50 protein-coding genes (2 of these 50 cut by a window edge) are annotated in these 57,182 nt (G+C 73.3%); 17 read left to right on the top strand and 33 right to left on the bottom strand.

What is annotated here, in order from left to right:
- The 3 genes in view from ACLQ27_RS01610 to ACLQ27_RS01600 are tightly spaced (at most 16 nt apart) and all read right to left on the bottom strand, a layout consistent with a single transcriptional unit that may run on beyond the window.
- Positions 1-2,299, bottom strand: partial view of an amino acid adenylation domain-containing protein gene (locus tag ACLQ27_RS01610; RefSeq protein WP_425865374.1) — the 5' end (the start) only. It extends 2,729 nt beyond the left edge of the window; the window shows 2,299 of its 5,028 coding nt (coding positions 1-2,299); the start codon lies at positions 2,297-2,299; its stop codon lies beyond the left edge, outside the window.
- On the bottom strand, positions 2,296-8,727 hold the full coding sequence (locus ACLQ27_RS01605) for an amino acid adenylation domain-containing protein (protein WP_425865373.1): 6,432 nt from the start codon (positions 8,725-8,727) through the stop codon (positions 2,296-2,298). The genes ACLQ27_RS01610 and ACLQ27_RS01605 overlap by 4 nt, the downstream gene beginning before the upstream one ends.
- A gap of 16 nt (positions 8,728-8,743) precedes the next feature.
- Positions 8,744-9,712 carry a ferritin-like domain-containing protein gene (locus ACLQ27_RS01600; protein ID WP_234589604.1) on the bottom strand — a complete coding sequence of 323 codons (969 nt, stop codon included), beginning with the start codon at positions 9,710-9,712 and terminating at the stop codon, positions 8,744-8,746.
- 78 nt (positions 9,713-9,790) lie between these two features.
- Between ACLQ27_RS01600 and ACLQ27_RS01595 the strand changes: the two genes are divergently transcribed.
- Positions 9,791-11,068 carry a condensation domain-containing protein gene (locus ACLQ27_RS01595; RefSeq protein ID WP_425865372.1) on the top strand — a complete coding sequence of 426 codons (1,278 nt, stop codon included), beginning with the start codon at positions 9,791-9,793 and terminating at the stop codon, positions 11,066-11,068.
- A gap of 17 nt (positions 11,069-11,085) precedes the next feature.
- On the opposite strand, the gene ACLQ27_RS01590 is transcribed toward ACLQ27_RS01595, so the two are convergent.
- Complete coding sequence (locus ACLQ27_RS01590) at positions 11,086-12,615, bottom strand: GMC family oxidoreductase (protein WP_425865371.1); 1,530 nt, start codon at positions 12,613-12,615, stop codon at positions 11,086-11,088.
- Between the two features lie 79 nt (positions 12,616-12,694).
- On the opposite strand from ACLQ27_RS01590, the gene ACLQ27_RS01585 reads away from it, so the two are divergent.
- Positions 12,695-13,090, top strand: a complete 396-nt coding sequence (locus ACLQ27_RS01585) for a VOC family protein (RefSeq protein ID WP_344360591.1) — start codon at positions 12,695-12,697, stop codon at positions 13,088-13,090.
- An 81-nt stretch (positions 13,091-13,171) separates the two neighbouring features.
- Here ACLQ27_RS01585 and ACLQ27_RS01580 read toward each other — a convergent pair whose 3' ends face one another.
- On the bottom strand, positions 13,172-14,266 hold the full coding sequence (locus ACLQ27_RS01580; protein WP_425865370.1) for an acyl-CoA dehydrogenase family protein: 1,095 nt from the start codon (positions 14,264-14,266) through the stop codon (positions 13,172-13,174).
- A gap of 33 nt (positions 14,267-14,299) precedes the next feature.
- Complete coding sequence (locus tag ACLQ27_RS01575) at positions 14,300-15,460, bottom strand: acyl-CoA dehydrogenase family protein (RefSeq protein WP_425865369.1); 1,161 nt, start codon at positions 15,458-15,460, stop codon at positions 14,300-14,302.
- A gap of 77 nt (positions 15,461-15,537) precedes the next feature.
- Between ACLQ27_RS01575 and ACLQ27_RS01570 the strand changes: the two genes are divergently transcribed.
- Positions 15,538-16,377, top strand: a complete 840-nt coding sequence (locus ACLQ27_RS01570; protein WP_357490387.1) for a thioesterase family protein — start codon at positions 15,538-15,540, stop codon at positions 16,375-16,377.
- A gap of 6 nt (positions 16,378-16,383) precedes the next feature.
- Here the strand turns inward: ACLQ27_RS01570 and ACLQ27_RS01565 are convergent, their stop codons facing one another.
- From ACLQ27_RS01565 to ACLQ27_RS01545, 5 genes are all read right to left on the bottom strand, one after another.
- Positions 16,384-17,148: an ABC transporter permease gene (locus ACLQ27_RS01565; RefSeq protein ID WP_425865367.1), complete on the bottom strand. Its 765-nt coding sequence runs from the start codon at positions 17,146-17,148 to the stop codon at positions 16,384-16,386.
- Positions 17,145-17,918, bottom strand: a complete 774-nt coding sequence (locus ACLQ27_RS01560; protein WP_425865366.1) for an ABC transporter permease — start codon at positions 17,916-17,918, stop codon at positions 17,145-17,147. The genes ACLQ27_RS01565 and ACLQ27_RS01560 overlap by 4 nt, the downstream gene beginning before the upstream one ends.
- Positions 17,915-18,874, bottom strand: a complete 960-nt coding sequence (locus tag ACLQ27_RS01555; protein WP_357575491.1) for an ATP-binding cassette domain-containing protein — start codon at positions 18,872-18,874, stop codon at positions 17,915-17,917. Before ACLQ27_RS01555 ends, ACLQ27_RS01560 begins: the two co-directional genes overlap by 4 nt.
- Positions 18,875-18,950: 76 nt before the next feature.
- Positions 18,951-20,003, bottom strand: a complete 1,053-nt coding sequence (locus ACLQ27_RS01550) for a phosphate acyltransferase PlsX (protein WP_357575490.1) — start codon at positions 20,001-20,003, stop codon at positions 18,951-18,953.
- Entirely contained in the window at positions 20,003-21,817 is a 1,815-nt protein-coding gene (locus ACLQ27_RS01545; RefSeq protein WP_425865365.1) for an acyl-CoA dehydrogenase family protein, read from the bottom strand. Before ACLQ27_RS01545 ends, ACLQ27_RS01550 begins: the two co-directional genes overlap by 1 nt.
- A 119-nt stretch (positions 21,818-21,936) precedes the next feature.
- On the opposite strand from ACLQ27_RS01545, the gene ACLQ27_RS01540 reads away from it, so the two are divergent.
- The 5 genes from ACLQ27_RS01540 (at position 21,937) to ACLQ27_RS01520 (ending at position 25,840) form a co-directional block, all read left to right on the top strand.
- The gene (locus ACLQ27_RS01540; protein WP_357575488.1) at positions 21,937-22,515 is read left to right on the top strand and encodes a nucleotidyltransferase family protein; all 579 of its coding nucleotides are present in this window, start codon (positions 21,937-21,939) and stop codon (positions 22,513-22,515) included.
- 9 nt (positions 22,516-22,524) lie between these two features.
- A complete protein-coding gene (locus tag ACLQ27_RS01535) occupies positions 22,525-22,986 on the top strand; it encodes an HNH endonuclease (protein ID WP_425865364.1) in 462 nt (153 codons plus the stop codon).
- 679 nt (positions 22,987-23,665) lie between these two features.
- Positions 23,666-23,995, top strand: coding sequence for an endonuclease VII domain-containing protein (locus ACLQ27_RS01530; RefSeq protein ID WP_425865363.1), 330 nt, complete (start codon positions 23,666-23,668; stop codon positions 23,993-23,995).
- Positions 23,996-24,417: 422 nt separating this feature from the next.
- A complete protein-coding gene (locus ACLQ27_RS01525) occupies positions 24,418-25,125 on the top strand; it encodes an AraC family transcriptional regulator (protein WP_425865362.1) in 708 nt (235 codons plus the stop codon).
- Between the two features lie 55 nt (positions 25,126-25,180).
- A complete protein-coding gene (locus tag ACLQ27_RS01520) occupies positions 25,181-25,840 on the top strand; it encodes a dihydrofolate reductase family protein (RefSeq protein WP_357575484.1) in 660 nt (219 codons plus the stop codon).
- Between the two features lie 63 nt (positions 25,841-25,903).
- Here the strand turns inward: ACLQ27_RS01520 and rox are convergent, their stop codons facing one another.
- Positions 25,904-27,328 (bottom strand): rifampin monooxygenase, encoded by a 1,425-nt coding sequence (gene rox, locus ACLQ27_RS01515; RefSeq protein ID WP_357490624.1) that lies wholly within the window; start codon positions 27,326-27,328, stop codon positions 25,904-25,906.
- Between the two features lie 303 nt (positions 27,329-27,631).
- Between rox and ACLQ27_RS01510 the strand changes: the two genes are divergently transcribed.
- Positions 27,632-28,081 carry a hypothetical protein gene (locus ACLQ27_RS01510; RefSeq protein ID WP_425865928.1) on the top strand — a complete coding sequence of 150 codons (450 nt, stop codon included), beginning with the start codon at positions 27,632-27,634 and terminating at the stop codon, positions 28,079-28,081.
- 38 nt (positions 28,082-28,119) lie between these two features.
- Here the strand turns inward: ACLQ27_RS01510 and ACLQ27_RS01505 are convergent, their stop codons facing one another.
- Positions 28,120-29,106: a helix-turn-helix domain-containing protein gene (locus ACLQ27_RS01505; protein ID WP_357575483.1), complete on the bottom strand. Its 987-nt coding sequence runs from the start codon at positions 29,104-29,106 to the stop codon at positions 28,120-28,122.
- 88 nt (positions 29,107-29,194) lie between these two features.
- Between ACLQ27_RS01505 and ACLQ27_RS01500 the strand changes: the two genes are divergently transcribed.
- Positions 29,195-29,761, top strand: coding sequence for a maleylpyruvate isomerase N-terminal domain-containing protein (locus tag ACLQ27_RS01500; RefSeq protein ID WP_357575482.1), 567 nt, complete (start codon positions 29,195-29,197; stop codon positions 29,759-29,761).
- Positions 29,762-29,768: 7 nt separating this feature from the next.
- Here the strand turns inward: ACLQ27_RS01500 and ACLQ27_RS01495 are convergent, their stop codons facing one another.
- Positions 29,769-30,266, bottom strand: coding sequence for a DUF1992 domain-containing protein (locus ACLQ27_RS01495; protein WP_357575481.1), 498 nt, complete (start codon positions 30,264-30,266; stop codon positions 29,769-29,771).
- Between the two features lie 211 nt (positions 30,267-30,477).
- On the opposite strand from ACLQ27_RS01495, the gene ACLQ27_RS01490 reads away from it, so the two are divergent.
- Entirely contained in the window at positions 30,478-31,128 is a 651-nt protein-coding gene (locus ACLQ27_RS01490) for a LysE family translocator (protein ID WP_357575480.1), read from the top strand.
- Positions 31,129-31,136: 8 nt separating this feature from the next.
- On the opposite strand, the gene ACLQ27_RS01485 is transcribed toward ACLQ27_RS01490, so the two are convergent.
- From ACLQ27_RS01485 to ACLQ27_RS01475, 3 genes are read right to left on the bottom strand one after another with little or no spacing between them, the layout of a single operon-like run.
- Positions 31,137-31,955, bottom strand: a complete 819-nt coding sequence (locus tag ACLQ27_RS01485) for an SDR family NAD(P)-dependent oxidoreductase (protein ID WP_234590396.1) — start codon at positions 31,953-31,955, stop codon at positions 31,137-31,139.
- On the bottom strand, positions 31,952-33,277 hold the full coding sequence (locus ACLQ27_RS01480) for a flavin-containing monooxygenase (RefSeq protein WP_425865361.1): 1,326 nt from the start codon (positions 33,275-33,277) through the stop codon (positions 31,952-31,954). The genes ACLQ27_RS01485 and ACLQ27_RS01480 overlap by 4 nt, the downstream gene beginning before the upstream one ends.
- 56 nt (positions 33,278-33,333) lie before the next feature.
- Positions 33,334-33,981, bottom strand: coding sequence for a TetR/AcrR family transcriptional regulator (locus tag ACLQ27_RS01475; protein WP_425865360.1), 648 nt, complete (start codon positions 33,979-33,981; stop codon positions 33,334-33,336).
- A gap of 57 nt (positions 33,982-34,038) precedes the next feature.
- Between ACLQ27_RS01475 and ACLQ27_RS01470 the strand changes: the two genes are divergently transcribed.
- The 3 genes from ACLQ27_RS01470 (at position 34,039) to ACLQ27_RS01460 (ending at position 37,153) form a co-directional block, all read left to right on the top strand.
- Positions 34,039-35,409 (top strand): MFS transporter, encoded by a 1,371-nt coding sequence (locus ACLQ27_RS01470; protein ID WP_425865359.1) that lies wholly within the window; start codon positions 34,039-34,041, stop codon positions 35,407-35,409.
- A gap of 26 nt (positions 35,410-35,435) precedes the next feature.
- The gene (locus tag ACLQ27_RS01465; RefSeq protein WP_425865358.1) at positions 35,436-36,623 is read left to right on the top strand and encodes a hypothetical protein; all 1,188 of its coding nucleotides are present in this window, start codon (positions 35,436-35,438) and stop codon (positions 36,621-36,623) included.
- Between the two features lie 188 nt (positions 36,624-36,811).
- Complete coding sequence (locus ACLQ27_RS01460) at positions 36,812-37,153, top strand: RNA polymerase-binding protein RbpA (RefSeq protein WP_046564157.1); 342 nt, start codon at positions 36,812-36,814, stop codon at positions 37,151-37,153.
- A gap of 63 nt (positions 37,154-37,216) precedes the next feature.
- Here ACLQ27_RS01460 and ACLQ27_RS01455 read toward each other — a convergent pair whose 3' ends face one another.
- The 9 genes from ACLQ27_RS01455 to ACLQ27_RS01415 all read right to left on the bottom strand — a co-directional run bounded on the left by ACLQ27_RS01455 (position 37,217) and on the right by ACLQ27_RS01415 (position 47,643).
- Entirely contained in the window at positions 37,217-37,741 is a 525-nt protein-coding gene (locus tag ACLQ27_RS01455) for an FxsA family protein (RefSeq protein ID WP_234591582.1), read from the bottom strand.
- A gap of 65 nt (positions 37,742-37,806) precedes the next feature.
- On the bottom strand, positions 37,807-38,616 hold the full coding sequence (locus tag ACLQ27_RS01450; protein WP_357490353.1) for a polyprenol monophosphomannose synthase: 810 nt from the start codon (positions 38,614-38,616) through the stop codon (positions 37,807-37,809).
- Positions 38,617-38,650: 34 nt separating this feature from the next.
- Positions 38,651-40,420: an apolipoprotein N-acyltransferase gene (lnt, locus tag ACLQ27_RS01445; protein WP_425865357.1), complete on the bottom strand. Its 1,770-nt coding sequence runs from the start codon at positions 40,418-40,420 to the stop codon at positions 38,651-38,653.
- Between the two features lie 581 nt (positions 40,421-41,001).
- Positions 41,002-42,339, bottom strand: a complete 1,338-nt coding sequence (locus ACLQ27_RS01440) for a glutamate mutase L (RefSeq protein WP_425865356.1) — start codon at positions 42,337-42,339, stop codon at positions 41,002-41,004.
- On the bottom strand, positions 42,336-42,728 hold the full coding sequence (locus ACLQ27_RS01435) for a hotdog domain-containing protein (RefSeq protein ID WP_425865355.1): 393 nt from the start codon (positions 42,726-42,728) through the stop codon (positions 42,336-42,338). The genes ACLQ27_RS01440 and ACLQ27_RS01435 overlap by 4 nt, the downstream gene beginning before the upstream one ends.
- Positions 42,725-43,474: an OAM dimerization domain-containing protein gene (locus tag ACLQ27_RS01430; protein ID WP_308195334.1), complete on the bottom strand. Its 750-nt coding sequence runs from the start codon at positions 43,472-43,474 to the stop codon at positions 42,725-42,727. The genes ACLQ27_RS01435 and ACLQ27_RS01430 overlap by 4 nt, the downstream gene beginning before the upstream one ends.
- Positions 43,471-45,027: a lysine 5,6-aminomutase subunit alpha gene (locus ACLQ27_RS01425; RefSeq protein ID WP_425865354.1), complete on the bottom strand. Its 1,557-nt coding sequence runs from the start codon at positions 45,025-45,027 to the stop codon at positions 43,471-43,473. Before ACLQ27_RS01425 ends, ACLQ27_RS01430 begins: the two co-directional genes overlap by 4 nt.
- On the bottom strand, positions 45,024-46,589 hold the full coding sequence (locus ACLQ27_RS01420; RefSeq protein WP_425865353.1) for an amidohydrolase: 1,566 nt from the start codon (positions 46,587-46,589) through the stop codon (positions 45,024-45,026). Before ACLQ27_RS01420 ends, ACLQ27_RS01425 begins: the two co-directional genes overlap by 4 nt.
- 4 nt (positions 46,590-46,593) lie before the next feature.
- Positions 46,594-47,643 (bottom strand): zinc-binding alcohol dehydrogenase, encoded by a 1,050-nt coding sequence (locus tag ACLQ27_RS01415; protein ID WP_357490620.1) that lies wholly within the window; start codon positions 47,641-47,643, stop codon positions 46,594-46,596.
- A gap of 153 nt (positions 47,644-47,796) precedes the next feature.
- Between ACLQ27_RS01415 and ACLQ27_RS01410 the strand changes: the two genes are divergently transcribed.
- The gene (locus tag ACLQ27_RS01410; RefSeq protein WP_425865352.1) at positions 47,797-49,188 is read left to right on the top strand and encodes a KamA family radical SAM protein; all 1,392 of its coding nucleotides are present in this window, start codon (positions 47,797-47,799) and stop codon (positions 49,186-49,188) included.
- 25 nt (positions 49,189-49,213) lie between these two features.
- Here ACLQ27_RS01410 and ACLQ27_RS01405 read toward each other — a convergent pair whose 3' ends face one another.
- The 3 genes from ACLQ27_RS01405 to ACLQ27_RS01395 all read right to left on the bottom strand — a co-directional run bounded on the left by ACLQ27_RS01405 (position 49,214) and on the right by ACLQ27_RS01395 (position 50,960).
- Positions 49,214-49,912, bottom strand: a complete 699-nt coding sequence (locus tag ACLQ27_RS01405) for a polysaccharide deacetylase family protein (protein WP_357490341.1) — start codon at positions 49,910-49,912, stop codon at positions 49,214-49,216.
- Between the two features lie 433 nt (positions 49,913-50,345).
- Positions 50,346-50,693, bottom strand: coding sequence for a YnfA family protein (locus ACLQ27_RS01400; protein WP_357490339.1), 348 nt, complete (start codon positions 50,691-50,693; stop codon positions 50,346-50,348).
- Between the two features lie 72 nt (positions 50,694-50,765).
- Entirely contained in the window at positions 50,766-50,960 is a 195-nt protein-coding gene (locus tag ACLQ27_RS01395) for a CsbD family protein (RefSeq protein WP_088989634.1), read from the bottom strand.
- 156 nt (positions 50,961-51,116) lie between these two features.
- On the opposite strand from ACLQ27_RS01395, the gene ACLQ27_RS01390 reads away from it, so the two are divergent.
- Positions 51,117-51,728, top strand: coding sequence for a histidine phosphatase family protein (locus ACLQ27_RS01390; RefSeq protein WP_234581878.1), 612 nt, complete (start codon positions 51,117-51,119; stop codon positions 51,726-51,728).
- Here the strand turns inward: ACLQ27_RS01390 and ACLQ27_RS01385 are convergent.
- From ACLQ27_RS01385 to ACLQ27_RS01375, 3 genes are all read right to left on the bottom strand, one after another.
- Positions 51,658-52,164 carry an Lrp/AsnC family transcriptional regulator gene (locus tag ACLQ27_RS01385; RefSeq protein WP_007460055.1) on the bottom strand — a complete coding sequence of 169 codons (507 nt, stop codon included), beginning with the start codon at positions 52,162-52,164 and terminating at the stop codon, positions 51,658-51,660. The two genes, ACLQ27_RS01390 and ACLQ27_RS01385, sit on opposite strands and share 71 nt — an antisense overlap.
- A gap of 63 nt (positions 52,165-52,227) precedes the next feature.
- Positions 52,228-53,370 carry an acyl-CoA dehydrogenase family protein gene (locus tag ACLQ27_RS01380; protein WP_234581879.1) on the bottom strand — a complete coding sequence of 381 codons (1,143 nt, stop codon included), beginning with the start codon at positions 53,368-53,370 and terminating at the stop codon, positions 52,228-52,230.
- Positions 53,367-54,476 (bottom strand): M24 family metallopeptidase, encoded by a 1,110-nt coding sequence (locus ACLQ27_RS01375; protein ID WP_425865351.1) that lies wholly within the window; start codon positions 54,474-54,476, stop codon positions 53,367-53,369. The genes ACLQ27_RS01380 and ACLQ27_RS01375 overlap by 4 nt, the downstream gene beginning before the upstream one ends.
- Positions 54,477-54,681: 205 nt before the next feature.
- Here ACLQ27_RS01375 and ACLQ27_RS01370 point away from each other — a divergent pair, with 205 nt between their 5' ends.
- Positions 54,682-56,052 (top strand): glycosyl hydrolase family 18 protein, encoded by a 1,371-nt coding sequence (locus ACLQ27_RS01370; protein ID WP_425865350.1) that lies wholly within the window; start codon positions 54,682-54,684, stop codon positions 56,050-56,052.
- Positions 56,053-56,138: 86 nt separating this feature from the next.
- Here ACLQ27_RS01370 and ACLQ27_RS01365 read toward each other — a convergent pair whose 3' ends face one another.
- Positions 56,139-57,182, bottom strand: the 3' portion of a protein-coding gene (locus tag ACLQ27_RS01365; protein WP_425865349.1) for a DUF4037 domain-containing protein. 30 nt of this gene lie beyond the right edge of the window; only the last 1,044 of its 1,074 coding nucleotides appear in the window; the start codon falls outside the window, past its right edge; its stop codon occupies positions 56,139-56,141.

Here is a 57,182-nt window from a genome sequence, read left to right as displayed (position 1 = left end):
CGAGATAGTCGGCGAGCATCTGCATCTGCGCCGGCACCGAGTTCCAGATGGTGACCTCGTTCTCGGCCACCAGCTCGGCCCAGTGGGTCGGGTCGCCCCGGCGCTGCGGTGCGGGCAGCACCAGCGCCGCGCCGACCGCCGGCGGGCCGAACAGGTCGTAGACCGACAGGTCGAAGCCCAGGCTGGCCAGGCCGAGGACCCGGTCGTCCGGCGTCACGTCGAAGCGGGTGTTGATGTCCGCCACGGTGTTCAGGGCCGCCCGGTGGGTGATCACCACGCCCTTCGGGGTGCCGGTCGAGCCGGAGGTGTGGATGACGTACGCGTGGTCGTCCGGGCCGACAGCGCGGGCCGGCAGGGCCGTCGGCGCGGGCCCGTCCAGGTCGTCCACCGCGATCGGTGTCACCTCCGCCGGCCAGTCGCCGTCCACCCGGTACGCCTCGGTGAGGACGTGCCGGATCCCCGCGCCATCGAGGATCAGGTCACGGCGCACGGGCGGCTGATTGGTGTCGACAGGCACGTACGCCCCACCGGCCAGCAGGGCGCCGAACACCGCTACCACCTGCCGCCAGCCCTTGTCTGCGACCACCGCGACCAGGTCCCCGGGCCGGCAGCCGGTCTCGGTCAGCCGCGCGGCCACCGCTGTGGCACGGCCGGTGAGCTGCCGGTAGGTGAGGGTGCCGTCGGCGGCCACCACGGCCACCCGGTCCGGGGTTCGCAGCGCCTGGGCGAGCACCCCCTCGTGCAGCAGCCCGTCGGGCAGCTGCGCGGCGGTGTCGTTGACCTCGGCGCGGCGGCGGGCGCTCGCCTCGGGCAGCGCCACCGGGGCCAGCTCCTCCCACGCCTCGTCGGTGGCCGCCAGCCGGCGCAGCAACGCGGTGTACGCGGCGAACATCTCGTCGACCACCCCGTCGGGCAGGACGCCCTCGCGGACGTCCCAGTTGGTGGCCAGCCCACCGGAGCGTTCGATGTTCTGGCAGTCGATCCAGACCTGCGGGGTCTGGCTGATGCCGTAGCCCAGCTCGCCGAAGCCCTCCACGCCGGTATCGCCGCCGAGCCCGATGGCGCTGGTGAAGACGATGGGCATCAGCGCGGCGTCGGCGCCCCGACGGCGGGCCAGTTCGCGGACGACGTCGACGCCGGAGAACCGGCGGTGGTCCAGGTCGGACCAGAGCTGCGCCTGGATGCGCTTGGCCCGCTCCTGCACCGGCGCGTCCGGGCTCTGCTCCACGGCGAGCAGGCTGACGGAGGTGAAGTCGCCGACGATCCGGTCCACCTGCGGGTGCGTCGGCGTCCGGTTGAGCAGGGTGACGTCGACGGTGAAGCGCGGGTGCACGCTCCACGCGGCGATCACCTCGACGTACGCGGCGAGCACCGCGCCCGACGGGCTGATGCCGTGCTGCCCGGCGCGCTGACGCAACCCGGCCCACTCGGTCGGGTCGAGCCGCAGGTCGAGGCGACGGAAGCGGGGTGGCGCGGCCGTGGCGTCGCCGCGCAGCGGCAGCTCCGGCGCCGGGGGCAGGTCGTCGAGCCGGGCCAGCCACCAGTCCCGGTCGGCGTCGTGGCGGGGGCCGCCGCGCAGCGGTTCGGTGGCCAGCAGGTGGTCGCGGAACGTCAGGGTCAGCTCGTCGGTGGGCGGGTCGCCGGCGTAGCGGCGGCCCAGCTCGTCGAGCAGGATGTTGATGCTGACGAAGTCGCAGATCAGAAAGTCGATCGAGAAGTGCAGGACGCTGCGGTGCGGGCCGCGGGTCACCCGCAACGCGAACAGCGGCCACTGCTGCGGGTCGTACCGGCGGTGGTCCAGCTCCGCCCGGGTGGCGGCCACCGCGTCGTCGAGGCCGGCCGCGTCGGCGTCGCGCACCTCGACGCGGTACGCCGGCACGTCGGGTCGTACCTGCTGGGAGCCGTCGCGGTTGACGACGGCCCGCAGCATGTCGTGGCGGGCGACGACCTCGTGCCAGGCGCGTTCCAGCCGGTCCACGTCCAGGTCGGTGAACGTCAGCTCGCCGTAGCCGTGGCAGCCGACGCCGCCGTAGGCGAACGAGTCGCCCCGCCCGAGCAGGTACGCGCTCTGCACGTCGGTGAGCGGGAACGGCTCGTACCGCTGCTCGGGGTGCGGCACCGCGGTGGGCGCGGCGGCGTCGCGCAGCACGGCCAGCACCTGCTCCTTGTGCTGGCGGAGCGCGGCGCGGCGCTGGTCGGTGAGAACGCCGGTGGGGGCCCGGAAGCGGAGCTGGCCGTCTTCCTCCCAGAGCTGCACACCGACCTGCGCCAGCTCGGCGATGAGGTCCTGCCCGTTCATATGGCCCCTTCCTCGTACGTGCCGGCGGCGTGCTGCACGGCGGTGGCCAGGTCCGCGATGGTTGGTCGGTCGAGCAGGCCCCGCATCGGCAGGTCGACGCCGTAGCGTTCGCGCAGCGCGGCCAGCAGGCGGGTGGCGAGCAGGCTGTCCCCGCCGAGGCTGAAGAAGTTGCGGGTGCGGCCGGGAACGGGACAGTTCAGCAGCTCGGCCCAGAGCGCGCCGAGGTCGCTCTCCAGGCCGGCGTGGGGTGGCTCGTCGGCCGGTCCGCTGTCGCCGCCGGCGAGCAGGGTTGCCACCGCCGTCCGGTCGATCTTGCCGTTGCCGCTCAACGGCAGCGCGTCGAGCACGGCGACGTGCTCGGGCACCATGTACGCGGGCAGCCGGTCGACGACGAACGCGCCGGTGGCGGCCGGGTCGAGGGTGACGCCCGGCTCGGGGACGACGGCTGCGGCGAGGCGGCGGGTGGTGGTGCCCACGGCCACCACCACGGCCTCGCGTACGCCGGGACAGTCGGTCAGAGCCGCCTCGACCTCACCCAACTCGATGCGATGGCCCCGGATCTTGACCTGGAAATCCGCCCGCCCCAGAAACTCCAGGGTCCCGTCCGGCCAGTACCGACCCAGGTCACCCGTGCGATACCAGCGCACCCCGTCGTGCGTCACGAACCGCTGCGCCGTGCGCTCCGGATCGCCCCGGTAGCCGGCCGCCACCCCGGCCCCGCCGATCCACAACTCCCCCACCACCCAGTCCGGGCAGTCGCGCCCGCGCCCGTCCACGACCCGGTAGCGCTGGTTGGGCAGCGGGAAGCCGTACGGGATGGACCGCCAGTGCGCCGGCACCTCGTCCACCTCGAGCGCGTTGGACCAGATGCCCGCCTCGGTGGCGCCGCCGAGGGCGGTCAGCCGGGCGTCCGGTCGGCTGGCGACCAGCCGGTCCCGCAGGTCCAGCCCGACCCAGTCGCCGGAGACCAGAGCGTGCCGCAACGCGCCGAGTGGTTCGTCGCCGGCGGCGGTGAGCAGCATGTCGAGCAGGGCGGGCACGGTGTTCCAGATGGTGACGTCGTGCTCGCGTACGAGCCGCAGCCAGGCGCGGGCGTCGCGTCGCTGCTCCTCGCCGATCAGCACCACCGCCCCGCCGACGCCGAGCAGCGCGAAGATGTCGTACACCGACAGGTCGAAGTCCAGCGCCGACACGGCCAGGACCCGGTCGTGCGGGCCGAGGCCCAGCCGGTCGTTGACGGCCGCGATGGTGTTTACGGCCGCCGCGTGGGACACCTCGACGCCCTTGGGCTCGCCGGTGGAGCCGGAGGTGAAGATGACGTACGCCAGCGACGCCGGCTCCACCGGGACGCAGCCGTCCAGGGCCGGGCCGCCGTCGCCGGCCGGGTCGAGCCCGTCCGCGCCGACGACGGTCTTCACGTCGGCGCGGGTGAGGATCCGCTCCCGGCGCACCGACGGCTGGTCCACGCCGACCGGCACGTACACGCCACCGGCGGCGAGCACGCCGAGCACCGCGACGACCTGGTCGACGCCCTTGGGCAGGCACACCCCCACCGCGTCACCCGGCGCGACCCCGGCGCGCGTCAGCGCCCCGGCCAGCGTCAACGCCCGAGCGGCCAGGTCCCCGTAGGACACCGCCACCCCGTCACCGCACAACGCCACCCGACCCGGCTGGCGGGCCGCGCAGGCAAAGAACCCGTCGTGCAGCAGACCCGGCGTGATCGGCGCGGCGGTCGCGTTCACCCGCTCACGCACGGTCCGCTGCGCGGCGGGGAGCCCGACCGGCACCTGCCGCGCCCAGTTTCCGGCCGCCAGGGTGGTCAGCAGCTCGACGTACGCGGCGAACATCGTCTCCACCACGTCGGGCGGGAACAGCTCGGCCACCACGTCCCAGTTGATGCTGAGGCCACCGTCGCGTTCCATGACCTGGTTGTCCAGCCACACCTGCGGGGTCTGCGAGGCGCCCCAGATCTGCTCGCCGAACGGCAGCGCCATGCTGACGAGCTCGTCGCTGATGCCCAGCGCGCTGGTGAAGACGACGGGCATGGCGGCGGGGGCGCCGGTGCGCCGCGCGATCTCCCGCAGCACCCAGATGGCGGAGACGGCGTTGTGTTCCATGCCGTCCCACATGCGCTCTTGGAGGCGACGTACCACGGTCAGGAAGTCGTCGGCCGCGCCGGGACGGTGCGGGACGAGCAGCAGCGAGGTGAAGTCGCCGAGCACGTGGTCGATGTCGGGGTGCACCTCGCGGCGGTCGAAGAGGGTCAGGTTGAGGGTGAGGTCCGGCCGCGCGCTGAAGGCCGAGAGCACCTCGGCGTACGCGGTGGCGAGCACGGCGGCCGGGCTGACCCCGTGGGCGCGGGCGGCGTCGACCAGGGCGGTCCACTCGGCGGGGCCGAGCCGTGCCGCGTGGCGGACGAAGCGGGGGGCGCGCACCCGGTCCGGGTCGACGGCGAGCGGCAACCGCGGCGCGGGGGGCAGCTGCGCGGCCTGCGCCGACCAGTAGCGCCTGTCGGCCTCGACTGTCGCCTCGTCGGGCCGGGCGGTGAGGACGTAGTCGCGGAACGACACGCCGATCGGGCGCAGCGGCGCATCGAGGTCGACGTAGAGGGCGGACAGCTCGGCGAAGACGGTCACGATGCTGAGCGCGTCGAGCACGATGTAGTCGAAGCTGAACGCCAGCCGGACGCGGCGCTCGCCGTACCGGACTGCCTCGATGGCCACCAGCGGCCAGCGGGTCGGGTCGGCGATCCGGTGCGACAGCCGTTCGCGCAGGTCGGTGAGGGCGGCCTCGCCCTCGCCGACCTCGATGGTCACGTCGGGCACCTCGGGTTGGACGCGTTGACGTCCGTCGGCGTCGAAGACGGCCCGCAGCATCTCGTGCCGGCGAACGAGGCGGTTCCAGGCCGCGGTGAGTCGATCGAGGTCGACGTTCTCGCCGTCGAACTCCCAGTACCAGTGGGAGCCGACCTCGCCGAGGGCGAAGTCGCCGCTGCGGCCCATCCAGTACGCCCGCTGCACGTCGGTCGGCGGGAACGGCTCGTGGCGGTGCGCCGGGTCGGCCACGAAGGTTCCGGTCAGGGCGGCGCCCGTGTCGAGGCGTACGCCGGCGGCGAACCCGGCGAGCGTCGGCTCGGCGAAGAGGCGGCGCAGTTGTCCGCCGGCCAGGCCGGCCGAGCGCATCCGCCCGAGCAGGCGGGTGGCGAGCAGGCTGTCCCCGCCGAGGGTGAAGAAGCTGTCGGCGCGGCCGACGGTAGGCACGCCGAGCAGGTCGGCCCAGAGGGTGGCCAGCGCCGTCTCGACCGGTCCGACGGGCGGCTCGAACGCGGTGGACCGGCCGGTGCCCTCGGCGAGCCGTCGTGCCACCGCCGGCCGGTCGATCTTGCCGTTGCCGCTCAACGGCAGCGCGTCGAGCACGGCGACGTGCTCGGGCACCATGTACGTGGGCAGTCGGTCGACGACGAACGCCCGTACCGTCTCCGGGTCCACGCCGGACGCCTCGGGGACGACGGCGGCGGCGAGCCGGCGGATGCTGGTGCCCACGGCCACCACCACGGCCTCGCGTACCCCGGGACAGTCGGTCAGCGTTGCCTCGACCTCACCCAACTCGATGCGATGGCCCCGGATCTTGACCTGGAAGTCCGCCCGCCCCAGAAACTCCAGGGTCCCGTCCGGCCAGTACCGACCCAGGTCACCCGTGCGATACCAGCGCACCCCGTCATGGGTCACGAACCGCTGCGCCGTGCGCTCCGGATCGCCCCGGTAGCCCGCCGCGACCCCGGCCCCACCGATCCACAACTCCCCCACCACCCAGTCCGGACAGTCCCGCCCCCGCCCGTCCACCACGCGGCAGCGCTGGTTGGGCAGCGGAACCCCGTACGGGATGGACCGCCAGTGCGCCGGCACCTCGCCGACCTCGAAGACTGTCGAGTGGATGGCGGTCTCGGTGGTGCCGCCCAGGGCGACGAGCCGGGCGTCCGGGCGCAGCGCCACCAGGCGGTCGCGCAGGTCCAGACCGACCCAGTCGCCGCCGAGCAGGGCGAGCCGGAGGTGGTCCAGCCCGCCGCCGGCCTCGGCGGCGGTCAGCAGCATGTCCAGCAGCGCGGGGACCGACTGCCAGACGGTGACCCGGTGCGTGTCGACGAGCCGACGCCAGGCATTCGCGTCGCGTCGCTGCTCCTCGCCGATCAGCACGACCGCCCCGCCGACGCCGAGCAGCGCGAAGATGTCGAACACCGACAGGTCGAAGTCCAGCGCCGACACCGCCAGGACCCGGTCGTCCGCGCCGATGTCGAACCGCTGGCGGATGGCCTCGATGGTGGTGCCGGCGGCGGAGTGTGGCACCTCGACGCCCTTGGGCTCGCCGGTGGAGCCGGAGGTGAAGATGACGTACGCCAGCGACGCCGCGTCCCCGGGCACGCACCCGTCCAGGGGCGGGCCGCCGTCACCGGCCGGGTCGAGCCCGTCGACGCCAACGACAGTCCGGACGCCGGCGCGCTGCCAGATCCGGCCCCGCCGGGCGGCGGGCTGGTCGACGCCGACCGGCACGTACACGCCACCGGCGGCGAGCACGCCGAGCACCGCGACGACCTGGTCGACGCCCTTGGGCAGGCACACCCCGACCGCGTCACCCGGCGCGACTCCGGCCCGCGACAGGGCCCCGGCCAGCGTCAACGCCCGAGCGGCCAGGTCCCCGTAGGACACCGCCACCCCGTCACCGCACAACGCCACCCGACCCGGCTCCCGCGCCGCGGTGTCGAAGAACCCGTCGTGCAGAGGACCCGGCGTGATCGGCGCGGCCGTCGCGTTCACCCGCTCACGCACGGCCCGCTGCTCCTGCGGCAGCAGGTCGCCCGGCGACGCGACCCAGTCGCCGTCGATCAGGCAGGTCAACAGCCGGACGTACGCGGCGAACATCGCCTCCGACACACCTGTCGGGAACAGCTCCGCCACCACGTCCCAGTTGAGGTACAGGCCCCCCTCACGCTCGGTGACCTGGTTGTCCAGCCACACCTGCGGGGTCTGCGACGACGTCCACACCGGGTCGCCGAAGCACTCCCGCACGTCGGTGCCGAACAGATCGCCGAGGCTGAGCGCGCTGGTGAACACCACCGGGGCGAGCACGGCCTGCTCGGAGCGGGCGCGGGCCAGGTCGCGCAGCACGTCCACTCCGGAGTACGCGCTGTGCGCCACGTCCCGGGCGAACTGCTCGCCGAGGCGTCGGGCGCGGTCGACGAACGGCACCTCGTCGGTGGCGTCGACCTCCAGCAGCAGCAGGTTGGTGAAGTCCCCGCTGAGCGACGGCACGTCCGGGTGGTACGGCGTCCGGTCGTACAGCGGCAGGTTGAGCAGGAAGCGTTGCCGGCTGCTCCAGGCGGCCAGGACCTCGGCGAAGGCCGTCAGGAACACCATCGACAGGGTGACGCCGTACTCGCGCGCGCGGGCGGCGAGGCGGTCCCGGTCGGCGCCGGAGAGCCAGTGGTGGTGGCGGGTCACCCGGTGTCCGCTGACCCGCTCGGGGGCCACGGCCACCGGCAGGTCGGGCCCGCCGGGCAGGTCGGGCACCCGCTGGCGCCAGTAGCCGGCGGCGGCCTCGCGGGCGTCGGCCCGACGCCGCTCGTGGGTGGCCAAATACTCGGGATAGCTGTAGCCGATGGGTGGCAGTGGTTCGTCGGGCCGGCGGTAGAGATGGGCGAGGTCGCCGAGGAGCACCCGGAAACTGTGCGCGTCGGCGACCAGCATCTCGATCTCCACGTGCACCCGGCTCGCCCCGTCGGGCAGCAGGCAGAGCTGGATGTCGAACACCTCGCCCCGGTCCACCCGCAGGGTGCGGTGCGAGAGGGTGGCGCGCAGGTCGGCGAGCCGCTGGTCCCGCTCGTACGCCGGCAGGTCACGCAGGTCGTGCACGGTCAGGCCGGGCCAGGCGCCGTCCGGGGTGATCTGCTGCCGGCCGTCGTCGAGGAAACGGGCGCGCAGCATGTCGTGGCGTCGCACCAGGGCTCTCACGGCCCGGTCCAGCCGCTCCGGGTCCACGTGCCGGCCGTCGAACTCGTTGTAGAAGTGCGCCCCCACACCGCCGAGGGCCTGCTCCCCGGCCCGCCCGACCCAGTACGCGTGCTGCATGGTCGCCAGGGCGAACGGCTCGTCCGAGTCGATCGTCACCTCGTCGTCGATGGCGGTGGCGGTGGCGGCCGGCTCGTCGGCGGGCGAGGCCGGGTGGGCCAGCGCGTGCCACTGCCGGACGGTGCGCTGCTCGATGAGCTGGGCGAAGGTGAGACCCGCGCCGGCCCAGCGGGCGGCGAGCCGCATCAGCCCGATCGAGTCGAGCCCGCGTTCCAGCAGATCCTCGTCGGGCGACACCGGCTCGTCGAGCAGCGACGCGACGTCGTCGCACATGCCGTCGAGGGTCAGCGTGGTCGGCACTGGCATGTCTTCTCCCGACTCCTCAGGCGCGGGGAACGCGGATCGAGCGGTCGGCGAACCCGATGAGGTCCAGCCGCTCCAGGCCCTCGCGGACGCGGGGAGTCAGCAGGCCGATGTTGGCCAGCGCGGTGACCACGCGGGCGAAGATGGCCTGCCGATACTTGATCATCAGCTCGTTGTGGGCGGCGAAGTCGACGCCCTCGCCCCGGTCGACCTCGATGCGGTCCCAGACGTCCTCGAGCAGGAACCGGCGGCGCATGAGACTCGCCGAGTCGAGCACCATCTCCTCGCGGTCGGCGAGTTCGGCGCTGGTCATCTCGCGGTAGATGCCCTCCAGCGACAGCACCCCGAACGACACGTGCCGGGCCTCGTCGCGGGCTACGAGGCGGGTGATGTCGCAGATGAGGCGGTCGTGGAAGGTGCTGTTGGCCAGCCGGAACGCGGCCATCGCCAGGGCCTCGACCACGATCTGCATGCCCAGCGCGGTGATGTCCCACCGGGAGTCGGAGAGCAGGTCCTCGATCAGCTCGGACAGCGCCGGGTTGATCGGGTACGGGTGCGGCACCTTCTCGCGCAGGTAGCGGGAGAACGCCTCGACGTGCCGGGCCTCGTCGGCGGCCTGGCTCGCGGCGTAGTACTTGCTGTCGAGGTCGGGCACCACCTCGACCAGGCGCGCGGCGACCACCAGCGCACCCTGCTCACCGTGCAGGAACTGGCTCACCATCCACGACTGGAGTTCCCAGCGGAACGTGTCCCACATGGGCCGGCCGCGCCGCGCCAGCGGGGACGCCTCGAACGACGCCATGGCGAACGCGGAGTCGTCGGGCAGCGGCTCACCGAACGGCACCTCGATCGACCAGTCGACATCCGTGCTGGCGTTCCACTGGGCGCTCTTGGCCCGTTCGTACAGGGAGAGGACCCGGGGCATCTCGGACTCGTAGTGCCACGTCAGCTGCGCACGCACGGGGGTGGTCACCGACAGACCAGACATGCGCCCAAGGTACCGAGAGAGAACACAAGATGCCAGACCCTTGATGACAGATACAACGACGGGCGGTACCGTCGTGGCGTGGCCCCCCGACCCGTACCGGCCTCCGTGGGACAGCGACTGCTCGGCATCATCGAGCACTACCGGGCGGACCACGGGGCGTTGAACTGCCCGCTGCTGTGCCGCCTCACCGGCGCGGTCGACCTGAGCGCGCTGGAGCGGGCGCTCACCGCGCTGACCGCACGGCACGAGGCGCTGCGGACCACCGTCGTGGGTCGCGGACCACGGCTGTCCCAGCTCGTGCACGACCCCCGACCCGTCGAGCTGCGGGTCGTCGACCTGCGCGGCGAGCCGGATCCGCACGCCGCCGCCGACGCCGCCGTCACCACCGAGCTGGCCACCCGGGTGGACGTCACCCAGTGGCCGACCCGGGCCACCGCCTGGCGGGTCAGCGACCACGAGGTGATCGTGTGCTTCACCATGCACCACCTGGTCACCGACGCGTGGTCGTGCGGGCTGCTCTTCGAGGAGCTGCGCACCCTCTACGCCGACGCGCACGCCGAGCTGCCCCCGGTGCGCTGGCAGTACCCGCAGTTCGTCACCTGGCAGGAGGATCGGCTGGCCGGCACCGAGCTGGACCGGCAACGCGAGTTCTGGCGCGCTCAGCTGACCGGGCTGCGGCTGCCGCGCCTGCCGTACCGCGAGCCGCCCCCGGACGGCACCCCTGGCGTGCTGGCCCGGGACCTCGACGCCGACGTCGCCGACGGGCTGCGCGCCCTGGCCCGGCGACACCGCACGACGCTGTTCACCGTGGCCCTGGCCGTCTACTACGCCGTCCTGCACCGGGTCACCGGGCAGGGTGACCTCGCCGTCGCCTCGCTGTTCGCCAACCGTGCCCGGCCGGAGAGCCAACGCACCGTCGGGTTCTGCGCCAACATGGTGGTGCTGCGCACCCGGCTGCCGCCGTTCGCCACCTTCGCGGCCCTGCTCCAGGCGACCCACGCGACGACCGCCGCCGCGTTCGCCAACCAGGAGCAGCCCTACCAGGCCGTCGCCACCGGCAGCGCCAACCTGGGCGGCCGGGTCGACGACGTGGTGTTCCAGATGATGGCCGAGCTGTCCCACCGCGTACGCGTCGGCGACACCGAGTTCGAGTTGCTCGTCCCCGAGGCGATCGGGAGCCGCTTCGGCACCGAGCTGGCGCTCGCCCCGCGCGGCGACGGCCTGCGCGTGGTGCTGTTCCACACGCCACGGCTCGCCCCGGCCGACGCCGAACGCCTGCTCGACGGCTACGTCACCGTGGCGCGGGCGGTGGTGGGCAACCCCGCCGTCGCGCTGTCGGCGCTGCTACGCCGCTAGGGCGGGTGTCGAAACCCCTAGCCCGCGATCAGCTCGGCCCCGCGTTCGCCGATCATGATGCTGGTCAACGCGGCCGGCGCGCGTAGCGGCACCGGAACGATGCTGGCGTCGACGACCCGCAGGTTGGCCACGCCGCGCACCCGGCACCGCCCGTCCACTACCGCGCCCGGGTCGTCGGCCGCGCCCATCCGCGCGCCGCCGACCAGGTTCAACCGGCTGTACGTGGTGGCGCGCAGCAGGTGGTCGAGCTGGTCGTCGTCGCCCACCACCGCGTCGTCGACGAGTGCGAACCGGGCGACCGTCTTGGTGAAGGCGGCCTGGTTGGCGATCTCCCACGCGTGCCGGTACGCGTCGCGCATCCGGGCCAGGTCACCCTCGGCGGTGTAGAACCCGAGGTCGACAACGGGTGGGCTCGTCCCGTCGGCGTCGCGCACCGAGATGCGCCCGCGCGAGGCCATCGCCATGTCGCCGATCATCACGGTGTTGACCTGGTCGACGCCGATGATCCGGTCCAGACCCGCGCCGGGGCCCCGCGACGTGCTCATGCCGGTGAACAGGCTCAGGTAGAACGCCTGGTCGGCCTCGTGACCCGGGATGCCGGCGAGCCGGGCGATGAGCTGCGTACGCGGCCAGTCGCCGCCGATCGTGTCCGGCTCGGGGACCACCAGGATGATCGCGCCGGGCTGGTCGATCACGTCGGCGCCCACGCCGGGCAGGTCGACGAGCGGCGTGACGCCGGCCGCGCGCAGTTCGTCGGCGGGGCCGATCCCCGAGCGCAGCAGCAGAGCCGGGCTGTACGGCGAGCCGGCGCAGAGGATGACCTCCCCGGCGTCGATCCGCTCCCCCGCGACCTGCACACCCACTGCCCGACCGTCGTCGAGCAGCACGCGCTCGACCTCGGCGTCGCCGCGAACGACCAGATTGGACCGCGACCGGGCCGGGTCGAGGTGGGTGAGGGCGGTGGACATCCGCAGCCGGTCGCGCCGGTTCTGCGGGTACGTCCCGATGCCGACGGCGTCGGGGGCGTTCATGTCCTCCTGGTAGTCGTGGCCCAAGCCGAGCGTGGCCTGCAGGAAGCCGTCCATCGCCGGCGTCAGCTCACCGCGCGGCCACCTGGTGATCGGGACGGGCCCGTCGGCGCCGTGGTGGTCACTGTCGCCGAACTGCTGGTCGGCCTCCAACCGGCGAAACGCCGGGAGCACCGCCGGCCAGTCCCACTCCGGCAGGCCGCGGCCGCCCCAGGAGACGAAGTCGGCGGCCGGGGCCCGCATCGCGCCCCGGTCGTTGATCTGCGTCGAGCCGCCGACGACCCGACCCCGCCGCAGCGGCGCTTCCCGCCCGGCGACGACTGTCGCCCGCAGATCCCAGTCGAAGCCGTCCTCGGCCTCCACCGAACCGGTCCGCAACGCCTCGGGCACCGCGGCCCCGACCAGGTCGGGGCCAGCCTCCAGCAGCAGCACGGAACGGGCCGGATCCTCGCTCAGGCGGGCCGCGAGCACCGCGCCGGCCGCGCCCGCACCGACGACCACGAAATCGTAGCGAAGCATGGGCTCAGCGTAGCCGAACACACGACATGCCAGGACGCATCACATGTGCTATCCGCGATTCTTCATTAGACTCTCGGGTATGAGCAGAGGCCCGGAAGTCATCCCCACCCTGCGCTACCGCGACGCGCCGGCCGCCATCCAGTGGCTGGTCGACGTCGTCGGTTTCCGCGCCGAGCTGGTCGTCCCCGGCCCGGACGACTCCATCAGTCACGCGCAACTGACCTGGGGCAACGGCATGGTCATGCTCGCCTCCCAGACGGACGGCAGCGACGGCCGGCTCGTTCTGGACACCGGGCCCGCCGCGACCTATGTGGTGCTCGACGACGTGGCGGCGCACTACGAACGGGTCGTCGCCGCCGGCGCCGAGGTCGTGCAGAAGCTCCGCGACGAGGACTACGGCGGCCAGGGCTATTCGGTCCGCGACGCCGAGGGCAACCTGTGGAGCTTCGGCTCCTACCGACCCGGCTCGTCCTGACCACCGAGCGCTGACCCACGGCGCGCGGGCAGCTTCCGCCGCCGTGTGGCCGGCTCGGCCCACGAGCCTTCGCGGCGGGGGTCAGTCGTCCAGCAACAGCCCGGCCAGCTCGGCCCGGGTGTCGGCGACGGTGCCGTCGAAGGTCGCCAGCCACCACGCCCGGCGATACCAGTGGTGCAGCGGCTGCTCCCACGTGAAGCCGCTGCCGCCGTACGTCTGGATGGCCACCTCGCAGGCGGTCATCGCGGCCTCCCGGGCGGCCACGCCTGCCGTGAGCACCGCCCGGTCGGCGACTTGGCCCGGTTCGGCGTCGACCGCCCACGCGGCCCGGTAGGCCAGCGACCGGGCCGTCTCGACCTGGCCGTAGCACTCCGCGAGGGGGTGCGCGACCGCCTGGTTGGCACCGATCGGCGCTCCGAACTGGGTGCGGGTGGCGGCGTACCCGCTGGCCCAGGCCAGCGCCCTCGCCGCCACGCCGACGGCCTCCGCGGCGAGCAGCGCCAGGGTCCGCCGCCGGGTCAGCGCGAGCACGTCGGCAGCAGCGTCCGCCGCCACGAGGAGCGTCGACGGTACGCCGGTCAGCTCCACCGTCGAGACGGTGCGGCTCGGGTCCAGGGCCTGCCCGCCGGCCCCGGCCGACGTCGGTCGCACCGCCGACGCGTCGACAAGGCGTAGCTCCACCCCGGACGGCCCGGTCGCGACCACCACCAGGTCCACCGCGTCGAGCGCGTGTGGCACGCGGATCGCGCGGCCGACAAGCGTCCCGTCGGCGGCGACGGTGCAGCCGACCCCCGGGGTGTTCGTCGACGAGCGCGCGTCGGTGCCGGCGGGGTCGACGCCTGGTCGTCGGCGGGCGGTGGCCACCGCCTCGGCGAGGGTGCCGGGGCCGTTCGTCCACGCCCAGGCCAACGTCGCGGGAGCGGCGACCGGCCGGCCCGCCGCCCGCAGCGCCGGGCCGGCCAGGCCCACCGTGGCCCACCAGGGTGACGGGCTGCGCGCCCAGCCCATCCGTTCGGCGAGCAACGCCACCTCCACGGTGCCCAGCTCGACGTCGAGCCAGCCCAGGTCGGTGACCTCGGGCCACGCCTGGCCGTCGTCGGTGGCCCGGTCGTCGGCGAGGTACTTCGCCGCGGTGTCCCGCAGCGCCTCCTGCTCCCCGGTCAGTGCGAAGTCCATGAGGTCTCCCCTCGTCGTGGGCGAGTCGGTGCGTCAGTACGACCGGGGCAGGCCCAGTACGCGCTCGGCGACCAGGTTGCGCAGCACCTCGGAGGTGCCGCCCTCGATGGTGTTGGCGCGGCTGCGCAGCATCTGGTGCCGCCAGTAGCGGTCCCAACCGTCCGGTTCGGCGTCGTCGCCGAGCAGCTGCACGGCGAGGGTGGTGAGCCGTTGGTGCGCCTGCGACCAGCGCAGTTTGATCACCGACGTCTCGGGGCCGGGCACCCCGGTACGCGCCAACGCGGCCAGCGCACGCCGGTTGGTCCAGCGCAGACCCTCCAACTCGACGTAGCGGGCGGCGATCTGGTCGCGCACGACCGGGTCGGTGTCACGGCCACGGGCCTTGGCGGTCGCGACCAGCCGGCGGAACGCCACGTCCAGCCGGGCGGTCAGGGTGAACCCGAAGGTGCCCCGCTCGTGGGCGAGGGTGGTCATCGCGACCCGCCACCCGTCGTCGAGCGCACCGACCACCGCGTCGAGCGGCACCCGCACCTCGTCGAACTCGATCTCGGCGAACTCGGCCTCGCCGGTCATCTGCCGGATCGGGCGCACCGTGACGCCGGCCGAGCGCAGGTCCACCAGCAGGCAGGTCAGCCCGCGGTGGCGGCGCTGGTCGGGGTCGGTGCGCGCCAGCAGCAGGCAGTGGTCGGCGAGGTGGGCGTACGACGACCACACCTTGCGCCCGGTCACCACCAGCTCGTCGCCGTCGCGGCGCGCGGCGGTCCGCACGGCGGACAGGTCGCTGCCGGCCTCCGGCTCGGAGAAGCCCTGGCAGAAGATGACGTCCCCGGTGAGGATGCGCGGCAGGTACCAGGCGCGCTGCTCGGGCGATCCGCAGGCGATGATTGTCGGCCCGACCATGCCCAGGCCGATGACCCCGATGTGCTCGGCGGCCTCGGCGCGGGCCGTCTCCTCCAGGTAGATCGCCTGGTGGGCCGGGGACAACCCGCGCCCGCCGTGCTCGGCCGGCCAGGTCAGGCCCGCGTACCCGGCGGCGTGCAGCGCGCGGGTGAACGACCGCACCGCCTCGATGTCGCCCCACCGACCCTGCGGCGGCGCCCCGTCCGGGCCGGCGGTCACCGGCACCGCGCCCGCCAACCAGGCCCGCAGGCCCGCCCGGAACTCCGCCTCGTCGGCGCTGTCACGCAGATCCATGCGCCGCATCGTACTCGTATCTGGTTTGATCTGCAGTATCTTGTTTTCACGCGTCCCGACGCCGGAAGGGGTCCTCGATGGCCAGTCTCGCGGACGACGCCGCGGTACGACAGACCGCAGCCGGGCACTACCAGGCACACCTGTGCGAGGACTGGTCGGTGTGGGGGCCCAACGGCGGTTACCTGGCCGCGATCGCGCTGCGCGCGGCGGGCGAGGAGGCCGGCGCCATGCTGCCGGTGAGCCTGAGCTGCCAGTTCCTCGCGCCCCCGCGCTACGGCGAGGTCGACGTCGAGGTCACCCGCGTGCACGGCACCCGCCGCGCCGCAGCCCTGCACGTCACCCTGCGCCAGCGCGGCCGGATCCTGCTCGCCGCGTACGTCTGGACCATCGCCGCCGGCCTCATCGGCCCCGAACGGCGCTGGATGCCGCCACCGGACCTGCCCAAGCCCGACGAGCTGCCCACCCTGGTCGAGCTGATGCGCCGCGACGGCCTGCCGGTGCTGCCGATCTGGGAGCGGTGCTACGAGGTACGGCTGTCCGGCTGGCCCGCCGGCGGCTGGCAGCCGCAACGCGACGGTGTGCCCACCATCCGGGGCTGGCTGCGGCTGCACGAGGAGCTGCCGGCCGACGCGGACCCCTGGCTGGCGGCGGCCCGGCTCGTCTTCGCCGTCGACGTGGTGCAGTTCCCGGCGGTGGTGCAGGCGTTCGAGCGGACCACGTTCATGGCCCCGAGCATGGACCTGTACGTGGGCTTCCAGGGCGGCGACGACGGCACGGGCTGGCTGCTGGTGGAGGGCGAGGCCGCCGCCGCCACCGGTGGGGTGCTCGGCGCCCGCGCCCGCGTCTGGTCCGACAGCGGGCTGTTGCTGGCCACCGGCGGGCAGCAGATGCTCTACCGGATGGCCAGCCCCGTCTGACGCGGCTCAGTCGTCGGCGCGGCGACCGAACCGGCGCACCGCCACCAGCAGGCACACCCCACCCAGTCCGAGCACCCACGCGAGGGTCTGCAGCACCGGCCACCGCACCGGCCCACCGCTGGACAGGCCGACCAGCGCCTCGGTGGCCACCGAGAACGGGTTGGCCCGCACCACGGGCTGCACCACCGAGGGGAACGCCGACACCGGCACGAACCCCGAGGAGAAGATGAACAGCAGGGTCGCCGGGCCGGTCAGCGACGGCGGCAGCGACTCCTCGTCACCGGGACCGGAGCCCCGCCACAACGCGATCGCCGCCCACAGCACACCGAACAGCGCGATCACCGCGAAGAAGCCGACGACGGCCAGCGGCCCCTCCCGGAACCGGAAACCCAGCAGCATCGCCACGCCAGTGGTGAGCGCTCCGATGCCGACGATGCGCAGCACGTCACCGACGAGCCGACCGGCCAGCAGCGCCCCCGGCGCCACCGGCATGGTGCGCAGCCGGTCGACCAGCCCGCCGCGCAGGTCCCGCAGGAACCCGACGGCGCTCGACGGCGACCCGAACGCGGCGGTGGACAGCACCACCAGCGGGGCCAGCCGCTCCAGGTAGTGCTGCCGGTCGCCGTCACCGACGATCCGGCCGAAGACCGCGTACTGGGTGAGCAGGAGCAGCACCGGGAACGCGAACGAGTAGACCAGCGCGGGCGGCGCCCGGAAGAAACGGCGAAGGTTACGCCCGGCGAACAGCGAGGCCTGCGTGACGGTACTCATCGGCTCCTCCGAAACGAACGTGCCGCGGCCGAGCCGAACAGCAGCCCCAGGACCAGCAACCAGACCAGCGCCGGCCACACCCTCGCGTCAGCGCCCCCGGTGGACAGCGCCCGCAACGCGTCGACCTGCGCGGAGAACGGTGACACCTCGACCACCGGTTGCAGCCAGCCCGGAAACGCGTCGACCGGGACGAAGGCGGTGGAGACCGTGGTGAGCACCAGGTACGGCAGGGTCAGCGCCGAGTACACCTGCTCGGGGTCGCGGGCGCCCAGCCCCAGTGCCGCGCAGCCGGCCGCGAGCACCACCGCGAAGCCGACCGCCAGCAGGACGAAGCCCGCGGCGCGGGCCGCCCCGGCGGTGAACCGGAAACCGACGAGCACCGCGGCGACGAGGATCACCGCCACCGCGACGGCGGCGCGGGCGGCGTCCACCACGAGCCGGGCCGCCGGCACCACTACCGCGCTCATCGGCAGCGTCCGGTACCGGGAGATCAGACCGCTACGGGCGTCCCCGGCGATCAGGTAGCAGGCCGACATGGCGACCAGGGCTGTGGTCTGCACGACGATCGCGGGCGGAAGGAACTGCTCGTAGGCGATCCCGTAGTCGGACATCAGCCGCTGGAAGACCACCATGAAACCGGCGAAGAACGTCAGCGGGAACACGACTGTCAGACCGACCGACCGGCCCGCGCGGGCCTGGCGCAGGTTGCGGGCGGCCAGGACGGCGAACTGCCGCAGCCCGCCGGCCGGCACCGCCGTCGCGGTGCTCACCGGCCGGCCCCCGCCGCGTCCGCCTTCTCGGTGTCGTCGGACCCGGTCAGGGACAGGAACACCTCGTCCAGGGTGGGCCGCCGCACGGTGACGTCGTCGGCCTCCACACCCGCCGACTCCAGCCGCCGCACCACCTCGGTCAGGGTGCCGGAGCCGGCGGCCAGCCGCAGCACGTCCTCGTCCTCGGTCAGCCCCTCGAACGCCGCCCGCAGCTGCGAGGCCGCGACCGCCCGGGCCCGCGGGTCCTCGATGCGCACCTCGCAGACCGCGCCGCCGAGCTGACGCTTGAGCTCGTCGGGGGTGCCCTCGGCGGCGACCCGGCCGTGGTCGATGAGCAGGACCCGCCCGGCCAACTGGTCGGCCTCCTCCAGGTACTGCGTGGTGAGCAGCACGGCCGTGCCGCCGTCACGCAGCTCCCGGACGACCTCCCACAGCGCCCGCCGGCTGCGCGGGTCCAGGCCGGTGGTCGGCTCGTCGAGGATCAGCACGGGCCGGTCGACCACCAGGCTCGCGGCCAGGTCGAGGCGGCGGCGCAGGCCACCGGAGTAGGTGCGTACCGCCTTGCCCGCCACCTCGCCCAGGTCGAAGCGGTCGACCAGCTCGTCCGCGCGGGCGGCGGCCGCCTGCCGGCCCAGCCCGAGCAACCGGCCGAACAGCACCAGGTTCTCCCGGCCGGTCAGCAGCTCGTCGAGGGCCGCGAACTGGCCGGTGACCGCGATGCTGCGGCGCACCTCGGCGCCCTGGGCGACGACGTCGAAGTCGGCGACGCGGGCGGTGCCGGAGTCCGGCTTCAGCAGCGTGGTGAGACAGTGGATCGTGGTGGTCTTGCCGGCGCCGTTGGGCCCGAGCAGGCCGACCACCTCACCCGCGGCCACCTCGAAGCTCACCCCGTCGACAGCCGCCGTCGCGCCGAACGACCGGCGCAGATCGCTGACCTGGATCAACTGTTGTGACATCGCACCACCCTCATGCCAGGAATGCCGGAACCATATCAACGCTTGTCTGTGTAAAGCCAGATACGAGAACGAATACTCATCCGTCGACCGGGCTGCGCCGGGTGCGTAGTCGCTGGCGCGACGAGGCCGCGAACGCGGCGGCGATCCGCTCGACCACCCCCGAGCGGACGCACTCACCCGCGATGCGCACGCTCGACTCGACGTCGACGGCGGTGGCCGTTCCGTGGCAGATCACGCACACACCGCGTACCCCGAGCAGCGCTCCCCCCGGCTCGGCCGCGAGCCCGTCGCGCACCGCGCGGGTCACCCGCCGCCGCCGCTCACGCGCCAGCGCCCCGATGGGCGAGAACGCCCGCACCGCGTCCAGCGCCAGGCCGACGGTGGCGTCCAACGTCCGCTCGTACATCTTCAACGCCACGTCGCCGGTGAACCCGTCGGTCACCGCGACGTCGATGCGGCCTCCGAGCACGTCGTACGCCTCGATCTGACCGCTGTACCCGGGCATCGTGGCCAGCAGGAGGTGCGCGTCGCGCCGGACCGGCCCGCCCTTGACCGCCTCGTGCCCGTTGGACAGCAGACCGATCCGCGGCTCGGCCAGCCCCAACCGTCCCCGCGCGTACTCCGCGCCCAGCACCGCGAACTCGACAAGCCACTCCGGCACGGCCGCCGCCGTAGCGCCGATGTCCAGCAGCACCGTCGGACCGGCGCCCGGCACCGGCAGCACGGTGGCCAGGGCCGGGTTGCTCACCCCCGGCACCCGACCCAGCCGGACGGCGGCCGCGAGCACCGCCGCGCCGGTGTTGCCCGGGGTCACCATGGCGTCCGCCCGGCCCGCCGCCACCTCCCCGGCGGCGACCAGGAGCGAGGAGCGCCGCTTGGCGTACGTCGCGGCCACCGGATCCTCACCCATGCCGACCACGTCCGGGGCGTGCACCAGTCGTACGCCCGCCGGCGCGACACCGCCGGGCAGCAGGTCGCGGATGAGCGCCTGCGGGCCGACCAGCGCGATGTCCACACTGGCCGCCGCGGCCAGCGCGCCGGCGATGACGGGCTCCGGCCCGAGATCCGCGCCGGCGACGTCGACCGCCACCCGCAGCCGCCGCTGCGGTGACGCGCCCCGGCCCGCCATCACCGCACCCCGGCGCCGAGCCGGTCCGCCGTGGCGGATCTGCCGGTCATGCCGTCGGGCTCGTCCGGTGTCGACGGTCCTGCGGGCGCGTCCGTCGCCGGCCCGGCCGGTTCGGTCAGTGGCGAGGTCAGCCAGTGGCGCAGGGCGGTACGGGCCGGCGCCAGCTCGCCCGCGAACGCGACGACCAGATCCCGGTGACCGTGCGGCGGGTCGGCCGGGCGGTCGGGACGCAGGTCGGCGGCGAGCACCTCGACCCGGGCGGCGAGGTCCGCGCCGCGCCAACCCAGCGCGTAGCCCAGCGCCGCCTCGTCCCGGGCGGCGGCCCGCCCGGGCAGGCCGGCGACGGCACGACACTCGGGGTCGATCAGCTCGACGGCGGCGAGCAGCGCCTCGGCCTCGGCGAGGACGCCGGCAGCGGCGAACCGCCAGGCCTGGTCGGCGGCCCACCGCCCGTCGCGGCGGGCCTGCCCGACCAGGTCGACCAGGCGGGTGCACAGCGCGCCGAGCGCGGCCACCGCCGGACGACAGGTGCGCGCGGCGAGCGTCGCGGTGCGGGCCGCCGGCCCCGGCGCGTACGGCCGCAGTCGCAGCCGCGCGGCCCGCACCAGCGGTTGCGGCGTCCCGGAGTACGCCTCGGCCAGCACCGGATAGCCGTCGCCGGAGCGGTCGGAGCCGGCGGCGAAGCGTTCCAACCGCCACTGCAACTGGTCCAGCAGGATGTGGCGGGTGCCGTCGAACACGCCGTAGAGGAGCACGTCACGGACCCGGGCGGCGTACCCGAACTCCTCGACGAGGGCCCGCGCCCCCAGCACCGCGCGGCCCTCGGTGACGGCCTGCTCGGCCAGCTCGCAGCAGGCGTACTTGGCCACCGCGGCGGCGTATGCGGCGGCCGGCCCGAGCGCGTTGATGAGGAAGGTGGCCTTCACGGCGGTCGCCGCGACCAGCACGTCGAGGGCCGCCGCCCGCACGAGGTGTTCGGCTATCGCGCCGAGGTGCACGATCGGTTCGCCGTAGACGTCGCGCTCGCGGGCGTACCCCACGGCCGCAGCGAGCGCCCCGCTGGCGGCGCCGGAGGCGAGTGAGCCGATACCACCGCGCGACAGCGCCAGGGTCAGTTGCAGGATGGTCAGCCCGTCGCCCGGCGTACCGATCGGTTGGGCCGGGGTGCCGGCGAACCGTACGCCGGAGATGTCGGCGGCAACGGCGGGCAGTGTCCGCCACCGGGGCAGGGCCGTCACCGTGTCGTCGCGTGCGGCCAGGAACAGGCCGAAGCGGTCGGTGTCGGCGAGCCGGGCCAGGGTGATCAGCAGGTCGTGCCGGGTGCCGCCGTTGATGAGGTGCTTCTCCCCGGTCAGCCGGTATCCGCCGTCGACCGCGTCGGCGCGGGTGCCGGTGCGGGCCAGGTTGCTGCCGTGCTCCAGCTCGGTGAGCAGCATGGCGGCCGCGCCTCCGCTGCGCAGCACCGCGCCGGCCCGGTCGCGCTGCTGCGGCGTGCCGGCGATGCAGAGCGGCAGCAGGGCCAGCGCGTTGACCCCGAGCGTGATGGCGAGGCTTCCGCTGTGCCGGGCGGCCTGCGCGTTGAGGGCGTTGACGTGCACGGCGGTGGCGCCGGCGGGGTCGTACACGGCGGCGACGCCGATCTCCCGCAGGTCGGCGAGGACGTCGTCCGGTGGGGTGCGACCGGCGTCGGCCGCCGCGAGCCGGCGCGCGGTGTCGGGGTGATCCAGGTGCCGGGCGATGGCCGGCAGCGGGTCGAGCTGGGCCATCGGCAGGGGGCAGAGTCGTTGCCACGCCGACGTCTCGTCCGGTGTCATCCGGCACCTCACCGTAAATACGTGACAGTAGATACGAGATGCATGCTAGCGGTCCCGGCCGGTGGGTTTCACCCCCTGAAGCTCATCCCGCTCGCCACCGGGCTGACTACGCTCGGCCCATGGTGACGGCGGGACTGCTCCTCGCGGCCGGCGCCGGGCGTCGACTCGGCATGCCGAAGGCCCTGCTGCCGTACCGGGGGCGACTGCTGGTGGACCACGCGGCGGCGATCCTCACGGCCGCCGGCTGCCAACCGGTCGTGGTGGTGCTCGGCGCGCAGGCCGACGAGGTGCGCTCCCGGACGCGACTGCCCGGCGTGGTCCTCAACGACGACTGGGCGACGGGCATGGGCTCATCCCTGCGGGCCGGGCTGTCCGCCGTGGCGGCCAGCCCGGCCGTGGCAGTCGTGGTCACCCTGGTCGACATGCCCGGCCTCACCCCCGAGGCGGTACGCCGTGTCGCCCTCGACGCCACCGTCGACTCCCTCGCCGTGGCCACCTATGCGGACGGTAGGCGCGGGCATCCGGTGCTGCTCGGCCGACAGCACTGGGCCGGCGTGGCCGAGGCGGCCACCGGAGACCGGGGCGCGCGGGACTACCTGCGGGCACAGGGCGAGAGGGTACGGCTGGTCCCCTGCGCCGACATCGCCGACGACACCGACGTGGACCTGCCCGAACAGGCGGCCCGCCTCCCCAGCTAGGGTGACGGTGTGCTCAGCGGGGTCAAGGGTCTGTCCCGACACTTCACCGAGGACAGCCTGCGGGAGTATCTGCTGGCGCGGTCGGTCCGCCAGGCCGACGGCTGCCTGATCATCCGCGGCTACGGCTCCCAGCGCGGCGCGTACCAGAAGGTTGCCGGCCGCGCCTGGGCGCACATCGCGGCGTACGCCGTCTTCGTCGGCGGGTACGACCCGCACCTGGAGGTCGACCACCTCTGCCCCGCGCGGGACTGCGTCGAGCCCACCCATCTGCGGCAGGTCAGCCACGCCGACAACTGCCGCACGCGAGCGCAGACGCCGACCTGCCGCAACGGGCACGAACGCGAACTCGACGAGTCGACGGGCCGGTACCGCCGCACGTGCCGCGCCTGCAACCGGGACAGCCAGCGCCGCTGGCGCGAGCGCCAGGCCGCCGAGGTGGCGCAGGCCCGCTCGGCGTACGTCCCGACCTGACCCTGTCCCCCACCGCCTTGCCCGTGTCCGGGGTCTGTTCGCACCGATCTGCCCGAAGGGTCCCAGCTCCACAATGGCTCGGCGCCAGAGCATGAAGGTGACGTGGCCGCAGCGATTGCCGCTCAACCGGATCGTCGAATCAAGCCCTGCCTCGGTGATGACCACTGCGCGAATACGGTCGACCCTTTTGACAGGGAGCCGTTTCCAGCAATCGGACGGTCACTACGCAGCCCTTGAGCAACCGAGGGAGGACGATCGGTACACCGCTCGAGGGTCCCATGCGAACGCTGGTTCTTGAGCCGGTGGCCTTGGTCACCAGCAGCTTTGACCAGCGGTTTCCGTATCAGCGACAGCGGTTGACCCCTCGTAGCCATCACGGTGGCGACCCTCGCGGTCGACCGCGAGCACCGCGTTTTCGGCGTGCTCGATGAGCAACATCGCCGTCTCGGCTGCTCGTAACCAGCGCTCCGCGGTTCGAACCCGAGGGCAGCACCAAGAAGCGGTACTCTTGGCGGTCGTGGATGCGTCCACGAAGTGCGGGCGGTGTAGGCAACTTCGGCCGACAGAGTCCTTCCTCAGTGCGACCGGTTGCTCGCTGCTTTCCTGTCAGTCTTGCCGTGAGTACACCCGTCGGGTAAACCAGGCCAGCAGAGACGCGCGTCCAGGATCCAATCGAGCAATGAATCTCTGGTCCAAATACCGGATCACCGAGATCTTCTACGACGAACTCAGGTCACAGCAGGGGTATCGGTGCGCCATCTGCGGCATCCATGAGGATGAGATCCCGGCGACGCTAGCCGGCCGACCCCGCAAGGACGGCAGGCCTTCGGCGCAGGCGTTCCGCTTGGTGGTGGATCACTGTCACGGCACCAGCACCGTTCGTGGTCTGCTTTGTGGCGGGTGCAACTCGGCGCTCGGGCACTTCCGGGACAACAGAGAGGCACTGCGTCGCGCCATCGACTACCTGGCGTCGGAGCCGCTAACCGAACCTCCCCGAGAGGGCGTCTAGCCTCGCCTCCGTCAGCCACAATCCGCACCGCCAACTGCCCAGGTCCGGGGCCTCGGTGACCTGCACGACGAGCTGATAGTCGAGGGCTTCGTCGACCGGGTCTGCCTGCTCGTGGGGCCGAGTGCTGGGGACATGCCGTCGAGCTGGGCGATCGCGCTGATAAATCGGTCCGGGTCCATGGGCAAATGGCTGGCGGGCGCCCAACAGGACACCCGTCCGTGCTGCACTGGCTGACTACACCATCCTAAACCTTTACGCACAGGAACTGTCATTATGGTGCGAGCACGGTATGCCCTTTTTGTGGGGGTGAATTAACGGATTATCGTTACCGGTAAACCATAAATAAGCGCCGACCGGTCCGCTGCTCGCTCCTCTACGCTCAGGAGCCGACGACGCCAAGACGCGATGGAGGGGCCTTGGGCTTGCGATTCGAGCATCGCGACACCGATGCGGACGCGGGCATCGTCGACCGTGTGTGGCGTACGCGCAGCGGTGCCGTCGACACGATGACGTCGACGGCGCGCACGTGCAGCCACCTGATCATTACGCGGACGCAGGGGCGTGTCCTCGCCAGTCTGCGCGGACCGGAGACACGGGCGACGACCGCGCCGGTTCCGCCGGACGCCGAGTTCCTCGGGATCCGACTCACGCTCGGCGCCGTCCTTCGGCCGCATCCCGCGGCCTCGATCGTCGACGGTTACGTGCCCTTCCCGGCGACGGACTCGGGTCGGGTGGTCATCGGCGGCGAGGACTGGGAAGCGCCGACGTACGACAACATCGAGCAGTTCGTCCGGTGCCTGCGCGACGCAGGGCTGCTGGTGCCGTCGCCTTTGCAGAGTGAACAGCCCGATGGTCACCGGTCAACGCGGACCCTCCAGCGGCAGCACCGCGCGATCACCGGCCTGTCGCGGACCGCCGTGACCCAGATCGACCGTGCGAGTGCCGCGGCTACCATGCTGCGCGACGGTCTCGACTGGTGCGCGGTCGTCGAGGCGCTGGGGTACTTCGACCAGGCTCACCTGGCACATGCGCTGCGGCGCTACGTCGGGCGCACCGCGCGAGGCCTGCGGGCGAGCGGCGACGCGACGATGTCGTTCCTGTACAAGACCGGCTCGCGGCCGGGCAGCTAGCCTCCGTCTGCCGTCACCCCGGCGGCTGTCCCCGACCGGAATGCGGAGGAGAACCGTGCTTCTCAGTGTCAACGTCTTCGTCAGCCTCGACGGAGTCATGCAGGGGCCGGGAGCTCCCGACGAGGACCGCTCGGGCGGCTTCGACCGTGGCGGCTGGCTCGTCCCCCATGCATCCACGCACACCAACGAGGTCGTCGAGGGCTGGTTCCGTGCGGCCGACGCGTTCCTCTTCGGCCGCACGAGCTACGGCCTGCTCGGCGGGTACTGGCCGAAGGTCACCGAACCCGGCAACCTGATCGCCACCAAACTGAACAGTCTGCCGAAGTACGTCGTCAGCGAGACGCTGACCGACGAGGAGGCCCATTGGAGTCCGACGACGATCCTGCGCACCGGCATCGTCGACGCCGTGCGCCGGCTCAAGGAGCTTCCGGGAGGCGAGCTCCAGGTCCACGGCAGTTGGAGGCTCGTGCAGTCGCTGCACCAGGCCGGACTTGTCGACCTCTACCGGTTGCTGCAGTACCCGGTCGTCGTCGGAACCGGGAAACGCCTGTTCCCGGACGGATCGGCGCCCGCGACGTTCGCGGCCTCTGACCAGAGCGCGCGCGTGCTGCCCGGCGGCGTTGTCTCACTGACCCTGACGCCCACGGCCCTCGGCGTGATCTCCGCGGGCACGTACACCGTGGACGACGGGCGCTCGACGCCAGTCCTGGACTGACGCCGAGCGCCCGACCCCGCCGCCGCGTGGCGCGACGCCGGTCTTCCGCCAGAGTCGGCGACCCTAGTCGGCGGGCCCGCCGAACCAGCGCGACAGGTGGTCGTCCAGGTCCTGCTGGTCGTCGCCGATCCAGGCGACGTGACCGTCGGGGCGCATCAGCAGTGCCGGAACGTCCAGGTCCGCGGTCGGGTCCGCGAGGTGGTCGACCCGGTCCGACCAGGCGCCCACGCTGAGGCGTTCGGTGCGGTCCAGCAGCAGGCCACGGCCCCGGTGCAGGTGGGCGTAGAGGTTGCCGTGCCGCAGCTGGACGTCGCGCAGGCGGCGGCCGAGCAGGTCGGGGCCGTCGCCGATGTCGTAGCGGATCGCGACCCCGGTGATCTTGTCGAGGAGATGGCGGTTCACCTCGTCGAAGTCCATGAGTTCGGTGAGCAGCCGGCGTACGGCCCGCGCGCCCGGTTCGCTGGACAGCAGCTCGGTCTGGGCGCGGGTGTTGTCCAGCACGTCCGCGGCGACCGGATGACGTTCGGCGTGATAGCTGTCCAGCAGTGTGTCCGGCGCCCAGCCACGGACCTGCGCGGCCAGCTTCCAGCCGAGGTTGACCGCGTCCTGGACGCCCAGGTTGAGGCCCTGCCCGCCGATGGGAGGGTGGATGTGGGCGGCGTCGCCGGCCAGCAGCACCCGCCCGACCCGATACCGCTCGACCAGCCGGGTGGCGTCGCCGAAGCGGGACATCCAGCGCGGGGAGTGCACGCCGAAATCGGTTCCGGCCACGGCCCGCAGTTGGTGTCTGAAGTCCTCAAGCGTGGGCGGTTGCGCACGGTCGCTGACGCCCGCAGCGGGGACCACGACACTGTAGACGCCGACACCCACGGGACGGACCCAGAATCGGTGCTGGGTCTCGCGGATCGTGGCCACCGCGGCGGCGATCTCCTCGGACGGCACACCCACTTCCATCTCGCCCATCAGCGTGTCGTTTCGCGCGGGCTCGCCGGGGAAACCGACGCCCAGGAGTTTGCGCACCGCGCTGCGCGCGCCGTCACAACCGACGAGGTAGCGCGTCCGCAGCTGTTGCCCGTCGGACAGCTCGACTGTCACACAGTCGTCGTCCTGCGCGAGACCGGTGACCGCCCGGCCGCGCCGGACCTGCACGCCCAGGGCGATCGCGTGTTCTTCGAGCAGACGTTCGATGACCGGCTGCCGGATGCCCAGCAGATAGGCGTACGCGGAGTCCAGCCCGGTGGGTGCGGGTTTGTTGATGGCGGCGAAGAAGCCGGCGGCCGGACGCTTGCGCCCATGGTCGAGCAGCCGGGAAAGCAGGCCGCGCATCGCCATCAGCTCGAGGCTGCGGATGTGCAGGCCGACGATACGGACGGCCGACGGCGGTTCGGTCTCCTTCTCCAGGACGAGGACCCGCACGTCGTGCAGGCGCAGTTCGGCGGCGAGCATGGCACCTGTCGGCCCGCAGCCGACGATGATCACATCGAAGATGCCAGTGGTGGGTTCGGCGGTGACGCAGGAGGGCACAGAAATGGCCTTTCGGGAGTGCCTTGTGGTGAGAGGCGCTCCCGGCGACGTCTACGTCAGTCGCCCAACCGTGACGGCAGGGGGAGCACCCACATCGAACGAGCGTTCATGGGTCTCACCTCCTCGGGCGGTGTCGCGGTCACCTGCAAGCTACAAGCCGTACCTGACCGCGTCCAGTTCTTTGAACCGCGTCGCCCGCTTGACCCTCGACCCGGTCGAGGCCCGAGCATCGGCGACGTGAACGACCAGCCGACACCCGATCCGACCATGACCCGCATCATCGAGGCGGTGCAGCTCGGCCATACCGGCGCACCCGTCCAGGCCCGTGAGCTGCTCACCGCGCTGTGGGACGAGATCGGCCGCGCCGGTGACGCCCTGCACCGTTGCACCCTGGCCCACCACCTCGCCGACCTGCAGGACACCCTCGATGCGGAGCTGAGGTGGGACGAACGGGCCCTGGCCGCGGTGTCCGCGCTGACCGACGAACGCGTCAAGCGGCACCTGCCCTCGCTCCAGGTGCAGGCGTTCCTGCCGTCGCTGTACCTCAACCTCGCCGACTGCCACCGGCGGCTGGGCAATCCCGGCCCGGCCCGGGAGTACCTGGCCCGAGCCCGCGAACACCTGGCACCGTTACCGGACGACCCGTACGGCGAGAGCATCCGCGCCGCTGTCCGTGACTTCGTGGCGGACGACCCGACCGATCGCCGGCGACGCTAGCCGCCCACCGGCGGTGCGCAGGAAGGCCGCCGAGTGGGTCACTGTTCCCGGCGCAGCATGGCCATCCGGTACGCCTGGGGTGAACGTCCGTAGCGGGCACGAAAGAGCCGGCTGAAGTGGGCCTTGTCGGTGAATCCCCAGCGTGCGGCGATGACGTGGACCGGGTGCCGCAGGTGCAGCGGGTTGCCGAGATCCCGCCGGCACCGCTCCAGACGCTTGGCGCGGATGAGCTCGGCGGCAGTCGTCGCCTCCGCTTCGAACAGGCGGTGCAGCGATCGCAGCGAGATGTGGTGGGCGGCGGCGACGCTCCGCGGGTTGAGCTCGGCGCTGCCCAGATGGCGGTCGATGAAGTCCACGACGCGGGCACGCAACGCGGTGTGCCGGGTCTCCGGCGAGAGGGTGTCCTCGGTGTCGAGGTGCTGAGCGAGGGTGGCGGCGAGCAGGTCCAGCGCCACGCCGCCCAGCATCTCGGCCTGCGCTGCCTCGTACTGCTCCGGATGCGCCGCGATGCTCCGCAGATGGTGGACCAACAGCCCGGCGACGCCGAGGTGCGACGGCACCGGCGTGGCCTGCAGACGGCGCAGCCGATCCTGCGGCAACGGCAGCGCCGAGTAGGGGATCTGCACGGTGATCGTCGTGGCGAGACCGGGGCCGTCCGTATGGTGCCGGGCGATGTACGGGCGCGCGGTGTCCAGCAGGGTGAACTGGCTGGCGGCGACGAGCGTGGTCTCGGTGCGGTCCTGGACCAGGGTGCTGCGACCCGTCAGTGGCAGCGTGAGCTGGTAGATGTCCGCCTCCGCTTGGCGGACCAGCCCCGCGGGCCGGCTGGCGTTCAGCGAGGGGTACCGCAGCGAGGTCAACCTGATGCGGCCGAGGTCGATGGCCTGGGCGTACGCGACGAAGTCGTCCAGCCGTGCGCTGGTGATGTGTACGGGCACCGTCTCCTGGGCGACCAGGGCGTACCAGAACTCGAACCGGTCCGCCGGCGGCAGTATGGTCGTGTCTACCACCAGGTTGGGCAACATGGTGACCGCCTCCCCCCGATCGCGAGGATGGATTCTTGCACGCATCGACCCTTCACGGGGTTGGCCGCCGGGGCCACGATTGTCCGCGGTGACCGGCGCCGACCTGCGCGAGGCGGCCGACGAGATGACGCGGGCGCTGGCGCCGCACCGCGACCGGGACTGGTCGGTGCCCGCGGGCACGCTGACGTGGAGCTGCTGGACCACCGCGGCGCACATTGCGCATGACCTGCTCGCGTACGCCGGTCAGGTCACCGGCCTCGCCCAGGACAGCTACCTGCCGTACGACCTGCGGGTCTCCCCCACCGCGGACCCGGCGCGGGTGCTCCACGTGGCGCGCGCCTGCGCGGAGCTGCTCGCCGTCGCCGTCGACGCCGCCGCACCGGACGCGCGGGCCTGGCACTTCGGCCCCTGCGACCCGGCCGGCTTCGCCGCGATGGGGGTGGCCGAGACGTTGCTGCACACCTACGACATCACCGTCGGCCTCGGTGTGTCGTGGCAGCCGTCGCCGCGACTGTGCGCGCTGGTGCTGCGGCGCCTCTTTCCGGACGCCCCGGCCGGCGTCGCGCCCGACGTGCTGCTGTGGCTGACCGGTCGCGGTGAGCTGCCCGGGCACGCGCGGCGCACGTCCTGGGTCTGGCGCGCGGCGCTGGACTGATCCGTTCTCAGCCCCGACGGCGCCAGCGCAGCCACCAGCTCCGGCGGGCCCGGCGGGGCGGCGCGGTGGCCGGGTCGGTGGCGGCCACCGGGTCGGTGCCGGTGGCCGTTGCCTTGGGTCGGGCGCGCTCGGCACGCCAGCGACGCACGACCTCGTCGGCGTTCACCGGCCGCACGGCCACCCGGGGCCCTTCGGGGTTGCGCAGCCAGGCGACGATCTGCGTGTTGAGCTGCCCCACGAAGTCCCGCACGGACTGCTCGGTGGGCAGGCCACGGACCTCGTCGGGGACCTGCTCGATGCGCCGACGCAGTTGCAGCGGGGTGGGCAGCAGCAGGTCGCTGGGCAGCTTCTCGCGCTCCAGGAAACTCTTGATCCACCACGACTCGTCGTACGCGGTTCCGCGCCCGGGGATCGGCTTGCCCATGCCGGGCAGGTTGTCGAACTCGCCGCGTTGCACGGCTCCCCGGATCTGCGCCTCCACGGCCGCGTCCCACGCCTCGGTCACCCTGCGGCACCTCCCCTGGCCACCGTAACGCGCCGCCTCCGGCCGGCGACACACGTCCACAGGTCAGCGCGTTCACGCGGGTGGTCATTCCCGGGAGGCGGTTTGCGCCCGCGTGACCGGTTCGCAGGCCACCATCGGTCGGGTGGTCCTGGGCCGCGCTCGTCGGTCGGTCTAGGTTCTGCTTCAGGCGACGGCGAACGGGGGCAACGTCATGATCGGCACTGGTGCGCTGGTGGGTATCGCCCTGGTGGCGCTGGGGCTGGTGCTCACGCCCGGCCCGAACATGGTCTACCTGGTCTCCCGCTCGGTCGCGCAGGGCCGCCGCGCCGGGCTGATCTCGCTGCTCGGGGTGGCGGCCGGGTTCGGCGTCTACCTGGCCACCGCGGTCGCCGGCCTGGCCGCCGTGTTCGTCCTGGTCCCGACGCTGTACGCGGTGGTGAAGCTGGCCGGCGCCGGCTACCTGCTGTGGCTGGCGTGGCGCACGCTGCGCCCGGGCGGCGGGTCGCCGTTCACGCCCGCGCCGCTGCCACCGGACCCGCCGCGACGGCTGTTCACCATGGGCCTGGTCACCAACCTGCTCAACCCGAAGATCGCCATCCTGTACGTGTCGCTGCTGCCCCAGTTCGTCGACCCGGCGCGGGGGCACCTGGCCGCGCAGAGCCTCCTGCTGGGCCTGACCCAGATCACGGTCGCGCTGAGCGTCAACGCGCTGATCGTGCTCAGCGCCGGTACCCTCGCCGGGTTCTTCGCCCGCCGGCCGATGTGGCTGCGGGTGCAGCGCTGGGTGACCGGCACGGCCCTGGCCGCGCTGGCCGTGCGCATCGCCACCGACCGTTCCCGCGCCGCGGTCGCCACACCCTGATCCGGCGGTCACCGCCCCCGGTGGCGGCGCAGCATCCCGGCGGCCAGCGGCGCTGCGTCCAGGTCACCGGCGGCGAGCCGGGCGGCGAGGGTACGGCGTACCAGCCGGTCGGCAAGCGCGGGCGCGTGCCGGCCGACGGCCATCTCCAGCCGCCCGCGTCGGGTGGTCGCCACGTCCCGGGGCGCCCGCCGGGCGGTGGCGGCGCGCAGGATCGCCGCGACGACACCCTCGACGGGCTCCGGGCGGGACACTCCCCGCAGGGACAGCCCGGCCTCGGCGGTGCTGTCGTGGATCGGTGAGGCCACCATGCTCGGGTAGACCACGCTCACCCCGACATGGGTGCCCACCTCGTGGCGCAGCGCGTCGGCGTACGCGACGAGGGCCCGTTTGCTGACCCCGTACGCGGCGGCGAGCGGCAGCGGCAGCACCGCCATCCGGCTGGCCACGAAGATCACCCGGCCGCGGGCGGCGAGCAGCGGGGGCAGCGCGGCGGCGGTGGTGCGCCACGCGGCGAGCAGGTTGACCTCCAACTGCTGGCGGACCACCTCGTCGGGTGGCAGCTCGGCCGGGGCGGGGCCACCGACCCCGGCGTTGTTGATCAGCAGGTCGAGCCCGCCGAGCCGTTCGACGGCCGCGTGCACCGCGGCGGGGACGGCGGCCGGGTCGGTCAGGTCGCAGCCGAGCACCGGCAGGTCGTCGTCGCCTCCCGCGCGCAGGTCGAGCCCGACCACCCGGGCGCCGGCGGCGGTCAGCGCGGCGCCGAGGTGCCGGCCGAAGGTGCCGCTCGCGCCGGTGACGAGGACCCGCCGGCCGCTCAGGCCCGTCACCGGTCCGCTCCGGCCGGGCGGGCGCGGCGGGCGCCGGAGGCAAGTTCCCGGGTCAGCTCGGCCAGGTAGGCGTCGAAGTCCACCCGCATCGCCGGGCGGCGTTGGCCCCAGCGGGCCGTCGCCGCCCGCAGCTCGGCCCGGCTGAAGGCCCGCTGCCGCTCCGGCTCCGGCAGCACGTACCGGCCGGCGAGGTGCGCGGCGATCAGCTTGGCCTGCGCCTCGACCAGGGGGAACGCGGACCCGGTGGACTGCATCAGCCCGACGAACATCAGCCCGGGGGCGTCCGGGTGGAACACGTGCCGGTACAGCGCCAGGGTGTCGGCGCCGCCGCCGAGCAGCTCGGGGTCGAGGAACCCGATCTCCACCCGGTAGCCGGTACACCAGACGATCAGGTCGACCTCGTCGGTACGGCCGTCGGTGAACTCGACCCGGTCGCCGTGCAGGGCGGCGACGCCGGGGCGGGCTTCGACGTCGCCGTGGGTCAGCCGGGACAGCAGCCCGTCGGAGAGCGTCGGGTGGTCCTGCAGGAAGCCGTGCGTGGGCGCGGGGAGCCCGTAGCGGGCGGGGCTGCCGACGGTGGCGGTGAGCATCGTCTGGCTGATGCGCTGGCGCAGTCGCCACGGCAGCCGGCGGGCCAGCGCGCCGTTGAGGGTGTCCGACGGGCGGCCCAGCAGGTACTTGGGCACCACCCAGACGCCCCGGCGCAGCGACAGCAGGGTCCGCTCGGCGGCGTACGAGGCGTCCACCGCGATGTCCATCGCCGAGTTGCCGCCCCCGACGACCAGGACGCGTTTCCCGGTCAACTGCTCGGGGCCCCGGTAGTCGTGGCTGTGCAGCTGCTCGGCCGTGCTGGCGCCGGGGTACGGCGGGTCGGGCAGCCGGGGCGTCCGGTTGTGGCCGTTGGCGACGACCACGGCCTCGACGGTGACCTCGTCCGGCCCGTCCGGCCCGCTGGCGGCGACCGTCCACGTGCCGTCGGGTTGCCGGGTGACCCGCTCGACGGTGTGCCGCAGGCGGATGGCGTCGTGCAGCCCGAACCGGTCGGCGTAGTCGGCCAGGTAGCTGGCGACCCGCGTGTGGTCCGGGTAGTCGGGCCAGTCGGCGGGCATCGGGTGGTCGGCGAACTCGGTGCGGCCGCGGCTGGTGTTCAGGTGCAGCGTGCGGTACGCGGGCGAGTCGGGCGCCCCGTACACCCAGAGGCCGCCGACCTGGTCGGTGGCCTCGAAGCAGACCACCGCGACTGCCGCGTCGCGCAGTGCCTTGACGGCGGCGAGCCCGGCCGCGCCGGCGCCGATCACCGCAACCCTGGGTGGTGCCTGCATCGCTGCCCCCAATTAATCCAACGTCCGATGGATAATCGTCGGGTAGCGGCGGCCCGTCAAGGGCCCGGCGGTCCGTAGAGCCCGTCCAGGAGGCGGTGCACGAACGCTCGGAACTCGCGCCGTTCCCGCGCGCCCGGCGTTCCCGCGGCGAGCGCCACGACGTGCCCGTGCGTCGCCCAGACCAGGCTGCGTACGGTGATGTGCGGGGTCGGCTCGGCCAGCGCGCCGGCGGCCGCCGCGGCGGTCAGCAGCTCGGCCACCAGCCGGTACAGCGGCTCGGCGTAGCGCTGGTCCAGCTCGGCGTGCCGCTGCGGCTCCAACCAGCGCCGCAGCCACAGCGCGGTGGTCTCCGGGTGGTCCTCGAGGAAGTCCACGAACGCGTCCACCAGGTCGTGCAGCGCCCGCCGCGCCGCACCCGGTCCGGAGTCCAGGGCCGCGCGGGCCCGCGCGGCGGCCTCGGTGAGGACCTCCCGCTCGACGGCGAACACCCGCGCGAAGCAGGCCTCGTAGAGCGCCGCCTTCGGCCCCGTGTGGTGGGCGACCGTCGCGACGTCCACCCCGGCGGCCGCGGCGACCTCCCGCAGCCCGACGGCGTCGAAGCCGCGCTCGGCGAACAGCGCGGTGGCGGCGGTGAGCACCACCTCGCGGGTCGGTCGGGTCTCGTCGCGCCGGGGCCGACCCGGACGGCGTCGGGGCATGGTCATGGCCGCCATTCTGCCCCTACAATCCGGCAACTGTTGGATTGCGGAGAGGATGCGGCGATGACGGGGCTCGACCGGCGGCCCGCGGCCACCACCGACGCGACACTGCCCCGCGGCCCCCTGGCCGGCTTCGCGGCCGGCTCGCTCGGCATGGGCATCTGGGTGACCGTGCCCGGCCTGCTGCTGCTCTACTTCCTCACCGACGTGCTGGCCGTCGGGCCGTGGCTGGCCGGCCTCGCGCTGCTGCTGCCCAAGATCGCCGACGTGGTGCTGCACCCCTGGGTGGGGCACCGCGCCGACGTCGCGCAGGCCCGCCGGGGCGACCGGCGACGGCTGCTGCTGCTCGGCTGCGCCCTGCCGGTCGCGTTCGCCGCGCTCTTCGCCGTGCCCGGCGGCCTGACCGGCGCTGCGGCCGCGGCGTGGGTGGCGGTGTTCTTCGTCGCCGGCAACCTGCTCTTCGCCGCCTACCAGGTCCCCTACCTGGCCACCCCGGCCGACCTGCGCATCGGCTACGACGAACGCACCCGGCTGATGGCGTTCCGGATGGTCGTGCTGACCCTCGGCATCCTGGCCTCCGGGCTGCTGGCCCCGCTGCTGACCGGCGGGGACACCGCGACCCGGGGTGGCTACCAGCGCATGGGCGTGGTCCTGGCCGTCGGGATGCTGGCCGCCATGCTCGTCGGCGTGGCCGGCATCGCCCGGTTGCGCGGCGCTGCCGCGAGCACCACGACGGCGGGACACGGCGGGTGGCGGGCGTTGCGCACCGCCCTGCGCGACACGCAGTTCCGCTGGCTCGTCGCCGCGTACCTGGCCATGTCCACGACCACCCACCTGGTCCTGGCCGGGGTGCCCTACTACGCCGAGTACGAGCTGCGCGCCCCCGGCCTGACCACGGTTCTGGTGGCGGCGTTCGTCGCCCCGGCGCTGCTGGTCACCCCCGGCTGGCTGCTTGTGGCCCGCCGGGTCGGCAAGCAACGGGCGCTGCTCGGCGCGCAGGGCGCGTTCGCGGCCGGATCGCTGGTGCTGGCGGTGGGTCGCCCGGCGGGCCTGCCGGTGCTGGTCGCCGCGGTGGCGGTGCTCGGGGTGGCGTTCGCCGGCATGCAGCTGCTGCCGTTCTCGATGCTGCCCGACGTGATCCGCGCCGCTGCGGCTGACACCGGCGCCGGTGCGGCGACGGGCGCGGGCACCTACACCGGGGTGTGGACGGCCACCGAGGCCACCGGCGCGGCCCTCGGCCCCTACGCGTACGCGCTGTGCCTGGGCGTTGGTGGTTTCGTGGCGTCCACGGCGGGCGAGTCGCCGGTGCAGCCGGACGCGGCGCTCGTGGCGGTCCGCTACGGCTTCGGGCTGCTGCCCGCGGCGGCGATGCTCGCCGCCCTGCTGCTGCAACGCCGCTACACCCTGGACACGACCGCCCGGGCCGCGAGCTGAGCGGCCGGCACTAGACTTCGCGCTCGATGGACGCCCCGCTCACCCCCACCGAAACCCGCCCGTGCGCCCACTGTGGACGACCGGTGCCGCAGCGTGTCGGCGCGGGCCGGCCCTTTCGGTACTGCCGCGACAACGACGGCGCCTGCCAGCGCGCCTCGCGCAACAGCCGCATGCGCCACCGCAACGCGCCCGGCCTGCCCGGTCAGGTGGCCCGCACCTGGGAGGCGGTGGACCGGCTCGACCAGATCGTCGAGACGTTGACCGAGGCGTTGCACGCGGAGCTGTCCCCCGGTGGTGTGCAGCGCCAGCTCGCGCAGGCCCGCGCGGAGGCCGCCACCGAGATCGCGGCGGCGCAGACCGAACGCGACGAGGCCCGCGACGACGCCGAGGCGGCGGCGGCCGACGCGGCGCGCGCCCGCGAGCAGGCCCGCACGGCCCGCGCCGAGGCCGACGACGCCCGCCAGCGCGCCGAGCAGGCGGCGACCCAGGCCACCGCGGCCGACGAGCGGGCGCAACACGCCGAGGCCGCCCGCGATCAGGCGCGGCACGACGTCAGCGCCGCCGAGGCGCTGCGTGCCCAGGCCGAACGGGACCGGGACCAGGCCCGCGCCGAGGTGCGTGACCTGCGGGCCGAGCGCGACACCGAGCGCCAGCGCGCGGCCGACCTGACCGTCGAGCGGGACGCGGCGCGCACCGACGCCGAGCGGGCCACCCGGGCCGCCGCCGAGGCGACCGAGCGGGCCGGACGGTGGCAGGCCGAGGTGCAGGACGTGCGCCGCCAGATCGACCAGGCCCGCGCCGACGCCGCGCGGACCCGCACCGAGGCCGCCGACGCGGCCCGGGCCCGGGAACAGGCCGAACGGGCCCGCGACCGCGCCCAGGCCGTTGCCGCCGAGGCCGACGACGCCCGCCAGGAGGCCGCCGAGCTGGCCGCCCGGCTGCGCGCGGAGCTGACCGCCACGGCCGCGCAGCGCGACGCCCTCGCCGCCGACCTGAGCGCCGCGCGGCAGGCCGCGGCCACCGCCGAGGGCCGGCTCACCGCCCTGACGGTACGGCTCGACGCCGCCGAGGCCGACCGTGACGTGGCGCAGCGGCGGGTGGCGCAGCTCGGCGACCAGGTCAGCGACCTGGCGTTGGCGCTGGCCCGCCTGGGCGCCGCCACCCCCGGCGGTGCGGGCGCTTCCGACCCGGGTGCCCCGCCGGCGCAACCTTGACCGCGTCCGGGCGGTTAACATCCCCGGTGGCGGTCCCGACAGGCCGCCGCCGTGGCGTCACCGTCTGAGCCGGCTACCCTTGGGTCCGGCTCACCCGTGGACGCCTCACGCCCTCGGGCGGGAATGGGGCGACGGGAAGACACCGTTACACCCAGAAGACCAGCACCACGAACGAGGGGAAGTCGATCATGGGCGAGCGTATGCTGCGCGGAAGCCGCCTGGGCGCGGTCAGCTACGAATCCGACCGCAACACGGAGCTCGCGCCGCGTCAGACCCGCGAGTACCTCTGTGCCAAGGGCCACCAGTTCGAGGTGCCGTTCGCCGTCGACGCCGAGGTCCCGACGACCTGGGAATGCAAGTTCGACGGCAGCGTCGCCCGACTCGTCGACGGCAGCGAGCCGGAGCAGAAGAAGGCCAAGCCGCCGCGTACCCACTGGGACATGCTGCTGGAGCGGCGCTCGATCGCCGAGCTCGAGGACATCCTCGCCGAACGCCTCCAGGAGGTTCGGACCCGCCGCGGCCGCGCCTGAGCCGCACCCGCACGACACGACGCCCCCGGGTTCTCCCGGGGGCGTCGTCGTGTGTGCCTGAGTTTAGTTGCGGCCCGGCTCGACGATCTCACCCTCGATGGCCCGGCCGCCGTCGACGACCACCGGCCGCTCCGGCTCCGGACGCGGTGTCGGCTGGGGCGCACCCTGGCGCACCCGCACCGTACGCGGCCCGAACAGGTCACCGGCGACCATCGACGACACCCGCCGCTCGGCGGTGCGTTGCACCCCGGCGCGGGCCAGGCGACGCACCGGCGGCACCATCAGCAACAACCCGACCAGACCGCTGACCAGACCGGGCGCCGCCAGCAGCAGCGCGCCGGCCAACCCGACGAGCCCGTCGGTCACCTGCCGTCCCGGCGGCTGCCCGGCCTGCGCGGCGGTGCGGAACCCGCGCCAGGCGCGCATCCCCTCGCGGCGCAGCAGCACCAGCCCCAGCAGCGACGCGGCGAACACCAGCAGCACCGCCGCGCCGAACCCCACCGCCCGCCCCACCAGGACGAACACCGTCAACTCCAGCACCACCGCCAGCAGCAGGGCGACCGGCACGAACCTCAGTCCTCGGCGCATCTCACCTCATCGCCATCCCGCGGCACACCGACACGTACCGCACATCCAGCATGACACGGCCGCGCTCACGGCCACCGCACCTGACCCGTGGGGGTGCCGTGCAGACCCCGGCGTACGGCCTGGCGCCGGTCCTGCACACCCCAGCGGGTGATCCGCCACAGCGCCTCGGCGACGATGCGCGGGCTCATCTTGCTGTCGCCGCGTTCCCGCTCGGCGAACGTGATCGGCACCTCCACGATCCGCACCCCGGCCCGGTGGGCGAGCCGCGACAGCTCCACCTGGAACGAGTAGCCCTGCGAGCACACCGACTCCAGGTCGATGGCGTCCAGGGCACTGATCCGGTACACCCGGTAGCCGCCGGTGGCGTCCGAGACGGGCATGCCCAGCGCGAGGCGCGCGTACAGGTTGCCGCAGCGTGACAGCAGCAGCCGCCGCAGCGGCCAGTTCACCACCTGCGCGCCGCTGGTCCACCGCGACCCGATCACCACGTCGGCGTCGCGGGCGGCGTCCAGCAGCGCCGGCAGGTCCTCCGGGGCGTGTGAGCCGTCGGCGTCCATCTCCACCACCGCGTGGTAGCCGCGCTCGCGCGCCCACCCGAACCCGGCCAGGTACGCCGCGCCCAGGCCCTGCTTGCCCTCGCGGTGCAGCACCTGCACGTGCGGGTCGCCGTCGGCGATCGCGTCGGCGATCGCGCCGGTGCCGTCGGGGCTGTTGTCGTCGGCGATGAGGATCTGCACGGCGGGGGCGGCCCGGCGGACCCGCCCCACGATCGCCGCGACGTTGTCCGCCTCGTTGTAGGTGGGGATCACCACGAGCACCCGGCCCACGCCGGGCACCTCGTCCGGACGCCGGATCGTATCGGTCGCCTGGATCACGGTTCCTCCGCTCCCGCCGGCGTACCGGCTGTTGCTATCCGGGCACGACCCGTTGCCGTCGGCGCAGCACGCCCGCGCCGGCCAGGGCGGCCACGGCCAGCCCGGCGAGGGCCAGCTCCGGCCACCAGCCGAGGCGGGTGGCGAGGGTACGCCCGCTGTCGAGCCGTAGCTGCCGCACCACGACCTCCCGGGTGTTGAACCCGGTGGCGTCGCTTACCCGCCCATCGGGGGCGACGAACCCGGACACCCCGACCGTGGAGGCCATCAACGCCGGCCGGCCGTGCTCCACCGCCCGCAGTCGCACCATGGCCAGCTGCTGGCGGGCCTCGGCCTCGTCGAAGGTGGCGTTGTTGGTCTGCACCACCAGCAGCTGCGCGCCGCCGGTGACGGTGTCGCGGACCACCTCGTCGTACGCGACCTCGAAGCAGATGACGTCGCCGAGCACGGCCGGGCCGGCGCGTACCACGCCCGGGGTGCTGCCCGGTACGAAGTCGTTGCGGATCAGGTCCACCTTGTCGCTGACCTGGCGGGCGATCTCGCGCAGCGGCACGTACTCGGCGAACGGCACCGGGTGGCGTTTGGTGTAGAGCTGGGACATGTCCGCGCCGGTGTCGGGCCGCCACAGGATGCCCGCGTTGCGGACCTGCCCTGGGCCCGGGCCGAGCAGCACCGCGCCGACCAGGATGGGCGCGCGGATCGCGTCGGCGGCCTGGGAGATGCGGGCGCCGGCGGTGGGGTTGCGCAGCGGGTCGATGTCGCTGGAGTTCTCCGGCCACACCACCAGGTCGGGTTGCCGCTGCGCACCGGAGGCGACCCGCGTGGCCAGCTCCAGGGTGGCGTCGACGTGGTTGTTGAGCACCGCCTGGCGTTGGGCGTTGAAGTCCAGTCCGAGACGCGGCACGTTGCCCTGCACGATCGCGACGGTGACGGGCGTGCCCGACCCGGTGGCGGCCAGTGGCACCAGCAGACCCGCCCCGGCCAGCGCGAGGGCGGCGACGGCCGGCACGGCCACCGGCGTCCACCGCCGCGTGCCGCCGGGCCGGGTGGCCGGTTCGGTGTCGCCGGGGCCGCTGGTGGTGTCGGTGTCGCCGAGGGCGCGGGTCGGGTCGGTGTCGGTGCCGCCGGGGGTGCCAGTCGGGTCGGTGTCGCCGGGGACGCCGGTGGGGTCGGTGTCGGTGGGGCTGGTGGGGCGCAGGGTGGTCCAGGTGCGCCAGCCGGCGGTGACCAGCAGCCCGCCGACGACCGCCACGGCGAAGGTGACCAGCGGCGCTCCGCCGAGGGCGGCCAGGCGCAGCAGCGGCGAGTCGTCCTGGGTGAACGCGAGACGCCCCCACGGGAACCCGCCGAACGGCGTGCGGTCGCGCAGCGCCTCCTGCCCCACCCACAGCAGCCCGGTCACCGCCGGCCACGCCCAGCGGCCACGGTCGGCCAGCGGTGACACCCAGGCGGTGGCGACGCCGAGCAGCGCCAGATAGCCGGCCTGCAGCAGCGACAGCAGCACCCACGGCAGGTAGCCGGTGTGCAGGTTCGTCCAGGCCAGCAGCGGCGCGAACAGCGCCACCCCGGTGAGGAAGCCCACGCCGGCCCCGGCGCGCAACCGTCGCCGGTGCGCGGCGGCGGCCAGCAGGGCCACGCCGACCGGCGCGAGGGGCCACACCCCGTACGGCGGGAAGGCCAGCAGCAGGGCCAGCCCGGCGGCGACCGCCATCGGCGCGGCGACACGCAGCGGCAGCGGCCGACGCACGGCGACCGACGCGCTGATCACCGTGGGGGCCTGGCTCTCGTCGCGGTCCAGGGTCGTCACCGCTGCTTCACCTCGATCACCCGGCGAAGGCTACCCGTCCGCCGCCCCCGCCGACCGCATAGCCCCGCACCGGGGGCCCCGCTCCGCGATCGTGCACTTTCGGCCCCGACACAAGGGGCATTCCCGCCCACAACGACGACAGCAACTGCAAGATCGGCGCGGGGATGGGGTGGGGGTGCGGGGTGCGGGGATGAAATCGGGGCGCGGCTTTCGCCGCGCCCCGATGCTCCCAGGCCCTCCCCGGCCGGTGCGGCGAGGATGGGGCACGCCGACCTTCGGACCGACCAGGCGGTTGACTGGCTGCCCCCGCCGGGCCGTTGTCTACTGGCCGTGCACCTCACCCTGCCCGTACACCGGTAACCGCGACCGGTTCGCGCCGCCCCGCCGACCCCCGCCCGCTGGACCTGGCCGCCGCGACGATGACGCTGAAAATGTCGCTCGGCCAGCGGACGAAGGGACGAAGCGAACAACAGCCGCTTCCCGTGGTAGGACTCAAAGACGGTACGTGCTGCACCCCGTCTCCTGTCAACCCACCCCCGGCCTGTCGTGTGTTGCGCCACGGCGTGTCGGGTCGGCGTGTCTCACTGCGTGCCCAGGTGGTGGCGCAGCAGCGCCCCCGCTGCCGCGCGGTGTTCCTCGGCGAGCAACCCGCCGGCGGCCAGGACGTAGTCGACGTCGACGACCGCGCGGGCGGCCCGCGGCAGCGCCCACCCGCCCGCGTGATCGGCCAGGACCGCCGCCAGGACCTGCCCCGACGCGGGGGCGGGCGCGTGTCGCAGCACCCCACCGGAGCCCACCAGCAGCCGCACGTCGCGCAGGTCCCGTCCGGCCCGCTCGCCCGTGGCGGCGCCCCGGGCGTGCCGGCGCAGCGCCACAGTCGCCGCGAGCGTGGCGATGCGCGCGTCCACGGCCCGCTCGGCGTCGTCGGCGGCCAGGAACGCCGGGTCGGCGGCCCGCCGGTCGGCGGCGGCGGCCAGCTCGTCGGCTTCATCGGCGGCGAGCAGCCGCTCCTCGGTGGCGGCGCGCACCACACCGGGGGCGCTCCACCGCATGCCCAGATCGCCCTCGACGGTGCGGGCCCGCCACAGACTGCCCGCGACCTCCCGGCCCGGCCCGGTGGCCCGCTCGTCGGGCGTGAGAACCGAGTACACGTCGGTGGTGGCTCCACCCACGTCGACGACGGCGAGGTCCCCGCCGATGGTGTCGGCGAGCACCTCCACGCCGGTCAGGACGGCGTCGGGGGTGGCCGCGCGCACCAGCCGCGCGAACCGGGTCCCCCTGGACAGGCGTTTGCCGCCGATGACGTGACGCAGGAACACCGCGCGGATCGCCGCGCGCGCCGACGCCGGGGCGAGCACCCCGATGCGCGGCAGCACATTGTCCGCACCCGTCACCGGCACGCCGGCGGCCTCCAACAGCCCGGTCAGCTCCCCCCGGACGTCGGCGTTGCCGGCCAGGACGACCGGCACCCGCCAGCGGGCCCGGGCCAGGCGGGTGGCGTTGTGGGTGATCGTGTCGGCGTCGCCGCCGTCGGTGCCACCCACGAGCAGCACCACGTCCGGCCGGGCCGCCCGCAACGCCGTCAGGTCGGCCGCGCCGAGCCGACCGGCCGCCACGTGCACCACGTGCGCGCCGGCCGACAGCCCGACCCGCCGGCCCGCCTGCGCGGTCACCAACGCCTCGTAGCCGAGCACGGCCAGCCGCAACCCACCACCTGCCGACGAGCAGACGTACCACGGCACCTCACGAGCCCCGAGCCCGGCGGTGGCCGCCGCGACGGCGGCGTCCAGGCCGTGCAGCACGTCGCTGCCCACCGTGGTGGGCGCGGCCGCCGCGCCCACCAGGACACCTGCGGCCAGGTCCACCACGGCCGCCTTGGTGTACGTCGAGCCGACGTCCGCGCAGACCGCCAGGGTCATGACCCGGCGGGTACGACCACGGTGCCGGTCGCCGTGACCGCGACGATCGGCGGGTCCAGGACCTCGGCGGCGGACGCGGAGCGGTCCGGGCGGCCCCGACACACCACCGCGCAGCTCAACTCCAGGGTGCGGCTGCGACTGCCCACCCGGGACACCTGGGCGGTCACCTCCACCACGTCACCGGCGCGGATCGGCGCGGTGAACCGCACGTCGGAGTACCCGGCGAACAGGCCCTCGTCGCCGTCCGTGCGGATACACACCTCCGTGGCGACGTCGCCGAACAACCCGAGGGCGTACGCCCCGTCGACGAGGTTGCCCGCGTAGTGGGCGTGCGCGTACGGCACGTACCGCCGGTGCGTCACCGTCAACCCGAGCCTTGCGTCGGTCATGCCATCGCCTTTCGCTGCGTGATCAGGGCGTGCACGAGGTAGCTGGCCACCTCGCCGGGCGTGGTCCCCCGACCGAAGATCCGGTCCACGCCCAACTCGTCGGTCATCGACTCGTCGAACCGGGGACCGCCGACGATCAACAGGGGCCGCCTACCAGCCGGCATGGCCTCCCGGAACGCCGCCGACATCTCCCGCGTGTTGTGCAGGTGCGCGTCGCGTTGGGTGACGACCTGCGACACGAGCACCGCGTCGGCCTTCTCCACCCGGGCGGCCTCCACCAACTCCGGCACGCTGACCTGCGCGCCCATGTTGGTGACCTTCAACTCCCGGTAGTACTCCAGGCCCTTCTCCCCCGCGATGCCCTTGACGTTGAGGATCGCGTCGATGCCCACGGTGTGCGCGTCGGTGCCGATGCACGCCCCGACCACCGACAGCTTGCGGCGCAGCCGCTGCTTGACGACGGTGTTGACCTCCTTGGCCGACAGCAGCGGGAAGTCCCGTTCCACCACCTGCACCGCGTCGACGTCGACGAGGTGGTTGACCCGCCCGTACACGACGAAGAACGTGAACCCGTCACCCATCGGCTTGGCGTGCACCACCATCGCCGGGTCGATGCCCATCTTGTTGGCCAGCTGCACCGCCGCGCCCTCGGCCCGCTTGTCGTGGGCCACCGGCAGGGTGAACGACACCTGCACCATCCCGTCGCCGGTGGTGTCCCCGTACGGACGCACGATCTGCGCGCTCACGCCGCCTCCAGGATGTCGGTGGCCGGGTTGCAGTAGTCGGCCTCGTGCGCGGCGACCCCGTCCAGGCCCTTGCCCCGGTCCGCCGGCCGCTTCATGATCCCGAACGTGCCCTCGGCGATCGCCGTGAGCAGCGTCTGCTCCCCGATGCGCTCCAACAGGTCCAGCGCCTCACCGAGGACCTGGTTGGCGCGGCGGCGGATGAACCCGTCCGGCGCGGGCACGAAGTCCTCGTGCAGCCCACCGGCGGCGCCCAGGACGTACCGCACGTTCTGCAGCGCGATGTCCCGGTCCGACAGCCACGGCGTCACCACCGCCTCGGTCATCATCCCCACCAGCAGGATCCCCTGACCGGTCAGCGCGCCCGCCAGGTTGAAGAACCCGTCGAGCAGGTTGCCCCGGAACACGTCACCGGTCATGTGCTTCGTCGGCGGCATCCACTTGAGCGGCGCGTCCGGGAACAGCTCCCGGGCCAGCAGCGCGTGCGCCAGCTCCAGGCGGAACGACTCCGGCACCTCCGGGTTGATCTCGAACGCGTGCCCCAGGCCCAACTGCCAGTCCGCGAGGCCCGCCTCGTGCGCGAAGAACTCGTTGAGCAGCTGCGACACCGTCACCGTGTGCGCCTCGTCGACCGCGTCGGCGGTGGTGAGGTAGTTGTCCTCACCGGTGTTGATGATGATCCCGGCGCGGGCGTGGACCTGCCGGGAGAACCGCTGGTCGACGAACGTACGGACCGGGTTGATGTCGCGGAACAGGATGCCGTACATCGAGTCGTTGAGCATCATGTCGAGCCGTTCCAGGCCGGCCAGCGTCGCCATCTCCGGCATGCACAGGCCCGACGCGTAGTTCGTCAACCGCACGTAGCGGCCCAACTCCTTGGACGACTCGTCCAGCGCCGCGCGCATCAGCCGGAAGTTCTCCTGCGTGGCGTACGTGCCGGCGAAGCCCTCCCGGGTCGCGCCCTCGGGCACGTAGTCCAGCAGCGACTGCCCCGTCGACCGGATCACCGCGATGACGTCCGCGCCGGCCCGGGCGGCCGCCTGCGCCTGCGGAATGTCCTCGTAGATGTCCCCGGTCGCCACGATCAGGTAGATCCACGGCCGCTGCTTCGGGTCCCCGTGCCGCTTGATCAGCCGGTCCCGCTCCGCGCGCCGCCGGTCGATCCGCCGGATACCCGCGCCGACCGCCTTGCGTGCCGCCGCCCGGGCCGCCGTCGCCGACCGCCCGCTGGGCAGCGTGAACCGCACCGACCCGGCGGCGGCCTTCTGCGCCAGCAATGTCACATCCGTGGTGCCCTCGCGGGCGAGGGCGTCGAACACCGGCACCGCCACCCCGTGACCCAACCCCACGTCCGCGACGACCGCGTCCACGAGTCGGTTCACCCACGGAATGCCGTCCGGGTCGGCGCCGCTCACCCCGGCCAGCCGCAGCACCGCCCGCTCCACCGACACCGTCGTGTGGCTGCGGGCCAGGTCGACCACCGGCTGCCCGGCCCGCCGCGCCAACTCCCGCGCCCGCGCCACCAACACCGGATCAAGGTCAAGTTTCCCGGTCACGACGACCCTTCCTCATAGATGACCTCACCGCGCAACACCAGCCGCCGGCACACCGGCAGCGGCGTCGGATCGTCCGGACCCCGCACCTCCGGGTCCTCAGCCACCAGCACCGGCAAACCCCGCTCCACGCCCGCCGGCGTCGACCACACCGCGAACGTCGCCGGCGCACCCAGCGCCAGGACACCCTCGACGTCCAGGTGCACCGCCCGCCACCCACCACGGGTGTGCGCCGCGAACGCCGCCCGCACACTCATCCGCTGCGCCGGACTGTGGTGCGCCACCGCCGCCCGCACCGACCCCCACGGGTCCAGCGGCGTCACCGGCGAATCCGACCCGAACGCCAACGCCACACCCACCGAGTGCATCGCACCCATCGGATTCGACTCCAATGACCGCGCAAGGCCCAACCGCGCCTCGTACATCCGGCCCGCGCCACCCCACAACCTGTCGAACGCCGGCTGCATGCTCGCCACGATCCCGTACTCCACGAACCGCGCGATCATCGACTTGTTCATGATCTCCGCGTGCTCGACGCGGTGCCGGGCCGCGCGCAACCGCTCCACACCCAGCGTCGCCGCCGCCGCCGCGAACCCGTCCAGCACCGTGCCGATCGCCGCGTCACCGATCGCGTGGAACCCGCCCTGCAGGCCATGCGCCGCACAGTCCAACAGGTGATCACGCACCTGCTCCGCGCTCAGATAGCCGTGCCCGCAGCCCTCACCGTCGCCGTACGGCTGCGACACGTGCGCCGTGCGCGACCCCAACGCCCCGTCCGCGAACAGATCACCGCCGGCGCCCACCGCGCCCAACTCCCGGGCCCGCGCGGCGCCACCCAGCTCACCCCAGTACCCGTACACCTCCGGCAACCCCGCCCCGGAGATGCCCAGCAGACCCGTGAAGTCCTCCTCGTCGGAGATCTCCGGACCACCGCACTCGTGCACCGCCGCGATACCCAACGACGCCGCGTGCGCGAGCGCCACCCGCTGCGCGGCGACCCGCTGCGAGCGCGTCACCGACCCCTGCGCCGCCGCCCGCACCACATGGTGCGCGTCGCGCCGCAACCAGCCCGACGCGTCGTACCCGGACGCCTGCGCCGCCTCCGGACACGCCGCCAGCAACGCCGACGACACCAGGGCCGAATGGATCGACGCCTGCGACAGGTACACCCGCCGGCCACCGGCCGCCCGGTCCAGGGCCGCCGCGTCCGGCAACGCCGTGTCCGACCAGCCGGACTCGTCCCAGCCGTGCCCCAGCACCACCGCGTCCGCCGGCAACCCCGCCGCGAACACCGCCACCGCGTCGAGCAACTGCCCCGCCGAGCGCACCCCGGACAACTCCAGCCCGGACAACGCCAACCCGGTGTCCGTGGCGTGCACGTGCGCGTCCACGAACGCCGGCGTCACCAGAGCCCCGTCCAGGTCCACCACCCGGTCGGCCGGCGGCGCGTCACCGTCGGTGCCCAACCAGGCAATCCGCCCACCGGACACCAACAGCGCGGTCGCGCTCGGGTCGGCGGGGCAGTGCAGTACGCCGCCGCGGTACAACGTCGAGGGGTTCGTCATGACCTCAGTCTGCCGCGATCCGCGCCGCGAACAGCCGACGCACCCCCGGCTCGGCGCGCAGCAGCCCCAACGCCAACTCCGCGTGCCCCGGCACGTACCCGTTGCCCACCAGCATCGTCACGTCCGCCGCCAACCCCTCCGCGCCCAACGCGGCCGCGGAGAAGCTCGTCGCCATCGAGAAGAAGATCACGGTGCCGCCGTCCGCGGTGGCCAGGACCGCCCCGTGCTCACACCCCGGCACGTCCACGCAGACCACAGTCACATCCGCCGGGGCGCCCAGCGCGGTGGTCACCGCCGTGGACAATCCCACCGGGTCACGGGCGTCGGCCAACGCCACCACCGACGCCAGCCCGGCGGCCGTCAGCGCGTCCCGCTCCGCCGCCACCGGAACCACCCCGACGGTACGCGCGGCGCCCGCACGTCGCGCCGCGGCCAGCGACAGCGACCCACTCTTGCCCGCCCCACCGATCACCGCGACCCGCACCGGCGTCGGATCACCACCGCGCCGACGATCCTCCACGTAGCGCGACACCACCCGGGCGGTCAGCGCGGGCGCCCCGCACACGTCCAGCACGGCCAGGGACAACTGCGGATCCTCGTCATCGGGCAGCACCGCCGCGATGGACCGCGCGAACAGGATCGCCCACCCGTCACACGGCACCTGCTCACTGCGCCCGTCCCAGCGGGCCAGCCCGTCGGTGATCACCAGGGGCGTCAACGTCAACGACACCAGCGTGGCGACCCGCTCACCGGCCTTGAGCCCCAGCGGGGACCGCCGACCGGCCTCCTCGACAGTGCCGATCAGCATCCCGCCGGAGCCGGTCACCGGGTTCTGCATCTTCCCCCGCGTGGAGATGATCTCCAGCACCTCGGCGCGCACGGCATCCCCGTCGCCGCCGTGCTTCTCCGACAGCTGCCGGAAACTCGCTGCGTCCAGGTTCAACCGCTCCACCCGGATCCGCACCTCGTTCGCAGCGATCGCGGCGGACGCGTCCAGCCGCCAGGCCGCCTGCGGCAACACCCCCGACGGTTCCACGACGCGGTGCAGTCCCACCGGTGACGTCACGCCGACCTCCCCTGCCCAGCCGCTCGAAGCCCCGGTCAAGGCTCGCGTAGCGGGAAAACTTACGGCAGACTAGTTTCTGTACCGAATATTTTCCAGTAGCCTTCGGGTTTCGATGATCCACCGCACCACCGAGGAGGGGCCGTGACCCAAACCATCCCGCAACCCCGTCACGCCCCGGTCGCCGTACCGACCGCCGGGCAGCCGTACGAATACCACCGCCGCCCCCTGGTCGAACCCGACTGGACCCGCTTCCCCGGCTGGCGCACCGTCACCCGCGACCAGTGGGAATCCGCCCAGTGGCAGCGCGTCAACTGCGTCAAGAACATCAAGCAGCTCCGCGCCGTCTTCGGTGACCTGATCGACGAAACCTTCTACGCCGACCTCGAGGCCGACCAGAAGGCCCTGGCCACCATGTCCATGCTGGTGCCGCCACAAATGATCAACACGATGGTGCCGTTCGCGCCGCTCACCACCGAGGCGCTGCTCGCCGACCCCATCCGCCGCTACATGATCCCGGTCGCCTCCGACCGACGCACCGACTGGCCGTCACACCCCTACGCCAGCCGCGACAGCCTGCACGAGCACGACATGTGGGTCGCCGAAGGGCTCACCCACCGCTACCCCACCAAGGTCCTCGCCGAACTGCTCTCCACCTGCCCGCAGTACTGCGGCCACTGCACCCGCATGGACCTGGTCGGCAACTCCACCCCCGCCGTCGACAAGCTCAAGCTCACCCTCAAGCCCGTCGACCGCTACGACGCCCACATCGCCTACCTCAAGGCCCACCCCGGCGTCCGCGACATCGTCGTCTCCGGCGGAGACGTCGCCAACGTCCCGTGGCGCAACCTCGAGTCGTACCTCATGCGCCTGCTGGAACTGGAGACGGTCCGCGACGTCCGCCTCGCCACCAAGGCCCTCATGGGCCTGCCCCAGCACTGGCTGCAACCCGACGTCGTCGAGGGCCTGGAACGCGTCGCCCGCACCGCCGCCCGACGCGGCGTCAACCTCGCCATCCACACCCACGTCAACCACGCCCAGTCGCTCACCCCACTGGTCGCCAAGGCCGCCCAGACCGCCCTCGACGTCGGCGTCCGCGACGTGCGCAACCAGGGCGTCCTCATGCGCGGCGTCAACGCCACCACACCCGAGCTGCTCGACCTCTGCTTCGCGCTCCAGGGCGAAGCCGGCATCCTGCCGTACTACTTCTACATGTGCGACATGATCCCCAACGCCGAACACTGGCGCGTCCCGGTCTGGCACGCCCAGCAGCTCCAGCACGACATCATGGGCTACCTGCCCGGCTACGCCACCCCACGGATCGTCTGCGACGTGCCCTTCGTCGGCAAGCGCTGGGTGCACATGCTCACCGACTACGACCGTGAGCGCGGCATCTCCTACTGGACCAAGAACTACCGCACCTCCATCGAGTCCGCCGACCTGGAGGCGCTCAACAAGCGCTACGCCTACTACGACCCGATCGACACCCTCCCCGAGGGCGGCCAGCAGTGGTGGAACGACCACCGCGACGACTGACGCACCGCAGGTGCTGGCCGCCGACTCAACCGGCGGCCAGCACCTGCGACAGCGGCGCCGGCACCAGCCCCCGCTCGGCCAACCCGGCCAGGATGTGCGGCAACGCCTCATCGGTCATCGCCGCGTTCGCCTCGGTCACATGCATGATCACCACCGAACCCGGGCGTACGTGGTCCAGCACCGCGCGCACCAGCGGCTTCCACGCCTTCGCGAACGGATCACCGCTCACCACGTCCCCGTCGACGACAGTCACGCCCAGCGGCGCCAACGCGTCCAACGCCGCCGCGTCGTGGCAGAGCCCCGGGAAGCGGAAGTACCGGGTCTGCCGGCCGCCGTACGGCGCGATCACCTCGAACGTCTTCGCCACATCGGCAGCCAACGTGTCGACCGACTGGCGCGGCAGGTCGTAACAGTCGGCGGTGAACGCCGCGTGCCCGTACGTGTGGTTCGCCAGCTCGAAACGCGGATTACCGGCGATCCGTCGCGTGACGTCCGGGTACCGCTGCACCCACTTGCCGGTCAGGAAGAACGTCGCCGGCACCTGCTCCCGCTCCAGGAGGTCCAGGATGCGCAGGTTGGCGTACGACCGGACCTTTCCGCTGCGCAGGTTGGCGAGCATCCCGTCGGTCATGTCCGCGTCGAAGGTCAACGCGACCCGGTTACCGACCCGCGGCCCGTGGTCGACCACCGGCGCCCGGGTCCCGACCCGCGTCGCCCCCGGCACAGCCGGAAGCATCGGCGCCGTCGGCGTCGGAACGGTCTGCGGTACGGCGGGACCTGCCGACGTCGCCGCGGGGCTGCCCACGGGCAGACCGGGAGTGGCCGACGTCGCGGCGGGACCGGCCGAGGGCACGGCCGCAGCCGTCGACGAGCCGACGAAGACCGGCTGATCCGGCGGCGGCACCCGCGAGGCCGTGCACCCGGCACCGCCGACCACAGCCACCGCAACGAGTAAGCCACACCAGAACGGCCGAAGCCGAGCGCCAGTCACGCCGCTGATCATCCCAAACGCAAGCCCCTCTCACAGCCCCGCGCCCCCACCGCGTCGATCATGGACTTGTGGTGCCGGGTTTGGCGCACCGCGACCACTTCATCCCCCGCCACAACTCCATGATCGACGTGGTGGGGCGGGGCCGGGGTGGGCGGGGCCGGGTGGGTTAGGGGCCTAGCGTTGGGGTGCGGGGGGCGTACATGATGACTGCTACGCCGAGCAGGCACAGCGCCGCGCCGGTCAGGTCCCAACGGTCCGGGCGGAAGCCGTCGACCACCATCGCCCAGCCCAGCGAGCCGGCCACGAACACCCCGCCGTACGCGGCCAGGATGCGGCCGAAGTTGGCGTCCGGCTGGAACGTGGCCACGAAGCCGTAACAGCCCAACGCGACGACGCCGGCGGCGATCCACCACAGGCCGCGCTGCTCCCGCCAACCCTGCCAGACCAGCCAGGCGCCACCGATCTCGGCCAGCGCGGCCAGCACGAACAACACCAGGGAACGGAGCACTGTCACCCCACGACCCTAACCGTGCACACGACGGGTCCCCGGGCGACGGCGCACCCGGGGACCCGCGGACCGCTCAGGTCACTTCGTGAAGGAGTCCTTCACGTTGCGACCGGCGTCCTTGACGTTCTGACCGGCCTGCTTGGCGCGCGCGTCGCTCTGCTGGCTGGCGCCCTCGCCACGCATCCGCTCGTTGTCGGTCATGTCGCCGACGCGCTCCCTCGCGGCGCCGGCCATCTGCTCAACCTTGTTCTTTGCCTTCTCGGTGAAGCTCATCGCGCCTCCTCGGTCTGGCGGTTGTCGAGGCTCGCATGCCCTCTCTCCCGGTGCTGAAACCGGTGGTGCCGGTCGGCACACCGCGTGGAGCATCCTAGGAAGATAGGTTGAGGGAGGGCGGCAGTCGTCACCCCACCGCGATGGTTAACTGGCGGCATGGGAGAGCTCCTGCTGATCCGGCACGGCGAGACCACCTGGAGCGCCAGCCTGCGGCACACCTCGTACACCGATCTGGAGCTGACCCCCGACGGCGAGCGACAGGCCCGCACCCTCGCCGCGTTCCTGGCCGGCCGGCAGTTCGTGCGCGTGCTGGCCAGCCCCCGCTCCCGGGCGCTGCGCACCGCGCAGCTGGCCGGGCTGACCGTCGACGCGGTCGACGAGGACCTCAGCGAGTGGAACTACGGCGAGTACGAGGGCCGCACCACAGTCGACATCCACGACGACGACCCGCACTGGAACATCTGGACCGACGGCTGCCCCGGCGGCGAGTCACCCGGCGAGGTGGGCGAACGCGTCGACCGCGTGCTCGCTCGGGTCACCCCGCTGCTGGACCGGGGCACCGTGGCGCTCGTCGGCCACGCGCACAGCCTGCGGGTGCTCGGCGCCCGCTGGATCGGCCTGCCACCGTCCGCCGGCGGACGGCTGCGCCTGGAGACCGCCACGGTCAGCGCGCTCGGTCACGAGCACGGCCGGCAGGTCATCCTGCGGTGGAACCAGCCGGCTCCTCCGGCGCCCGGGACCGCGACCGACTCGGCGCCCCGGCACTGATCTTCGGCGGGCGGTTCTCGTACGGGGTGGACAGCACCACTGTCGTGCGCGTCGTCACGTTCGCCGAGGTGCGGATCTCCTGCAGCACCCGTTCCAGGTCCGCCGGGCTGGCCACCCGCACCAGCAGCAGATAGAAGTCCTCCCCCGCCACCGAGTAGCACGAGTCGATCTCCGGCAGGTGGGCCAGTCGCTCCGGTGCGTCGTCCGGCTGCGACGGGTCGAACGGCCGGATCGCCACGAACGCGGTCAACGGCAGGTCGAGCGCCTCGAACGACACCCGGGCGGCGTACCCCTTGAGCACCCCGCGCTGCTCCAGCCTGCGCACCCGCTGGTGCACGGCGGACACCGACAGCCCCACCTTCTCGGCCAGGTCGGTGTACGACAGACGGCCGTCAGCGGTCAGCGCGGCGACGATGGCGCGGTCGATCTCCTCCACGGCGAGCAACCTACCGGGAAATCGGCGCGACGGCGACGACGAACGCCGCGCTGACCCGTCGACTCAGCTCCTGGCGAGCGCCCGGGAGATCACCAACCGCTGGATCTGGTTGGTGCCCTCCACGATCTGGAGCACCTTCGCTTCGCGCATGTACCGCTCGACCGGGTGGTCGGCCACGTAGCCGGCGCCGCCGAGCACCTGCACGGCGTCGGTGGTCACCCGCATCGCCATGTCGGTGGCGAAGAGCTTCGCCTTCGCCGCCTCGATCGAGTACGGGCGCCCCGCGTCGCGCAGCCGGGCCGCCGCCAGGGTGAGCGCGCGGGCGGCGGAGATCTGGGTGGCCGCGTCGGCGAGCAGGAAGCCCAGGCCCTGGAAGTCGATGATGGACCTGCCGAACTGCTGGCGTTCCCGGGCGTAGCCGACGGCGTAGTCGAGCGCGGCTTGGGCCAGCCCGACCGCGCAGGCGGCGATGCCCAGCCGACCCGAGTCCAGCGCGGACATCGCGATGGTGAAGCCCGCCCCCTCGCCGCCGACCAGCCGGTCGGCCGGCACCCGCGCCTCCTCGAAGGCGATCTGCGCCACCGGCGAGGACCGCAGCCCCATGGTCCGCTCGGCGGCCTGCGGCGCGATGCCGGCGGTGCCCGCGTCGGCGACCAGGCAGGAGATGCCCTTCGGGCCGGGCCCGCCGGTGCGGCAGAAGACGTTGTAGAAGTCGGCCACCTGGGCGTGCGTGATCCACGCCTTGGTGCCGGAGACGACGTACGCGTCGCCGTCACGGACCGCCCGGGTGCTCAGCGCCGCCGCGTCGGAGCCGCCCTGCGGCTCGGAGAGGCAGTACGCGCCGAGCAGTTCGCCGCCGAGCATGTCCGGCAGGAGCTTGCGCTGCTCGGCGCTGCCGAACGCGGCGACCGGGTAGCAGCTCAGGGTGTGCACGCTTACCGCCTCGGCGACCGCCAGCCACCGGCTGGCCAGGATCTCCAGCACCTGCAGGTACACCTCGTACGGCTGCGCCGCGCCGCCGTGTTCCTCGGCGTAGGGCAGGCCGAGCAGGCCGGCGCGGCCGATGGTGCGCAGCACCTCGCGGGGGAACTCGGCGCGTTCCTCGAAGCCCGCGGCCTTCGGCGCGAGCTCGCGGTCGGCCAGCTCGGTGGCGAGGTCCAGCAGGTCGTGGGCCTCGTCGGTGGGGAGGATCCGGTCGACAGTCATAGCGCGATGAGCTCCGTGGGGGTGGTGTTGAGCCGCTGCACGCCGTCCGTCGTGCAGACGACGATGTCCTCGATGCGGGCGCCGTGCCGGCCCGCGAGGTAGATGCCGGGTTCGATGGAGAACGCCATGCCGGCCTCCAGGGGCCGGTCGTTGCCGGCCACCAGGTAGGGCTCCTCGTGACCGTCCAGGCCGATGCCGTGCCCGGTGCGGTGCAGGAACGCGTCGCCGTAACCGGCGGCGGCGATCGGCTCCCGGGCGGCCGCGTCGGCCGCCGCGCCGGTGATCCCGGGACGCACCGCCGCCACCGCGGCGCGCTGGGCGGCGTGCAGCACGGCGTAGTAGTCCACGAAGTCGGCAGGCGCGGGTCCGCCCGCCACGTAGGTGCGGGTGCAGTCCGAGCGGTAGCCCGACGGCATCGTGCCGCCGATGTCCACCACCACCGGCTCACCGGCGCCGATCGGCCGATCCGAGGTGCCGTGGTGCGGGCTGGCCGCGTTCGGGCCGGCGGCAACGATGACGAAATCGACGCTGACGTGCCCGGCGTCGCGGATCGCCGCCGCGATGTCGGCCGCCACCTCGGCCTCGGTGCGGCCGGGGCGCAGCCACCGGCCCATGCGCAGGTGCACCTCGTCGATGGCCGCGCCCGCCTCGGCCAGCGCCGCGACCTCCGCCGGGGACTTGCGGACGCGCAGCTCGCGCAGCACCTCGCCGGCGGGCCGCTGTGCGGCGCCGGGCAGCGCCGCGCGCAGGGCGAGGACCTGCTCGGCCCACATCCGGTCGGCGAGCCCGACGGCCGCCGGCGGTCCGTCGAGGGCGGCGACGACCAGGGGGTACGGGTCGACGCCGTCGGGATGGTCGACGATGCGCACGCCGGTGGTCGGCGCCGCCTCCGCGGCCGGACGTTCCAGTCTGGGCACGATGAGCGTGGGCACGCCCTCGGCGGGCAGCACCAGGCAGGTCAGCCGCTCCCCCACGTGGGCGTCGTACCCGGTCAGGTAGCGCAGGTCGGAGCCGGGCGTGAGCAGCAGCGCGTCCAGGCCGGCGGCGGCGGTGGCGCGCTGGGCGGCGATCAGCCGGTCCGGCGGGTACAACTCATCGGTTCCCACCCCGTGAGCTTAACGGTCGTTTGGGCATCCTCAGAAGCCCACATCCGCCCGGGCGAGGAAATCCACCGGCGTTGATTGACGACGACAGTTAACACTCTTTAAGATTTGGCTGCCTCGAGGCCCACCCGTTCCTGCGTACCGCATTTCCCGCCCGCGACAACCCTGCGCGGGCGGGCGTCGTCCCCCGCCCACGGGAAGGCCCCCGATGTCCTCACCACTGCGCCGCGCCCTCAGCGCCGGCCTGCTCGCCCTGGCCACCGCCGCCGCCACCGTCACCCTCGTCCCCACCGCCGCGCAGGCAGTGGTGCTGCCGAACAACTTCAAGAGCGTCGGCTACATGCCCTCGTGGGCTGGCAACGTCAACACCATCCAGTACAACAAGCTCACCCACATCAACTACGCGTTCGTGCTGCCCAACAACGACGGCAGCCTGCGCGCGGTGGAGAACCCGAGCAAGCTCTCCTCGCTGGTCTCCCAGGCGCACGCCAACAACGTCAAGGTCTCGATCGCCGTGGGCGGCTGGAACGACGGCAACGACTCGGCCTTCGAGGCCCTCGCGGCCAACTCCGGCAGCCGGGGCGCCTTCGTCAACAACCTGGTCAACTTCGTCAACCAGTACAACCTCGACGGCGTCGACATCGACTGGGAGTACCCGGACCCGGGCGCCTCGGCGAACAACTACAGCCAGCTCATGACGCAGCTCGGCAGCGCCATGCACAGCCGCGGCAAGCTGCTCACCGCGGCCGTCGTCTCCGAGGGTTACTACCTCGACGGCGTGCCGACGGCCGTGTTCGGCCAGGTCGACTGGCTCAACATCATGGCGTACGACGGCGGCAGCCCACACTCCAACTACGACTGGTCGATCAACAGCATCAACCTGTGGAAGTCCCGCGGCCTGCCGGCCAGCAAAGCAGTCCTCGGCATCCCGTTCTACAGCCGCCCCGGCTACTACACGTACTCGGCGCTCGTCGCCCTGGACCCGGCCAACGCCAACCGGGACTGCACCACCGCCGGAGGCGCGCAGCAGTGCTACAACGGCGTCCCGACCGTCAAGCGCAAGACGCAGTGGGCCCTCGCCAACGCTGGCGGCGTCATGAACTGGGAGCTGTCGCAGGACACCACCGGCTCCACCTCGCTGGTCAGCGCCATGTACGACACCATCATGGGCGGCACCACCCCGCCGCCGTCCGGTCGTACCGGCCGGATCACCGGCCTCGGCGGCAAGTGCGTGGACGTGGCCTCGGCCAGCACCGCCAACGGCACCGCCATCCAGCTCTGGACCTGCAACGGCACCAACGCGCAGACCTGGACCGTCGCCAGCGACGGCACGCTGCGCGCCCTCGGCAAGTGCGCCGACATCACCAGCGCCTCCACCGCCAACGGCGCCAAGGTGCAGCTGTACGACTGCAACGGCAGCGGCGCCCAGGTCTGGCAGGCGCAGTCCAACGGCACGCTGCGCAACCCGCAGTCCAACAAGTGCCTGGACGTCACCGACAACAGCTCGGCCGACGGCGCCCGGTTGCAGATCTGGGACTGCTTCGCCGGCGCCAACCAGCGCTGGACCCTCCCGGCCTGACCCGGACGCCGAATCGCACCTCCGAGCAGATCTTGGACAGTTTCCGTCATCGGCTGACGGAAACTGTCCAAGATCTCCGGCTGCGGTCACCCCGACCACAGGACGTCGGCCACCCGGCGAGCCCGGGTCGCGTCGCTGAGCACATCGACGCTGTGCACGTACTGGTCGACCGCGCCCAGCAGCGGTCGCTCGCGCAGCGTCGGGTCGGTCACCGCGGCACGTAGGGCGGCGGCGACGCGCTCGGCCCGCAGCACCAGGAACGGCCGGTCGTGAAACGGCCCGGCCCGGGCGCGTACCGGGGCCGCCAGAGCGGTGTCGTCGGTCCACCGGGCCATGGTCTCCAGCGCCTCGACCAGACCGGCCTGGCGCCGGGTACAGTCGCCCGGGCCGGTCGCCTCGGCCAGCGCCGCGACCGCCGGGGCCGCGCCCGGCAGCCGGCCGAAGGCCGTGCCGAGCCATTTGTCGTACGGCGGCCAGCGTCGGCGCAGCAGCAGACCGAGCCGGAGCACGTCACGGGCGATGCCTCCGGTGACGACCCGGCTGCCCAACTCGTCGCCGACCTCGGCGCACCGGCCAGGCAGGTGCTCAGCCTGCGCGATCCGCGTCCACACGGCGGCCAGGACGTACCGCCACACGTCCGGCGGATACCACCGCAGCACCGCCCGTCGAGCGGTCAGCGCCCCGTCGAGGCCGTCATGGAACACCTCGCCACCGGTCACCTCCGCCAACCGCTGGGTCGGGCTCGCCAGCCAGTCCGCCGTGCCGACCCCGGCGATCGGGTCGAAGCCGAGCCGGCGCCGCCACCAGCCGGCCACCTCGTCGAGCGTGACCCCGTGCCGCGTTCCGGCCGCGTCGACGACGCCCAGTCGGCCGTCGCCGGCGAAACGGGTGGGCCAGCCGAGGAACTCGGTCGGCAGGTCGGCGTCCAGCACGGCGCGGATCCGCGGGATCGCGGCGACGTCGGCTGGCCCGACGAACACCTGCACACGCGGGCCCCAGTCGTGGTCGGTGGACCGGGTCGTGTCCAGGCCGAGCACCTCCGAGCCACCGTCGAGCAGCCCCGCCGCGTACCGCAGGGCGGGGAGACGGCCGCGCAGGATCGGCGCGACCACCTCGTCGTGGTACCGGCG

Source organism: Micromonospora sp. DT63, assembly GCF_049841615.1.
Taxonomy (GTDB): Bacteria; Actinomycetota; Actinomycetes; order Mycobacteriales; family Micromonosporaceae; genus Micromonospora.
Note: the sequence above shows the minus strand (reverse complement) of the source record. Positions and strands in the feature narration are given on the sequence as shown.

Coding starts and splice junctions, on each gene's coding strand:
- ACLQ27_RS01490 (WP_357575480.1), top strand. CDS start 30,478: ATGATCGGCACTGGTGCGCTGGTGGGTATCGCCCTGGTGGCGCTGGGG.
- ACLQ27_RS01565 (WP_425865367.1), bottom strand. CDS start 17,148: ATGAGTACCGTCACGCAGGCCTCGCTGTTCGCCGGGCGTAACCTTCGC.
- ACLQ27_RS01505 (WP_357575483.1), bottom strand. CDS start 29,106: ATGTTGCCCAACCTGGTGGTAGACACGACCATACTGCCGCCGGCGGAC.
- ACLQ27_RS01580 (WP_425865370.1), bottom strand. CDS start 14,266: ATGGACTTCGCACTGACCGGGGAGCAGGAGGCGCTGCGGGACACCGCG.
- ACLQ27_RS01590 (WP_425865371.1), bottom strand. CDS start 12,615: ATGCTTCGCTACGATTTCGTGGTCGTCGGTGCGGGCGCGGCCGGCGCG.
- ACLQ27_RS01585 (WP_344360591.1), top strand. CDS start 12,695: ATGAGCAGAGGCCCGGAAGTCATCCCCACCCTGCGCTACCGCGACGCG.
- ACLQ27_RS01420 (WP_425865353.1), bottom strand. CDS start 46,589: ATGACGAACCCCTCGACGTTGTACCGCGGCGGCGTACTGCACTGCCCC.
- ACLQ27_RS01605 (WP_425865373.1), bottom strand. CDS start 8,727: ATGCCAGTGCCGACCACGCTGACCCTCGACGGCATGTGCGACGACGTC.
- ACLQ27_RS01465 (WP_425865358.1), top strand. CDS start 35,436: ATGGACGCCCCGCTCACCCCCACCGAAACCCGCCCGTGCGCCCACTGT.
- ACLQ27_RS01455 (WP_234591582.1), bottom strand. CDS start 37,741: ATGCGCCGAGGACTGAGGTTCGTGCCGGTCGCCCTGCTGCTGGCGGTG.
- ACLQ27_RS01390 (WP_234581878.1), top strand. CDS start 51,117: ATGGGAGAGCTCCTGCTGATCCGGCACGGCGAGACCACCTGGAGCGCC.
- ACLQ27_RS01550 (WP_357575490.1), bottom strand. CDS start 20,003: ATGGCGGGCCGGGGCGCGTCACCGCAGCGGCGGCTGCGGGTGGCGGTC.
- ACLQ27_RS01475 (WP_425865360.1), bottom strand. CDS start 33,981: ATGACCATGCCCCGACGCCGTCCGGGTCGGCCCCGGCGCGACGAGACC.
- ACLQ27_RS01600 (WP_234589604.1), bottom strand. CDS start 9,712: ATGTCTGGTCTGTCGGTGACCACCCCCGTGCGTGCGCAGCTGACGTGG.
- ACLQ27_RS01370 (WP_425865350.1), top strand. CDS start 54,682: ATGTCCTCACCACTGCGCCGCGCCCTCAGCGCCGGCCTGCTCGCCCTG.
- ACLQ27_RS01480 (WP_425865361.1), bottom strand. CDS start 33,277: ATGCAGGCACCACCCAGGGTTGCGGTGATCGGCGCCGGCGCGGCCGGG.
- ACLQ27_RS01545 (WP_425865365.1), bottom strand. CDS start 21,817: ATGACACCGGACGAGACGTCGGCGTGGCAACGACTCTGCCCCCTGCCG.
- ACLQ27_RS01530 (WP_425865363.1), top strand. CDS start 23,666: ATGAATCTCTGGTCCAAATACCGGATCACCGAGATCTTCTACGACGAA.
- ACLQ27_RS01555 (WP_357575491.1), bottom strand. CDS start 18,874: ATGTCACAACAGTTGATCCAGGTCAGCGATCTGCGCCGGTCGTTCGGC.
- ACLQ27_RS01510 (WP_425865928.1), top strand. CDS start 27,632: ATGACCCGCATCATCGAGGCGGTGCAGCTCGGCCATACCGGCGCACCC.
- ACLQ27_RS01380 (WP_234581879.1), bottom strand. CDS start 53,370: ATGACTGTCGACCGGATCCTCCCCACCGACGAGGCCCACGACCTGCTG.
- ACLQ27_RS01540 (WP_357575488.1), top strand. CDS start 21,937: ATGGTGACGGCGGGACTGCTCCTCGCGGCCGGCGCCGGGCGTCGACTC.
- ACLQ27_RS01470 (WP_425865359.1), top strand. CDS start 34,039: ATGACGGGGCTCGACCGGCGGCCCGCGGCCACCACCGACGCGACACTG.
- ACLQ27_RS01395 (WP_088989634.1), bottom strand. CDS start 50,960: ATGAGCTTCACCGAGAAGGCAAAGAACAAGGTTGAGCAGATGGCCGGC.
- ACLQ27_RS01575 (WP_425865369.1), bottom strand. CDS start 15,460: ATGGATCTGCGTGACAGCGCCGACGAGGCGGAGTTCCGGGCGGGCCTG.
- ACLQ27_RS01570 (WP_357490387.1), top strand. CDS start 15,538: ATGGCCAGTCTCGCGGACGACGCCGCGGTACGACAGACCGCAGCCGGG.
- ACLQ27_RS01435 (WP_425865355.1), bottom strand. CDS start 42,728: ATGACCGACGCAAGGCTCGGGTTGACGGTGACGCACCGGCGGTACGTG.
- ACLQ27_RS01460 (WP_046564157.1), top strand. CDS start 36,812: ATGGGCGAGCGTATGCTGCGCGGAAGCCGCCTGGGCGCGGTCAGCTAC.
- ACLQ27_RS01440 (WP_425865356.1), bottom strand. CDS start 42,339: ATGACCCTGGCGGTCTGCGCGGACGTCGGCTCGACGTACACCAAGGCG.